General features: G+C 69.3%; 58 protein-coding genes and 1 pseudogene (1 of these 59 only partly in view). 22 read left to right on the top strand and 37 right to left on the bottom strand.

Features of this window, described 5'->3' with window-relative positions:
* Positions 1–250, top strand: partial view of an ABC transporter ATP-binding protein gene (locus HWX31_RS04180; RefSeq protein WP_174964756.1) — the 3' end only. Its footprint begins 800 nt before the window's first position; the window shows 250 of its 1,050 coding nt (coding positions 801–1,050); the start codon falls outside the window, past its left edge; the stop codon is at positions 248–250.
* Positions 251–308: 58 nt separating this feature from the next.
* Here the strand turns inward: HWX31_RS04180 and flhC are convergent, their stop codons facing one another.
* The 12 genes and pseudogenes from flhC to HWX31_RS04125 all read right to left on the bottom strand — a co-directional run bounded on the left by flhC (position 309) and on the right by HWX31_RS04125 (position 7,737).
* On the bottom strand, positions 309–836 hold the full coding sequence (gene flhC, locus HWX31_RS04175) for a flagellar transcriptional regulator FlhC (protein WP_174964757.1): 528 nt from the start codon (positions 834–836) through the stop codon (positions 309–311).
* A gap of 11 nt (positions 837–847) precedes the next feature.
* Positions 848–1,168, bottom strand: coding sequence for a flagellar transcriptional regulator FlhD (gene flhD, locus HWX31_RS04170; RefSeq protein WP_174964758.1), 321 nt, complete (start codon positions 1,166–1,168; stop codon positions 848–850).
* A gap of 114 nt (positions 1,169–1,282) precedes the next feature.
* Entirely contained in the window at positions 1,283–1,423 is a 141-nt protein-coding gene (locus tag HWX31_RS04165) for a hypothetical protein (RefSeq protein ID WP_088500702.1), read from the bottom strand.
* 333 nt (positions 1,424–1,756) lie between these two features.
* Complete coding sequence (locus HWX31_RS04160; protein ID WP_174964759.1) at positions 1,757–2,305, bottom strand: SRPBCC family protein; 549 nt, start codon at positions 2,303–2,305, stop codon at positions 1,757–1,759.
* 15 nt (positions 2,306–2,320) lie between these two features.
* Positions 2,321–2,911: a LolA family protein gene (locus HWX31_RS04155; protein WP_415493313.1), complete on the bottom strand. Its 591-nt coding sequence runs from the start codon at positions 2,909–2,911 to the stop codon at positions 2,321–2,323.
* A 41-nt stretch (positions 2,912–2,952) separates the two neighbouring features.
* Entirely contained in the window at positions 2,953–3,375 is a 423-nt protein-coding gene (locus HWX31_RS04150; RefSeq protein WP_174964761.1) for a cupredoxin domain-containing protein, read from the bottom strand.
* Between the two features lie 31 nt (positions 3,376–3,406).
* The gene (locus tag HWX31_RS04145) at positions 3,407–4,189 is read right to left on the bottom strand and encodes an anti-sigma factor family protein (protein ID WP_174964762.1); all 783 of its coding nucleotides are present in this window, start codon (positions 4,187–4,189) and stop codon (positions 3,407–3,409) included.
* Positions 4,186–4,701, bottom strand: a complete 516-nt coding sequence (locus HWX31_RS04140; RefSeq protein WP_059490513.1) for a sigma-70 family RNA polymerase sigma factor — start codon at positions 4,699–4,701, stop codon at positions 4,186–4,188. Before HWX31_RS04140 ends, HWX31_RS04145 begins: the two co-directional genes overlap by 4 nt.
* Positions 4,702–4,728: 27 nt before the next feature.
* The gene (locus HWX31_RS04135) at positions 4,729–5,088 is read right to left on the bottom strand and encodes a COG4315 family predicted lipoprotein (RefSeq protein ID WP_174964763.1); all 360 of its coding nucleotides are present in this window, start codon (positions 5,086–5,088) and stop codon (positions 4,729–4,731) included.
* A gap of 329 nt (positions 5,089–5,417) precedes the next feature.
* Positions 5,418–5,666, bottom strand: a pseudogene (locus HWX31_RS35315) (hypothetical protein); the annotation flags it as partial.
* Positions 5,641–6,885 (bottom strand): NAD(P)/FAD-dependent oxidoreductase, encoded by a 1,245-nt coding sequence (locus HWX31_RS04130; RefSeq protein WP_174964764.1) that lies wholly within the window; start codon positions 6,883–6,885, stop codon positions 5,641–5,643. The gene HWX31_RS04130 and the pseudogene HWX31_RS35315, both read right to left, overlap by 26 nt.
* A gap of 66 nt (positions 6,886–6,951) precedes the next feature.
* Positions 6,952–7,737 (bottom strand): ABC transporter substrate-binding protein, encoded by a 786-nt coding sequence (locus tag HWX31_RS04125; protein WP_174964765.1) that lies wholly within the window; start codon positions 7,735–7,737, stop codon positions 6,952–6,954.
* Between the two features lie 313 nt (positions 7,738–8,050).
* Between HWX31_RS04125 and HWX31_RS04120 the strand changes: the two genes are divergently transcribed.
* The 5 genes from HWX31_RS04120 to HWX31_RS04100 all read left to right on the top strand — a co-directional run bounded on the left by HWX31_RS04120 (position 8,051) and on the right by HWX31_RS04100 (position 13,041).
* Positions 8,051–9,025, top strand: a complete 975-nt coding sequence (locus tag HWX31_RS04120; RefSeq protein ID WP_174964766.1) for an ornithine cyclodeaminase family protein — start codon at positions 8,051–8,053, stop codon at positions 9,023–9,025.
* The gene (locus HWX31_RS04115) at positions 9,022–9,777 is read left to right on the top strand and encodes a helix-turn-helix transcriptional regulator (protein WP_174964767.1); all 756 of its coding nucleotides are present in this window, start codon (positions 9,022–9,024) and stop codon (positions 9,775–9,777) included. Before HWX31_RS04120 ends, HWX31_RS04115 begins: the two co-directional genes overlap by 4 nt.
* Before the next feature lie 57 nt (positions 9,778–9,834).
* A complete protein-coding gene (locus tag HWX31_RS04110) occupies positions 9,835–10,566 on the top strand; it encodes a DsbA family oxidoreductase (protein ID WP_174964768.1) in 732 nt (243 codons plus the stop codon).
* 101 nt (positions 10,567–10,667) lie between these two features.
* Positions 10,668–12,110, top strand: a complete 1,443-nt coding sequence (locus HWX31_RS04105) for a DHA2 family efflux MFS transporter permease subunit (protein ID WP_174964769.1) — start codon at positions 10,668–10,670, stop codon at positions 12,108–12,110.
* A 142-nt stretch (positions 12,111–12,252) separates the two neighbouring features.
* The gene (locus HWX31_RS04100; RefSeq protein WP_174964770.1) at positions 12,253–13,041 is read left to right on the top strand and encodes a sulfite exporter TauE/SafE family protein; all 789 of its coding nucleotides are present in this window, start codon (positions 12,253–12,255) and stop codon (positions 13,039–13,041) included.
* A gap of 120 nt (positions 13,042–13,161) precedes the next feature.
* Here the strand turns inward: HWX31_RS04100 and HWX31_RS04095 are convergent, their stop codons facing one another.
* The 3 genes from HWX31_RS04095 to HWX31_RS04085 all read right to left on the bottom strand — a co-directional run bounded on the left by HWX31_RS04095 (position 13,162) and on the right by HWX31_RS04085 (position 18,184).
* Positions 13,162–14,997 carry a S10 family peptidase gene (locus HWX31_RS04095; protein ID WP_174964771.1) on the bottom strand — a complete coding sequence of 612 codons (1,836 nt, stop codon included), beginning with the start codon at positions 14,995–14,997 and terminating at the stop codon, positions 13,162–13,164.
* Between the two features lie 603 nt (positions 14,998–15,600).
* Complete coding sequence (locus HWX31_RS04090; RefSeq protein WP_174964772.1) at positions 15,601–17,700, bottom strand: D-(-)-3-hydroxybutyrate oligomer hydrolase; 2,100 nt, start codon at positions 17,698–17,700, stop codon at positions 15,601–15,603.
* Between the two features lie 109 nt (positions 17,701–17,809).
* A complete protein-coding gene (locus tag HWX31_RS04085) occupies positions 17,810–18,184 on the bottom strand; it encodes a BON domain-containing protein (RefSeq protein WP_174964773.1) in 375 nt (124 codons plus the stop codon).
* Positions 18,185–18,612: 428 nt separating this feature from the next.
* Between HWX31_RS04085 and HWX31_RS04080 the strand changes: the two genes are divergently transcribed.
* The 3 genes from HWX31_RS04080 to HWX31_RS04070 all read left to right on the top strand — a co-directional run bounded on the left by HWX31_RS04080 (position 18,613) and on the right by HWX31_RS04070 (position 21,872).
* Positions 18,613–20,037: a TAXI family TRAP transporter solute-binding subunit gene (locus HWX31_RS04080; RefSeq protein ID WP_174964774.1), complete on the top strand. Its 1,425-nt coding sequence runs from the start codon at positions 18,613–18,615 to the stop codon at positions 20,035–20,037.
* A gap of 147 nt (positions 20,038–20,184) precedes the next feature.
* Entirely contained in the window at positions 20,185–20,823 is a 639-nt protein-coding gene (locus HWX31_RS04075; protein ID WP_174964775.1) for a DsbA family protein, read from the top strand.
* Between the two features lie 98 nt (positions 20,824–20,921).
* Positions 20,922–21,872, top strand: coding sequence for a LysR family transcriptional regulator (locus tag HWX31_RS04070; RefSeq protein ID WP_059729414.1), 951 nt, complete (start codon positions 20,922–20,924; stop codon positions 21,870–21,872).
* 22 nt (positions 21,873–21,894) lie between these two features.
* On the opposite strand, the gene HWX31_RS04065 is transcribed toward HWX31_RS04070, so the two are convergent.
* The 4 genes from HWX31_RS04065 to xdhA form a co-directional block, all read right to left on the bottom strand.
* Complete coding sequence (locus HWX31_RS04065) at positions 21,895–22,296, bottom strand: nuclear transport factor 2 family protein (RefSeq protein ID WP_174964776.1); 402 nt, start codon at positions 22,294–22,296, stop codon at positions 21,895–21,897.
* A gap of 84 nt (positions 22,297–22,380) precedes the next feature.
* Entirely contained in the window at positions 22,381–22,959 is a 579-nt protein-coding gene (xdhC, locus tag HWX31_RS04060; RefSeq protein WP_174964777.1) for a xanthine dehydrogenase accessory protein XdhC, read from the bottom strand.
* 1 nt (position 22,960) lies between these two features.
* Positions 22,961–25,312 carry a xanthine dehydrogenase molybdopterin binding subunit gene (gene xdhB / locus HWX31_RS04055; protein ID WP_174964778.1) on the bottom strand — a complete coding sequence of 784 codons (2,352 nt, stop codon included), beginning with the start codon at positions 25,310–25,312 and terminating at the stop codon, positions 22,961–22,963.
* 16 nt (positions 25,313–25,328) lie between these two features.
* A complete protein-coding gene (gene xdhA, locus HWX31_RS04050; protein WP_174964779.1) occupies positions 25,329–26,900 on the bottom strand; it encodes a xanthine dehydrogenase small subunit in 1,572 nt (523 codons plus the stop codon).
* A gap of 262 nt (positions 26,901–27,162) precedes the next feature.
* Here xdhA and HWX31_RS04045 point away from each other — a divergent pair, with 262 nt between their 5' ends.
* Complete coding sequence (locus HWX31_RS04045) at positions 27,163–28,377, top strand: MFS transporter (RefSeq protein WP_174964780.1); 1,215 nt, start codon at positions 27,163–27,165, stop codon at positions 28,375–28,377.
* 15 nt (positions 28,378–28,392) lie between these two features.
* Here the strand turns inward: HWX31_RS04045 and HWX31_RS04040 are convergent, their stop codons facing one another.
* From HWX31_RS04040 to HWX31_RS04030, 3 genes are all read right to left on the bottom strand, one after another.
* Positions 28,393–28,908, bottom strand: coding sequence for an RES family NAD+ phosphorylase (locus tag HWX31_RS04040; protein ID WP_244143653.1), 516 nt, complete (start codon positions 28,906–28,908; stop codon positions 28,393–28,395).
* Between the two features lie 97 nt (positions 28,909–29,005).
* Positions 29,006–29,758 (bottom strand): hypothetical protein, encoded by a 753-nt coding sequence (locus HWX31_RS04035; RefSeq protein ID WP_244143652.1) that lies wholly within the window; start codon positions 29,756–29,758, stop codon positions 29,006–29,008.
* Positions 29,759–29,825: 67 nt separating this feature from the next.
* The gene (locus HWX31_RS04030) at positions 29,826–30,716 is read right to left on the bottom strand and encodes a DMT family transporter (RefSeq protein ID WP_174964782.1); all 891 of its coding nucleotides are present in this window, start codon (positions 30,714–30,716) and stop codon (positions 29,826–29,828) included.
* Positions 30,717–30,856: 140 nt separating this feature from the next.
* Here HWX31_RS04030 and HWX31_RS04025 point away from each other — a divergent pair, with 140 nt between their 5' ends.
* Entirely contained in the window at positions 30,857–31,810 is a 954-nt protein-coding gene (locus tag HWX31_RS04025) for a helix-turn-helix domain-containing protein (protein WP_415493323.1), read from the top strand.
* A 32-nt stretch (positions 31,811–31,842) separates the two neighbouring features.
* On the opposite strand, the gene HWX31_RS04020 is transcribed toward HWX31_RS04025, so the two are convergent.
* Positions 31,843–33,054, bottom strand: coding sequence for a pyridoxal-phosphate-dependent aminotransferase family protein (locus HWX31_RS04020; protein ID WP_059611414.1), 1,212 nt, complete (start codon positions 33,052–33,054; stop codon positions 31,843–31,845).
* A 323-nt stretch (positions 33,055–33,377) separates the two neighbouring features.
* On the opposite strand from HWX31_RS04020, the gene HWX31_RS04015 reads away from it, so the two are divergent.
* From HWX31_RS04015 to HWX31_RS03990, 6 genes are all read left to right on the top strand, one after another.
* On the top strand, positions 33,378–33,689 hold the full coding sequence (locus tag HWX31_RS04015) for a hypothetical protein (protein WP_174964755.1): 312 nt from the start codon (positions 33,378–33,380) through the stop codon (positions 33,687–33,689).
* 12 nt (positions 33,690–33,701) lie between these two features.
* The gene (locus HWX31_RS04010) at positions 33,702–34,685 is read left to right on the top strand and encodes a LysR family transcriptional regulator (RefSeq protein ID WP_174964783.1); all 984 of its coding nucleotides are present in this window, start codon (positions 33,702–33,704) and stop codon (positions 34,683–34,685) included.
* A gap of 35 nt (positions 34,686–34,720) precedes the next feature.
* Positions 34,721–35,719: a 2-hydroxyacid dehydrogenase gene (locus tag HWX31_RS04005; RefSeq protein WP_174964784.1), complete on the top strand. Its 999-nt coding sequence runs from the start codon at positions 34,721–34,723 to the stop codon at positions 35,717–35,719.
* A gap of 166 nt (positions 35,720–35,885) precedes the next feature.
* Entirely contained in the window at positions 35,886–36,614 is a 729-nt protein-coding gene (gene bluB / locus HWX31_RS04000) for a 5,6-dimethylbenzimidazole synthase (RefSeq protein WP_174964785.1), read from the top strand.
* 194 nt (positions 36,615–36,808) lie between these two features.
* Positions 36,809–37,978 (top strand): MFS transporter, encoded by a 1,170-nt coding sequence (locus HWX31_RS03995; protein ID WP_059611278.1) that lies wholly within the window; start codon positions 36,809–36,811, stop codon positions 37,976–37,978.
* A gap of 92 nt (positions 37,979–38,070) precedes the next feature.
* Positions 38,071–39,231 carry an MFS transporter gene (locus HWX31_RS03990; protein ID WP_059611277.1) on the top strand — a complete coding sequence of 387 codons (1,161 nt, stop codon included), beginning with the start codon at positions 38,071–38,073 and terminating at the stop codon, positions 39,229–39,231.
* Positions 39,232–39,291: 60 nt separating this feature from the next.
* On the opposite strand, the gene fahA is transcribed toward HWX31_RS03990, so the two are convergent.
* The 5 genes from fahA to HWX31_RS03965 are packed head-to-tail and all read right to left on the bottom strand — an operon-like array spanning position 39,292 to position 45,241.
* Entirely contained in the window at positions 39,292–40,599 is a 1,308-nt protein-coding gene (gene fahA, locus HWX31_RS03985; RefSeq protein ID WP_174964786.1) for a fumarylacetoacetase, read from the bottom strand.
* Entirely contained in the window at positions 40,596–41,930 is a 1,335-nt protein-coding gene (gene hmgA, locus HWX31_RS03980; RefSeq protein WP_059616933.1) for a homogentisate 1,2-dioxygenase, read from the bottom strand. The genes fahA and hmgA overlap by 4 nt, the downstream gene beginning before the upstream one ends.
* 20 nt (positions 41,931–41,950) lie before the next feature.
* Positions 41,951–43,306 (bottom strand): MFS transporter, encoded by a 1,356-nt coding sequence (locus tag HWX31_RS03975; protein ID WP_174964787.1) that lies wholly within the window; start codon positions 43,304–43,306, stop codon positions 41,951–41,953.
* Positions 43,303–43,536 (bottom strand): DUF2783 domain-containing protein, encoded by a 234-nt coding sequence (locus HWX31_RS03970; RefSeq protein WP_174964788.1) that lies wholly within the window; start codon positions 43,534–43,536, stop codon positions 43,303–43,305. The genes HWX31_RS03975 and HWX31_RS03970 overlap by 4 nt, the downstream gene beginning before the upstream one ends.
* A 28-nt stretch (positions 43,537–43,564) precedes the next feature.
* Entirely contained in the window at positions 43,565–45,241 is a 1,677-nt protein-coding gene (locus tag HWX31_RS03965; RefSeq protein WP_174964789.1) for an FAD-dependent oxidoreductase, read from the bottom strand.
* A gap of 333 nt (positions 45,242–45,574) precedes the next feature.
* Between HWX31_RS03965 and HWX31_RS03960 the strand changes: the two genes are divergently transcribed.
* Positions 45,575–46,378, top strand: a complete 804-nt coding sequence (locus HWX31_RS03960) for an EAL domain-containing protein (protein ID WP_059611268.1) — start codon at positions 45,575–45,577, stop codon at positions 46,376–46,378.
* A 46-nt stretch (positions 46,379–46,424) separates the two neighbouring features.
* On the opposite strand, the gene HWX31_RS03955 is transcribed toward HWX31_RS03960, so the two are convergent.
* Positions 46,425–46,835, bottom strand: a complete 411-nt coding sequence (locus tag HWX31_RS03955) for a GFA family protein (RefSeq protein WP_174964790.1) — start codon at positions 46,833–46,835, stop codon at positions 46,425–46,427.
* An 85-nt stretch (positions 46,836–46,920) separates the two neighbouring features.
* On the bottom strand, positions 46,921–47,712 hold the full coding sequence (locus HWX31_RS03950) for an IclR family transcriptional regulator (protein WP_174964791.1): 792 nt from the start codon (positions 47,710–47,712) through the stop codon (positions 46,921–46,923).
* A 94-nt stretch (positions 47,713–47,806) separates the two neighbouring features.
* On the opposite strand from HWX31_RS03950, the gene HWX31_RS03945 reads away from it, so the two are divergent.
* Positions 47,807–48,994 (top strand): acyl-CoA dehydrogenase, encoded by a 1,188-nt coding sequence (locus HWX31_RS03945; protein WP_059611263.1) that lies wholly within the window; start codon positions 47,807–47,809, stop codon positions 48,992–48,994.
* A 180-nt stretch (positions 48,995–49,174) separates the two neighbouring features.
* On the opposite strand, the gene HWX31_RS03940 is transcribed toward HWX31_RS03945, so the two are convergent.
* Complete coding sequence (locus HWX31_RS03940; protein WP_059611261.1) at positions 49,175–49,813, bottom strand: peroxiredoxin; 639 nt, start codon at positions 49,811–49,813, stop codon at positions 49,175–49,177.
* A gap of 304 nt (positions 49,814–50,117) precedes the next feature.
* On the opposite strand from HWX31_RS03940, the gene HWX31_RS03935 reads away from it, so the two are divergent.
* The 3 genes from HWX31_RS03935 (at position 50,118) to HWX31_RS03925 (ending at position 51,425) form a co-directional block, all read left to right on the top strand.
* Positions 50,118–50,420, top strand: a complete 303-nt coding sequence (locus HWX31_RS03935) for an ElaB/YgaM/YqjD family protein (protein ID WP_010091502.1) — start codon at positions 50,118–50,120, stop codon at positions 50,418–50,420.
* A 125-nt stretch (positions 50,421–50,545) separates the two neighbouring features.
* Positions 50,546–50,935, top strand: coding sequence for a phage holin family protein (locus HWX31_RS03930; protein WP_174964792.1), 390 nt, complete (start codon positions 50,546–50,548; stop codon positions 50,933–50,935).
* Between the two features lie 43 nt (positions 50,936–50,978).
* On the top strand, positions 50,979–51,425 hold the full coding sequence (locus HWX31_RS03925; RefSeq protein WP_059616944.1) for a DUF3318 domain-containing protein: 447 nt from the start codon (positions 50,979–50,981) through the stop codon (positions 51,423–51,425).
* Between the two features lie 66 nt (positions 51,426–51,491).
* Here HWX31_RS03925 and HWX31_RS03920 read toward each other — a convergent pair whose 3' ends face one another.
* The 6 genes from HWX31_RS03920 to nrdR all read right to left on the bottom strand — a co-directional run bounded on the left by HWX31_RS03920 (position 51,492) and on the right by nrdR (position 54,876).
* The gene (locus tag HWX31_RS03920) at positions 51,492–51,917 is read right to left on the bottom strand and encodes a type IV pilin protein (RefSeq protein ID WP_174964798.1); all 426 of its coding nucleotides are present in this window, start codon (positions 51,915–51,917) and stop codon (positions 51,492–51,494) included.
* 14 nt (positions 51,918–51,931) lie between these two features.
* Positions 51,932–52,411, bottom strand: coding sequence for a hypothetical protein (locus HWX31_RS03915; protein WP_174964793.1), 480 nt, complete (start codon positions 52,409–52,411; stop codon positions 51,932–51,934).
* 62 nt (positions 52,412–52,473) lie between these two features.
* A complete protein-coding gene (locus tag HWX31_RS03910) occupies positions 52,474–53,304 on the bottom strand; it encodes a PilW family protein (RefSeq protein WP_174964794.1) in 831 nt (276 codons plus the stop codon).
* Positions 53,294–53,692: a hypothetical protein gene (locus HWX31_RS03905; protein WP_174964795.1), complete on the bottom strand. Its 399-nt coding sequence runs from the start codon at positions 53,690–53,692 to the stop codon at positions 53,294–53,296. Before HWX31_RS03905 ends, HWX31_RS03910 begins: the two co-directional genes overlap by 11 nt.
* Positions 53,692–54,240: a GspH/FimT family pseudopilin gene (locus tag HWX31_RS03900; RefSeq protein WP_244143651.1), complete on the bottom strand. Its 549-nt coding sequence runs from the start codon at positions 54,238–54,240 to the stop codon at positions 53,692–53,694. The genes HWX31_RS03905 and HWX31_RS03900 overlap by 1 nt, the downstream gene beginning before the upstream one ends.
* Positions 54,241–54,393: 153 nt before the next feature.
* Positions 54,394–54,876 carry a transcriptional regulator NrdR gene (nrdR, locus tag HWX31_RS03895; RefSeq protein ID WP_010091494.1) on the bottom strand — a complete coding sequence of 161 codons (483 nt, stop codon included), beginning with the start codon at positions 54,874–54,876 and terminating at the stop codon, positions 54,394–54,396.
* Positions 54,877–54,996 lie beyond the last annotated feature (120 nt).

Below are 54,996 nucleotides of genomic sequence, written 5' to 3'. Positions count from 1 at the left end.
CCCGGCCGATGCGATGCTGCGCCCCGAGCAGATTCACGTCGCGCGCGCGGCGCTTGCCGACGCCGCATGCGGCCATCCGGCGCAGGTGGAATCCGCGCAATTCGCGGGGCAGGACGCCGACGTGGTCGCGCGCCTCGCGGCCGCGCCCGACACGCTCGTGCGTGCGCGGGTGCCCGGCCATCGCTGTCCAGCCGTCGGCGAGCGTGTCGCGCTCGCGGTCGACGGCGCGGTGATGGCGTACCTGCGCTGAGGTTCGCGGCGCGGGGCGCCGCACCTCACGCCCGCCCGCACGCCGGCATGCGGATCATTCAATGCGTCGCGTGCTTCGCCGTCTTGCCCGCGCGCGGCGGCGGCCGGCAGATCGCGCACGCCTTGCGCCCGTGCAATTCGTACTTGTGCCCGATGAACCTGCCGCCGCAGCGAGGGCACGGCGTCATCTGCAGGATCCCGCCGCTGAAGAAGCGCACGAGCGTCCACGCGCGCGTCAGGTCGAGCTGCACGTCCATGCCCGCATGCGTGCAGTGCTCGCGATACAGCCGATAACCCTTCGTCAGCGCGTCGAGGTGCGAGCAGCGCGCCTCGTCCTTGAGAAACAGGTAGGTGTTGTAGAACAGCGATGCGTGGATGTTCGCCTGCCACGTCATGTACCAGTCGGCCGACGAAGGCAGCATGCCCTTCGGCGGCGACGCGCCTTTCACCTCGCGGTAGAGCCGGATCAGGCGCTCGCGCGACAGCGTGAGCTCGGATTCGAGCAGCTGCATGCGCGCGCCGAGCTCGATCAGATCGACGGCGCGCGACACTTCGCGCGCGTATTCGATGAGGCTTGCCTTCGACACGGCCGCCCCCGTCACGCGAACTGCGCGGCCGGCTGGCCCGCCAGCAGGATCGCCGCATGCGTGTGCGCGACGTCGGCATGCATCGGCGACTTCGCGAGCGCGGACAGCATCGCGTGATCGCCGAACCGGAAGCCGCACAGCAGCTGGTCGCAGGTCGCAAGCCGCGTCGTCTGCGCGAGCGTCAGCGTCGACAGCAGCTCGGCGAGCGGCGCCGACAGGCCGAGCCGGAACATGCCCGCCTCGCGATCGTCGTGCAGCAGGCGTTGCGCGAGCATCAGATAAGACAGGTTGATGTCCCGAATCGAATCCAGCGTCTCGTTGTTATGGTTCACGTCTCTCTCCGTTGAGGCGGGGTCGCCGCGTGTGACCGGCGTGCATCGCCGGCCTGCCGTTCGTCATCGCTCCATGGGGGCGCCGTCGCGCGCGCCGCCGGACATACCCGGCGTTCAGCATCCGCCGCGCACGTCCGACACGCCCTCGGCAATGAGGCTCTTCGCCAGTTCGCGTAAAAGGTGCTCGGTCAACGCGCCGGCGCCGTTCTGGGCGAGGCGTTGCAATTCGATCAGGTCCTGGGCTGCGCGGCTCATGATGGTCTCCGTGTGGTTTTGAATACGGGTTGTCAAGCTGCTGGTTCGACAAAAAGGAAGCCAGCCACTCAAGCCTCATGCAGCGTTCGATCGCTGAACCGGGCACGGAGGCGTCCGTCGTGGGGATATCGGCACCTGCGTCGGGGGCAGGTTCGATCACGTCGGACGAAAAACGGAATACGTTTGTTGTGAGGAAAGTATCGGCAACGGCGGGCGTGATTTAAATCATCGAATGCCGATCTTCACGTCATATTTTTGCGCGCCGTGGTGTAGGGATTCGCCGACAGGGCCGGCGCGCCGCTGACAGCCCCGCGCGGCGCCTTCGCCCCCGTGTCAGCCGCGGCCCGCCGGCCCGCCCTGCGGGTCCGCACAGCACGCGCGGCACGCGCCGGCGACGGGCGCGAACGAGCGACCGTCCGTCTCGACGCAGGCGCCGAGCAGTTGCGCGAGCCCGCGCGCGCCTTCGCGCATCACGACGTCGTGATTCCATTTGAACAGCGGACGGGCCAGCGGCGCGAGCCAGTTCATCCAGCGCAAGTGCGTGCGGATGTGCCAGTCGTAGCGAACGACCGTGCGCTCGGCATCGCCGGCGAACGACCAGCGGCCGTCGCCCTCGACCGCGCCGCTCGCGCGGCCCTCGAGCACGCGCATCGGCTCGACGCGCAGCACGCGTATGTCGAAGCTCAGCCGGTACGGCAGCGCGCCCTTCCATGTGTACCGATGCAGCGCGCCGATGCCGTGCGGGTCGCCGCACTCGACCTCGACGGTCCGCTCCGCCCCCTTCCACCAGTCCGGCCACATGTCGACCTGGTAGATCGCGGTCCAGACCGCCGCCAACGGCGCGTCCACCCGCCACGTCGTCGAGAACCGGTACTCAGCCATGCCGCCTCCGGCATATCAGGGATCGAAGAAATGATCGGGGAACGCGACGTCGATCTCGACGTCGTCGAGCGTGACGGTCTCGAGCGGCCGGTCGTCGCCGTCCGCGAAGCTGACCACCTTCAGCGGAAAGCCGTCCCCGGCGTCGAGCCATAGCTGGTAGCGATGCACGCCCGCCACCGCATGCGCGGGCGCGCCGGTGACGGTGACGCGCAGCGCGGTCCGGCCGCCGACCGGCTCCTCGCCCTGCAGCACGGTCACGCCGCCTTCCTGAAGCGCGCGCACGTTGCGCAGCAGCTCGCCGACATCGGACTGGTCGACCCGGCGGCCGCTCGGGTCGCGCACGAGCGGATTGGCGGGCGCCAGCGACAGCGCCGGCGGCAGGTGCGCACCGAACGGCCGCACCCGCACCTTGCGGCTGACCGGATCGTAGACCAGCACCGCGCCATGATGCGGCGCAACGAAATCCATCCGGATATAGCCGGGCTTGCGGTACGCGTAGCGGATCTCGGTATGCTCGCCCTGCCGCGGCCACGCACGGATCGTCGCCCGGTACGAGCTCGCCTGCTCGAAATGCGTCTGCGCGACGGTCACGGGGTCTGCGGTCATGCTCGCTCCAAGCAACGCGGCGGCGGCCAGCCATCCGGCAATCACGGCGCCCCCTCGACCTCCAGCACGCCCTCCATGCCGCGGTCGCGGTGGCTCTTGAGGAACAGCAGCCGATGCGTGCAATAGTAGGCGAAGCGGCCCGCCTGCGTCGGCGTGAAGCGGAAGGTCCTCGGCGTGGTCGACAACTCGGTGCGCACCGCGATGCCGGCCTGCGGCGCGTCGATCGCGAAGCTGTGCGGCGTCAGCCCGGCCTCCTTCGACACCGTCAGCTCGACCGGGACGCGGGCCTTCACGATCACGTGGCTCGGGTGAAAGAAGTAGCTGCCGCCGACGATCGCGATCCGCTGCACGCCGTCGGCGTCGACCGGCACGCGCACCGGCGCATCGTCGGCGGCGCGCGCGGCGCCCATGCCGGCCGCGCCGGCCGCCAGTGCAAGCAACAGGATTCGGGCCGTCCGCCACATCGCATCCTCCGTTTCCGCGCTACGCGGCTCGTCATCCCTTCCACGCGTCGGTCGAGCCGCCGAGCGCGCCGCACGCTTCCATCGCGATCTCGCGCAGGCGCGGCTCGCTGCCGCGGCCGGACAGCGCATAGCCCATCCCGCGATCCGACCAGAAGTAGGTGCGGCGGCCGTCGGCAACGAGCGCGCGCGGCGCCACGCTGCGCCCGCCGAACACGGTCGCGTACAGCGTCACGCGCTCGCCGTCCGCGCGCTGGTACATGAACTGCGCGGCCGGCCCCGATACGCCGGGCAGCAGCCGCCCGCCGATCAGCGTGTAGCCGTATTCGGCGAGCGACGGCGCGCGCACCGGCTGGCCGACGCGCTCCGACAGCCACGCCGCGAGCCGCTCCGGCTCGCTCGCGCCGATTTCGACCGGGTGCTGGAGATCGATCGCGTACACCGCGTACGCAACGTCCGCGCGCGCGGCAAACGCCGGCGTCCCGCCGAACGTCGTCCATCCGGCATGCAGCGCGAGGCCGAGCAGCAGCCCGGCCGCGAGCCCGCCGAGGCCGGCCGCGACGGCGCGACGCCACGATGCGCGGCGCTGCACGAACAGCACCGGCGCCGCGCCGGGCAGCGGGAACAGCGCCTGCAGCGCGGCGCGCTGCGCACGGTAATGCGCGAATCGTTCGGCATCCTCGTGATTCGCCTGCAGGCGTTCGAGCACCTCGCTGCGCTCCGGCCCGGACAGCTCGCCGTCCAGCAGCGCGGACAGCAGCCGGGCCGACGCGTCCGCGTCGTGTTCGTTCGAGGGCTTGCGCGAATCGTCCATCATGTCTTCCTGATCACCCGTAGCGCGGCGTGCTGGCTCGCCGACGCATCGTCCGACAACAGCGCGCGCATGTGCTCGCGCGCCCGCGCCAACCGCGACATCACGGTGCCCACCGGCACCGCCAGCACCTGCGCGGCCTCCTGGTAGCTCAGCTCCTCGAGCGCCACCAGCAGCAGCACCTCGCGCTGCTCGACGGGCAGCCGGTACAGCGCGCGCTGCACGTCGCGCAGCAACAGCCCGCTGATCTCGCCCGCGGGCGCGGCCATCGTCTGCCAGGGCGCGGTCGCGTCATCCACCGCGATCTCGCGCCGCGCGCGCAGCTGGTCGATGAAGCGGTGACGCAGCAGCGTCAGCAGCCACGCGCACAGGTTGCCGTCGACGCGCGGCGGCTTGTTCAGCGCGCGTTCGAGCGTGTCCTGCACGAGATCGTCGGCCCAGGCCGGGTCGCCCGTCAGCGCGCGTGCATACCGCGTCAGGCGCGGCAGCCATACCAGCAGGTCCGATTCGTAGCTCATCCGGACACCTCGCGCAGGGTCGCGCCGTCACGGCCGCGCAACGTGCCACATGCCGCCCATCCCGTCTCCTCCCGCGTCACCCGGCTTGCCGTCCGTCTTCCACCGGTACAGCGGGTGTCCCTTGTACGCCCATTGCATCTTGCCGTCGTCGCGCTTGACGAGACTCCATGCACCCGACGCCTTGTCATAGGCATCGGCGAGCGCCGGCGGCCAGCTGGCCGTGCAGGCGCTGTCGCACTGGCTCTTGCCGGGCGCGTCGCGATCGAACGTGTACAGCGTCATCCGGTCTTCGTCGACGAGCTTCCCGCCGCTGACCTGCGGCAGCTCCGCGGCGGCGGGCAGCGCCGCCCCGATCGTCAGCGCGGCGACGAGCAGCATCCGTTTCATTCCCGCTCTCCTTCGCATGGCATGGCGACGCACACGGCGCCGCCGGGCGCGGACGCGGCCGTCGCGAAACGGGAGAATCGACGCCATCGTGAAAATTATCCCGCCGCGCGGCCGCGCCGTGACTCAGTAAATAAACGGACGAGCGCAGCCGATTATTCCCTCGCGACCCGACAAATGCGTGGAAGCGGCAAGTGACGGCCGGGTTCGCGGGGTGCGCAAGCGGGGTCGAATGGAAAAGGCGGCATGACATCGCTTTCATGCCGCCTTGCTTGACCGCCGGCGGACAACGGCGATGCGCGCCGCTGCCCGGGGTCTCCCGCTGCGTTACTCGGCAGTGCGCCCGTCAGCGTCGTCAGCGTCGTCAGCAGCGACGACACCGGCGCCAGCGGGTTGTTCGCCGAGCCGCCGCCCGAGTGCGGCGTGACCGACACGCTCGGCGTCGAGCCGAGCGCCGTGCCCACTGCGGCGCCGGCCGAGTTGACGACCGTGGCCGTCGCGGTCGCGCCGGTCGTCAGCGCCGTGCCGATCGCACCGGCCGTGCTGCCGGCCCGCTCAGCCGAAGCGCGCCGGCCGATAAGGATGGGGATCGATGTAGGTCGGTGCCCCCGTCATCATCTCGGCGAGCAGGCGGCCGGTCGCGGGGCCGAGCGTCAGCCCGTGATGGCAGTGGCCGAACGCGAACCACAGCCGCGGGTGCCGCGGCGCCGGCCCGATCACCGGGCGCATGTCGGGCGTGCACGGCCGCATCCCGAGCCACGGCGCGGGATCGAGCCGCTCGCCGATGCCGAACGCGTCGCGCGCGAGCGGCTCCGCGCGCGCGAGCTGGATGCCGGTCGGCGGTGCGCCGCGCAGCGCGATCTCGACGCCGGTCGTGAGCCGCAGGCGGCCGCCGTCCATCGGCGCGACCACGAAACCTTCCTCGGTGTCGCAGACGGGCACGGTGAGCGGCGTGCGCGTCGGCCGGTAATGCATGTGATAGCCGCGCTTCGCGCGCAGCGGAATCCGGTAGCCGAGCGGCGCAAACACCTGGTCGGACCACGGGCCGAGCGCGAGCACCGCCGAGCCGGCCGCGATCCGTCCATGCGCGGTGTCGACGCTCCAGCCGTCGCGTTCCTGCGCAAGCGTGGTCGCGTCGCCGAGCGCGAACGTGCCGCCGTCGCGCTCGAACAGCCGCGCGTACGCCTTCGTCAATCCACCCGGATTCGACACGGTCTTCGGGTCCTGCCAGTGGAACGCGCCGCAAAACGCGTCGCCGAGGCCCGGCTCCCGGTCGCGCAACGCACGGGCGTCGAGCACGGCCATCCGCAGCCCATGTTCGTCCGCGATGCGCCGTTGTGCGCGCGCTTCAGCGTCGAACAGCGCGGGCGAACGGAACGCCTCGAGCCAGCCGCCGTCGTGCACGAGCGGCTGCGCGTCGGTGCGCGCGAGCAATGCGTCATGCTCGGCAACGCTCGCCGCGACGAGCGGCAGCATGTCGCGCGCGGCGGCCGCGAGCCGCTCGGGCGACGATTCCCGCCAGAAGCGCGCGAGCCAGCCGGCATAGGCGGGCAGCGCCTTGTAGTCCCAGTAGAGATCGACCGAGCGGTTGCGCAGGTAGCGCAGCAGCGTGCCGAAGTTGCGCGGAAACGCATACGGCACGACCGACGAACGCTCGATCAGCCCCGCGTTGCCGTGGCTCGTTTCCTCGCCCGGCGCGCGCCGGTCGACGAGCGCGACGCGCAGGCCGCGATCCTGCAGGTGCAGCGCCGACGACACGCCGGCAATGCCGGCCCCCAGGACGATGACGTCGAAATCCATGCTTCCTCGCACTGCGTCGAGATTCGGTGCGACGCGCGCCGGGTCGTGCGCCCGGCGCGGCCGTGCTTACTTCGCGATGATGTCGCGCTTGAAGTACTTCTGCGACAGCGCGCTCAGCGTGCCGTCCTTCTTCAGCGCATCGAGCGCGCCGACGAGCTTCGCCTGCAGCGCCTTGTCGCCCTTGCGCATCCCGAAGCCCGTGCCTTCGCCGAGCGTCGCCGGGTCCTTCAGCGGCTCGCCGACGATCTGGTAATCGCGGCCGGCCGGCTTGTCGAGGAAGCCGTCCTGCGCGGTCTGCGCTTCCTGCACCGCGGCGTCGAGGCGGCCCGCGACGAGATCCGCGTAGATCTGGTCCTGATCCTGGTACGACACGATCGACACGCCCGCGCCGGCCCAGTGCGCCTTCAGGAAATCCTCCTGCGACGAGCCCTGCAGCACGCCGACGCGCTTGCCGCGCAGGCTTGCCGCGTCCGGCAGCAGCGGCGAGCCGTGCTTCGCGACCATCACGATCGGCACGACGTAGATCGCCGGCGTGAAATCGATGCTTTGCCGGCGCTTCGCGGTGATGTTCATCGCCGAATTGATCGCGTCGAACTTGCGCGCCTGCAACGCGGGAATCAGCCCGTCGAACGCGTTCTCGACCCACACGCACTTCATCTTCAGCTTCGCGCACACGGCGTTGCCGACGTCGACGTCGAAGCCCTGCAGTTGCCCGGCCGGCGTCTTGCTCTCGAACGGGGGATAGGCGGCTTCGATCCCGAAGCGCAACGTATTGGCGGATTGTTCCGCGTGGGCCGTGACGGCCGCGCCCGCGAAGGCCGCGGCAGCGCAAAAGGCAAGCTTCCAGTTCATGACGTGTCCTGTCCGGGTTGAGGCAATGAAGATCGGCAGCGCGACTCCATGCACGCGAAATATAGACTGAAAGTCTACTATGGACTATAGGGGATACGATAATCGTACCCCGGTTTTGCTTCGCCGGGATCGACACCCGTCCATCTAATGCCTTGATTTCAGGCACTTTTTCAAAGCCTGTCGGAACGACGGACAGCCTGAAAAGAAAAACTCGCCCGACATCATGAGTCTATATTAGACTTTTCGTCCATCACGAACACCGCCGGACGCCACGTCGCGAGACCGCTCGTCCGGCCCCACTGGAGACGCATCCATGACGCAAGCCGCCCCGACCCTGCCGCTGACCGTCGACGACGCGATGGTGCGCGCCGCCCTGCCGTCGCTCGACGTGCTCGGCACGCTGCGCCGCATGTTCGCCGCGCTCGGGCAAGCACGCGCGGTGCAGCCGCCGCAGACGCTCACGCTGTTCCCCGACCAGGCCGGCGACTTCATCACCTATCTCGGCGCGCTCGCCGACGAGCAGGTGTTCGGCGCGAAGCTGTCGCCGTACATCGTGACGGGCGAAAAACCCGACGGGAGACCGATCGTCACCGCATGGACCGCGCTGATGTCGATGCAGACCGGCCAGCCGCTGATGTGGTGCGACGCGCAGCGCCTGACGATCGAGCGCACCGCCGGCACGACCGCGCTCGCGGTCGACTGCCTCGCGCCCGGCGATGCGAAGCATCTCGCGGTGATCGGCACGGGCGCGGTCGGCCTCGCGCACCTGCGGCACACGGCGGCGCTGCGCGACTGGGAGACGATCCGCGTCCATTCGCCGGCGCTGGCCGGCAACGCGGCGTTGCATGCCGAACTCGCGCGGCTGGACCCGCGTGCGCGGCCGGCCGACAGTGTCGACGCGTGCGTGCGCGACGCGGACGTCGTGATGCTGTGCACGTCGTCGGGCGTGCCGGTGCTCGGCGACGGAATGCTCACGCGCCCCGCGCTCGTCACGTCGATCAGCACGAACGTCGCGCAGGCGCACGAGATCCCGCCCGCGTGGCTGCCCGACATGGACGTGTACTGCGACTACCGGCACACGACGCCCGCGAGCGCGGGCGAGATGCAGCGCGCCGTCGCCGAGCACGGCTGGCGCGTCGAACGCATCGCGGGCGACCTGCCGGCGCTCGTGCACGGCGCGTGCCCGGCGCCGTCGCGCACGCGCCATGCGTTCTTCCGCTCGATCGGCCTCGGTCTCGAGGACGTCGCGATCGCGCATGCGCTCTACACGCACCTGACGCACGCATGAGCCGCGCGCGCACGCGAGCCCGATACAATGGCGCAACCGCCGCGGCGGCCGCGCCTCGGCGTGCCGGTGCGCCCGACCGCGGCTCACCCGAGAGTGCGATCCCGATGCGCAAGAAGAAATCTCCCGTCAAAGACCTGCTGCTGTCCCGCTACGCGCCGCTTGCCGACGGCATCGCGACGCTGTTCTTCCCCTACGCGGAAGTCGTGATTCACGACCTGCACGACCAGACCGTGCTGTACCTCGCGAACAACCTGTCGAAGCGCGAGGTCGGCGACGACTCCGCGCTCGAGGAAATCGACCACTCGGCGCGCGAGCGCGTGATCGGCCCTTACGAGAAGCTCAACTGGGACGGCCGGCGGATGCGCTGCGTCAGCAACATCCTGTTCGACGACGAAGGGCATCCGGCCGGGATGATGTGCATCAACTTCAACATCGCGGTGTTCGACGAAGTGCGCGCGACGCTCGACCTGTTCATCAAGGGCGCGGGCGTCGTCGCGCAGCCGGACGAGCTGTTCCGCGACGACTGGCAGGAACGCATCAACACGTTCCTGCACAGCTGGCTGCGCGAGCGGCAGATCGGCCTGAACGGGCTCACGCGCGAACATCGGCGCGAGCTCGTCGAGGCGCTTTACGCGGAAGGCGCGTTCCGCGGCAAGAGCGCGGCGAACTACGTCGCGAACGTGCTCGGGATGGGACGCGCGACGGTCTACAAGCATCTCAAGCATCTGAAGGACACGCAGGGCGACGCATAGGCGTCGAAGCAAAAAGTGATATAGTCGCGGTTACACTTTTTCCCGAACCGCCCTCCCATGCCGACCGCCTCCTCCCCCGCGCTTCGCCCGACGCTGACCGTCGAAATCTGGTCCGACCTGATCTGCCCGTGGTGCTGGATCGGCAAGCGCCGTTTCGACGAGGCGCTCGCCGCGTTCGCGCACGCGGACCGCGTCGACGTCGCGCTGCGCGCGTACCGGCTGTTCCCCGGCCAGCCGGTCGAGCCGGTCGAGGCGATGCTCGCCGGCAAGTATCGGCTGGCGCCGGCGCAGGTCGACCAGATGCTGCGGCAGGTAACCGACGCGGCCGCAAGCGTCGGGCTGCGCTACGACCTGCCCGGCACGCTCGTCGGCGACACGCTCGACGGCCACCGGCTCGTGAAGCTCGCGGAAACCACCGGCCGTGCGCATGCGCTGACCGAGCGGCTGTATCGCGCGTATTTCAGCGAGCACGGCTCGCTGTTCGATCACGGCACGCTCGCCGATCTCGCGGTCGACGCGGGGCTCGAGCGCGCGGCGGTCGAAGCGGTGCTGCGCAGCGACGCGTACCGGAGCGAAGTCGACGCCGACGTCGCGCGGGCCGAGGAGATCGGCGGCCGCGGCGTGCCGCTGTTCGTGTTCGGCGGGCGCTACGCGGTGTCCGGCGCACAGCCGGCCGACGTGTTCGCGCAGGCGCTCGAGCAGGCGTGGCAGGACGGCATCGTCGCGATCGGCGGCGACGACGCGGCCGCATGCGGCCCCGACGGCTGCGCGCTGCCGCCGCACGCGTAACAGTCCGCTTCACTGCTGCCAGAAACCGGCAGGAAGCCGCGCCGGGCGGCGTCTACAATGTGGCCTTTCATTCAAATAACTAACAGAGAGGCCACCTCCCCATGACCCACGGCATCCACGGCGAGAAGCGCTGGTACACGCTGATCGTCCTCTGCCTCGGCGTGCTGATGATCGTGCTGGACAATACGATCGTGAACGTCGCCCTTCCGTCGATCAGCGCCGACCTGCACTTCAGCGAGACGGCGCTCGTCTGGGTCGTCAACGCATACATGCTGACCTTCGGCGGCTGCCTGCTGCTCGGCGGCCGGCTCGGCGACCTGTACGGACACCGGCGCATGTTCCTCGCGGGCCTCACGGTGTTCACGCTCGCGTCGCTCGCCTGCGGCGTCGCACAGTCGCAGACGATGCTGATCGCCGCGCGCGCGGTGCAGGGGTTCGGCGGCGCGATCGTGTCGGCGGTGTCGCTGTCGCTGATCATGAACCTGTTCACCGAGACCGGCGAGCGGGCGCGAGCGATGGGCGTCTACGGCTTCGTCTGCGCGGGCGGCGGCAGCATCGGCGTGCTGCTCGGCGGGCTGCTGACGAGCGCGCTGTCGTGGCACTGGATCTTCCTCGTCAACCTGCCGATCGGCATCGCCGTCTACGCGCTGTGCACCGCGCTGCTGCCGCGCACGCGCGCGCCGGCCGCCGACGCGCGGCTCGACGTCGCGGGGGCCGTCACCGTGACCGCGTCGCTGATGCTCGCCGTCTACGGGATCGTCAACGGCAACGAGGCCGGCTGGCTGTCGACGCAGACCGTCGCGCTCGTCGGCGCGGCCGCCGCGCTGCTCGCGCTGTTCATCGCGATCGAGGCGCGCGTCGCGCACCCGCTGATGCCGCTCACGCTGTTCGCCAAGCGCAACGTCGCGCTCGCGAACGCGATCGGCGTGCTGTGGGCGGCCGCGATGTTCGCATGGTTCTTCCTGTCCGCGCTGTACATGCAGCGCGTGCTCGGCTACCAACCGCTCCAGGTCGGCCTCGCGTTCCTGCCGGCCAACCTGATCATGGCCGCGTTCTCGCTCGGGCTGTCGGCGCGGATCGTGATGCGCTTCGGCATCCGCGGCCCGATCGCCGCCGGCCTGCTGCTCGCCGCGTGCGGCCTCGCGCTGTTCGCGCGCGCGCCGGTCGACGGCGGCTTCGTGTGGCACGTGCTGCCCGGCATGACGCTGCTCGGCGTCGGCGCGGGCGTCGCGTTCAATCCGGTGCTGCTCGCCGCGATGGGCGACGTCGACCCCGCGGATTCGGGCCTCGCGTCCGGCATCGTCAACACCGCGTTCATGATGGGCGGCGCGCTCGGGCTCGCCGTGCTCGCGAGCCTCGCGGCCGCGCGCACCGATGCGCTCGCCGCAAGCCAGGCCGCGCCGCTCGACGCGCTGAACGGCGGTTATCACGTCGCGTTCGCGTTCGGCGCGGTGTTCGCGGCCGCGGCCGCGCTGATCGGCCTTGCGCTGCGCATCCGGCGGCAGGCCGTGGCAGGAAGCGGCGTCGGCAGCGCGATGCACTGATTTGGGGCATCGGCCGCAGGCGGCCGGGCCGCCGATTTTTAACGCAGTCGTACACCGCCCCGCCAGTTTTGCGACAATGTCGGACTTTGACGCGCGCGCCGCCGCCGCGCGCCGCCGAACGCCACCCAATCGCCTGCTGCCGATGTCGCTCCCTCATATCGATCTGCTGTACTCCCTGTCCGGCCTGTTCGTCGGCATCCTCGTCGGCTTGACGGGCGTCGGCGGCGGTTCGCTGATGACGCCGATCCTCGTGCTGCTGTTCGGCGTCCACCCGGCGACCGCGGTCGGCACCGACCTGCTGTACGCGGCCGCGACCAAGGCGACCGGCACGCTGGTCCACGGCCTGAAGGGCTCGGTCGACTGGCGCATCACGGGCCGGCTCGCCGCGGGCAGCGTCCCGGCGTCGGCCGTCACGCTGTGGATCCTTCACACGTACGGGATGCACACGCCCGGCGCCGCGCGGCTGATCCAGCTCGTGCTCGGCGGCGCGCTGCTGCTCACGTCGCTCGCGCTGATCTTCCGCCCGCAGCTCGCGGCGCTCGCCGCGCGCAACCCGCTCGCGCCGAGCCCGGCGCGCACGCTGTGGTCGACCGTGCTGACGGGCGTGGTGCTCGGCGTGCTGGTGTCGATGACGTCGGTGGGCGCCGGCGCGATCGGCGTCACCGTGCTCCTGCTGCTGTACCCGGCGCTCGCGACGACCCGCATCGTCGGCTCCGACATCGCGCACGCGGTCCCGCTCACGCTCGTCGCCGGCATGGGCCACTGGCTGCTCGGCTCGGTCGACTGGTCGATGCTGCTGTCGCTCCTGATCGGCTCGCTGCCCGGCATCGTGATCGGCAGCGTGCTGTCGACGCGCGCGCCCGAGCGCCTGCTGCGCAACCTGCTCGCGTCGACGCTCGTCGCGGTCGGCCTGCGGCTCGTGCTCGCGTGACGGCAGGCGCGCCATGCGCGCGCCGCTCCAGTCAAAAACGCCGCCCGGCTCGTGACCGGGCGGCGTTTTTTTACGTCGCGTCTTTTACCTCGCGTCAGGCGGCGCGTGCGCCGCCCGCGCTCAGTGGAGCTGCTGCTGTTGCTCCAGCTTCTGCTGGCGCAGCTGCTGCGCGCGCATCTGCAGCTTCTGCACGCGCTGCAACGCCGCGCGGTTCGCGAGGATGCCGTCGTAGAAGCTGCCGAGATCGCCCTTCAGCGCGGTCCGCGACGCGTCGTTCAGGTAGATCATGTGGCCCGACGGGTAGTTCTTGATCGTCAGGTTCTGCGCCTTGATCGTCGGATCGAGCGGCATCTGCGCGAGCGTCAGCTCGGTCTGGTGGAACGGCGTCACCGAGTCGAAGTAGCCGTTCGCGGACAGCACCTTCAGGTCCGGGTTCAGGCTCATCGACGAAGCAAGGTCGCCCGCCGTGTACAGCGTGTTGCCGCCGCCGCGGTTCGCACCGGTCGGGTCCGTATGGCTGAAGTCCCAGTTGTTGAACACCTGGTCGTTCAGGTCGACGAACGACGACGTCGACGTGTACTTCAGGTCGGTGTTCAGGTAGCTGTTCCACAGCACGGTGTACGCGCCGCCGATGTTGTTGATCGACGGATCGTTGCCGCCCGAGTTCGGCAGGATGAACGGCGCGATGCCCTGGCCCGTGTAGTTCGCGCGGCCGTCATACTGGCCGATCTGGATGCCCGGCACGAGCGTCAGGAAGAACGTGTACGGCGGGTTGTTGTTCGACGACGGCACGTTGCCGAGCGCCGCCGGGTTGCCGAAGGTCTGGATCAGCGAGACCGGATCGGTGCCGATGTACGAACCCATCTGCTGCGCGGTCTGCAGGTTCAGGTTCAGCCGCACGTTGACGAAGCCGCCGTCCTGCGGATTCGGCGCCTGCGCGAGCGGCGTCAGCACGTTGTCCGCGTAGTTGCGCGCCTGCACCATGTACGCGTCGAGGTCGGTCGGCGTCGGGGTGAGCGTCGTCTTCTTCCAGTAGAACGCGTCGGCGGCGAGCGTCGGGAAGATGCCGGTCGCGGACAGCGCGTTCGCGTAGTCGAGGATCGACGACTGCAGCGTGATCCCGTTCAGCTCGATGCCGTCCTCATGCAGCGCCCACGACACGACCGCGCTGCGCGCGGTGCCGTACGACTCGCCGAACAGGAACTTCGGCGAGTTCCAGCGCGAATACTTGGTCAGGTAGCGCTGGATGAAGCGGTCGATCGAGCGCGCGTCCTGGTCGACGCCCCAGAAGTCCTTGTTCTTCGCCGGGGCGATCGCCGCCGAGTAGCCGGTGCCGACCGGGTTGATGAACACGAGGTCAGAGCGGTCGAGCAGGCTGTCCGGGTTGTCGAGCAGCTTGTACGGCGCGGGCGGCGTGAAGTTCGGGAACGACGACTGCAGCCGCTTCGGGCCGAACGAGCCGAGCAGCAGGTAGACCGACGACGAGCCGGGGCCGCCGTTGTAGAAGAACGTGACCGGGCGCGGCTTCGACGGGTCGGGATTGTCCTGCGTGTACGCGACGTAGAACATCTTCGCGTTCGGCTGCGACGTGACCGGATCGATCGTCGTCAGGTGGCCGGCGGTGGCCGTGTACTTGATGACCTTGCCGCCGATCGACACCTGCCGGTGCACGACCGCCGCGCCTTCGGCGGCGTCGGTCACCGCGTCGTTGGGACCGGTGCCGTAGACGTCGGTGTCGACGAACGGCTGGTCGGCCTGCGCGGCGTTCGTCGCCGCGCCGGACGCCGGCGTATTCGCGGCCGTGGCCGCGGCGGCCGCGGCGGCGGACGGGCTCGCGCCGTCGTCGCCGCCGCACCCCGTGACGAGCAGCGCGGCGGCCGTCGCGGCGACGAGCGGGCCGCTCAGCGTCGTTCCAAATAGCGCGAAACCGTCTTTCAAGGACTTCAGTGTCGTCATTATTGCCTCTCGAACAGAACGATAAATATCGCCGGACGCAAAGGATGATTTGATCCGGCGTTCCGCACCAGGAGCGCATTCGTTATGCGACGCACTCCGAGTTTTTTACCGGATCGACGCAAATCGACCGGCATGATTTACCCCACCCGATATTCAGCAAGCAACCAATGGAATCAATTCCATTGAAAACGGCAATTCAAAATCAAGCGCGATTCCCGGCCATCGCGAGCCGCATGCAACCCGAAGACAAAGCCGCACCCCGCAAAGCCCGGCCGGACAAGGCCGCTTCGCTGCGAAAGGGCGAGCAATCCCGTTCGGCGGAGCGTCGATTAATCGCAAAATTGCGTTCAATCGCGGCTCGAGCCGAATTAATAAAATCGAAAGGATTATCTAATCGAAAGGAAAGGAATATGTGTCCCGGATAATTTATTAAATTAAGTGAAAACACCGGCGCATAATAGATTCCGGGTTTTCAGCCGTAAAGTAACAATTTGTTACGGCGCCGGTGTTTCGCCGGGAATCGAATCCGGGAAGCGATTCCCGCGTATGGCCGAAAAAAAGCCGGACGCGAGCGTCCGGCTTCGGGCGGGCGGCGGCGCCGGTTCAGAACGGCACGTCGAGCGCCCCCGCGCCGACCGTGATCGCATTGCCGCCCGGCGCGGCCGAGATCGGCGGCAGGTTCGCGGTCGTGAGCGCCGGCGCAGCGCCCGGCGTGCCGCCGCGCGGCACGGTGCGGATCACCTGCGACGGCGGCAGCGGCGCGCCGCTCTTCAGGTGCCGCCACATCAGGTTCAGCGCCTGCAGGTCGTAGTAATGCACGGGCACGAAGCGCGTATCGAAGCCGGCGACCGGCAGGAATGCGTCGAAGTGCTGACCGTTCGTCACCTCGTAGAACGCCAGCTGGCTGCGGCCGCCTTCGCTGATGCTGTTCTGCGCGACATACGCGCGCGACGCGTGGTTGACCGGCACGAGCGCATCGCTGCGGCCGTGCACGATGATCGCGGGCTTGCCCTGCAGGTTCGCGTTCACGCGCACCGCGTCGACGTTCGCGGGCATGTTCAGCTGCCCGTTGGTCCACAGCTGGCGCAGGCACAGCGCGCCCGCGAAGCTCGCGTCGGGCGTCGCGAGGCGGTGGTCGACGCCGCTCGCCGGGCCCGTATTGAACACGAGGTTGATGCCGTTGGTCGGCGGCACGCCGTTGCCCGCGCCGAACACGCTCGGCATCGGCGACGCGGCGGGCGGCGCCACCGCGCCGGTGGCCGCATTGGTCGTCGCGAAGCTGAAATTGCACAGGTTGTCGACGACGCGCGAGCGCGTGTACGCGTTCGCGTAGGTCACTGCGATCGCCGGTATCGCCTGCGAATCCCACATCGGCGCCTGCAGCATGTCGGAATCGGCGAGATAGCCGGCCGCGTGCAGCTGCGCGAGCGCGTCGGCAGCCTGGCTCTGCAGGTCGGCGCCCGCGACGAGCCCGGCCGCGGCCAGCGTCGCGCAGCGCTGTGCGCGAATCGACTGCGTGACGGCCGACGGCAGCGCGGTGAGATACGGCGCGCCGGCCAGCGCGGACGCCGCCGCCGCGCACGGCTGCATCAGGTTCGCGAAGGTCGCGTAGTCGGCCAGCGGCCGCCCGAACGACGGCACCGGGGCGCCGCCCTGCCGCACCACCGCATTCGGCGCCAGCCGCACGTTGATCTGCGGCTCGCCGACCACGACCGCGGTGATCCAGTTGCGCGTGTCCTGCTCGGCCGCCGCGAGCGCCGAACCGCCGCCGTTGCTGACCGACGCGGCGATCGTCGTGATGTCGCCGGGGCGATAGCGCACGCCGTGGCGCGTGCCGTCGATCAGCGGTCCGAACTGCTCGTTGAGCGCCCAGTACGCGAACTCGACCGCCTGCAGCGTCACGCGCCCCCAGTCCTGCTCCGGATTCTGCTGCGAATGCGCGTGCTTGAACGCGTAGCGGTTCGGGAACTGCGCATTGAACGTCGCCAGCTCGCCGCTCGACACGTTCGCGGTGAAGAGGCTCGCGTTGCCGGCGAGCACCGCGTTCGCGAGCGTGCCGTCGATCAGCGTGACGGTGTCCGAGCCGAGCTCGTGCGCGCCGTTGCCGCCGCCCTTGTCGTTGTACGCGACCGCGCAGCCGCGCTTCAGGCCCCACTCGCCGGCGGCCGAAATCGCGCCGTACACGCCGCGCGAGCCGGACGACGTCGCGGTGACGATGCACGGCTGCGTCGGGTCGAAGCGGGTCGGCACCTGCACGAGCAGCGTGACGTTCCTGCGGCCGGTGCCGTCGTCGGAGTAAGCGAGGTATTCGGTGCCGGCGATCCGGCCTTCGCCGAGCGTGTCGTTGCCGTCGAGGTCGACGTTCGGCCCCCAGAAGCGGCCGTAGCCGCCGTTCGCGCTCATGTCGACGATCGCGCGATAGTTCGACCAGATCGCGAGGCGGCGCAGCTCGGCCGCCGTCGGCCGGGCCGGGTTCGCGAACGCGGGCGGCGCGGCGCTCGCGAGGCCGCTCTTGCCGAGGCCGGCCGTCAGCAGATCGTCGCTCGCGCCGTCGTAGGCCGTCGTGCGCACGCTGCCCGCGATGAAATCGGGCAACGGGTTGCCGTCGCGCGTCTCGCTGCCGTTGCAGGCCCCGAACAGCGTCACGACGGCGGCCAGCGCCGCTCCGAACCCGACCCGCCTGCCCCACCGTAGCTTCGTCATTGTCGCCCTCTCTCTCGTTATGTCGGATGGACTCCAAGCGAAAACGGGCCCCGGATTTCCGAGGCCCGCCTGGATGCGAGCGCGAGCGGCGCGAACGCGCCGCCCCGCGTCATTGCGGCTGGACGTTCAGCTTGTTGCTGACGGACGTGACGCCCGGCACGCCCTTGGCCGCGGCCTCGGCCTTCTCGATCTGTGCGGCGTCGGGCACCGAGCCCTCGAGCGTGATCGCCCCGCCCTTCGAACGCACGACGATGTTCGCGACGTCGACGCCGTTCTCCTTCGAAATCGCCTTGCGCACCGCATAGCCGAGCTTGCGGTTCGCCTGCTTCGCCGATTTCGCGGCGGCCTTCGATGCGCTCTTCGCGGCGGCGGGCGCTTCGGGCGCCGCCGGCTCGCTCGACTGCGCGTAGACGCTGCCGGACAGACACGCGGCCACCGCGGCCACCCCCAACGCTCCCAACGCTCTCGACACGATCGACTTCATGCTATCTCCTAGTGAATCAAAACGGCCGCGCACAGTGCGGCCGACTACCCCCAAAGGCGGCCGGCCTGCACGCGCGAGCGCGGCGGGACAGCCGATGATTTCCACGGCGATGCGAGAGAGGCGGGACGGACCGGCGGCCGGCGCACGCGAAGGCGGGCCGGCCGGGCCGGGCAGCCGCCGGCCGGGCGCGCCCGGTCTGATCGGGTGCCGGGTGGCGCAAGTCGGGCGTGGCTGCGTCGCACAATGTAATCCAGCGCCCGCGGAAGCGCAAAGCTTTTGACGCGGCGCCGGCGGCGGCCGGGCCCGCCTGATTCGCCGAATTCGCGCATGCGCGGCGAATCCGGTTACCATCGCCGCGAATGCATGCGATCCGTGACGCGCCCGCGTCATCGATCCGTCATGCATGCGTCACTCGCCCATCGCCGTTCATGAAGCCAATCCTGCGCCCTCGCCGGCCGCCCCGCATCCTCGCCCGCTTCGTCGCGGTGTCGTGGCGCGACCTCGCGCTGTCGGTCGGGCCGACCGTGCTGCTCGCGGTCGCCGCCGTCTGGCTCGCGATCAGGATGATCCAGCCCGCGCCGCCGTCCACGCTGGTGATCTCGTCCGGACCGCCCGGCAGCACCTACTGGAACGCCGCGCAGAAGTACAAGGCGATCCTCGCGAAGAACGGCGTGACGCTCGACGTGGAGTCGTCCGAAGGCTCCGCGCAGAACCTCGAGCGGCTGTCCAACCCGAAGGCGCCGGTGGACGTCGGCTTCGTGCAGAGCGGCATCGGCCCGAAGACGCGCGACGAGCACCTCGTCTCGCTCGGCAGCATCGGCTACGTGCCGCTCGCGATCATGTACCGCGGCCCGATCGTCGCGCGGCTGTCGGACTTCAACGGCAAGCGGCTCGCGCTCGGCCCGGAAGGCAGCGGCGCGCGCGAGCTGAGCCTCGCGCTGCTGAAGATGAACGGCATCGCGCCGGGCGGGACGACCGCGCTGCTGCCGATCTCCGGCGAGGACGCCGCCGAGGCGCTGCTCGCCGGCAAGATCGACGCGGCGTTCCTGTCCGGCGATTCGACGCAGATCCCGGTGATGGCGAAGCTGTTCCGCGCGCCGGGCGTGCACGTGTACTCGTTCACGCAGGCGGAAGCCTATGCGCGCCGCTTCCCGTACCTGACCGCGATCACGCTGCCCGAAGGGGTCTACGATCTCGGCCGGAACCTGCCGCCCGCCGACATCCGCACGGTTGCGCCGACGATCGAGCTGGTCGCGCGCGACTCGCTGCACCCGGCGCTGTCCGACCTGCTGATCGAGGCCGCGCGCGAGGTGCACGGCCACGCGACGATCCTGCAGCACGCGGGCGAATTCCCGTCGGCGCTCACGCGCAGCTTCCCGCTGTCGGACGACGCGGCGCGCTACTACAAGTCGGGCAAGACCTTCCTGTACCGGCGGCTGCCGTTCTGGGTCGCGAGCCTCGTCGACCGGCTGCTCGTGATCGTCGTGCCGCTCATCGTCGTGCTGATTCCCGGGTTGCGGGTCGTGCCGGCGCTGTACGGCTGGCGCGTGCGCTCGCGGATCTACCGCTGGTACGGCGCGCTGATCGCGCTCGAGCGCAACGCGCTCGGCGAGCACACGGCCGCCGAGCGCGTCGAGCTGCTCGACCGGCTCGACGACATCGAGGAATCGGTGAACCGGATGAAGATGCCGCTCGCGTATGCCGGGCAGTTCTACGTGCTGCGAGAGCACATCGGCTTCGTGCGCGAGCGGCTGACCGCGCACGAAGCCGACCCGCACGGCCGCCCGCACGACGCCTCGCACGCGTCCGGCGGCGACGGCGCGCCCCCCCGGGCGACACCGGGTTCCGCCTGAGCGCGCGATCCGCGATCATTGCCGCATCGGCCGGCCGCCGCGTAACATGGAGGCCGCCGCCAGGCGCCGCGCGCCGGCCGCCGGATAGCCGGATAGCCGGACAGCCGGCCGCCGGAGCGCCGGCCGCCCCATCCTCTGGAGATCGTCATGACAACCGGCCTCGACACCGCCCAGCCCGCCTGGTTCTTCGATTTCGTCTCGCCGTTCTCCTACCTGCTGCTCGAACAGGTCGAAGGTTGGCCGGACGTGCCGTTCGCGCCGGTCGCGGTGTCGCTGCACGACCTGCAGCGCCACTGGGGCCAGCGCCCGAGCGCGGACGTGCCGGCCAAGCGCATCTTCACGTATCGGCATGCGCTGTTTCGCGCGGAGCAGCTCGGCATCCGCTTCAAGATGCCGCCCGCGCACCCGTTCGACTCCGACAAGGCGCTGCGCCTCGCGATCGCGCTGCGCGCCGACCTCGCGACGGTGCGCGAGATGTTCCGCTTCATCTGGCGCGACGGCAACGACCCGTCGACGCCGGACGGCTTCGCGGCGCTGTGCGAGCGGGTCGGCGTCGGGCATGGCGACCATCTGATCGAATTCGAGGAAACCGCCGCGCAGCTGCGCCGCCACATCGACGACGCGATCGCGCTCGGCGTGTTCGGCGTGCCGACGTTCTGGATGAACAAGCAGCTGTTCTGGGGCGAGGACGCGCTGCCGATGGTGCTGTACTGCGCGCGCACGCCGACCTGGCTCGAGACGCGCGAAGTGAAGCGCATCAGCGCGCTGCCGAAGGGGCGCGCGTAAGCGCGTGTCAGTGCGTAATAGCGGTCATCAACCGGTCGCGATGCACGGGCGCGCGCGCCTGCGGTAAGGTTACGCCTCGCCCGCCCCATCCCCCACCCATGGAAGACGACGACCGTACCGCCTCGCTCGACATCTGGCTCGTGCGCGTGCTGCGCACGCTGCTGCTCGAGCGCAGCGTCACGCAGGCCGCGCTGCGGCTCAACCAGACCCAGCCCGCGATCAGCACCGCGCTGCGCAAGCTGCGCGAGACGCTGAACGACCCGATCCTCGTGCGCGGCAAGTCCGGGATGGTGCCGACCGAATACGGCGCGTCGCTGCTCGACGCCGCGCAGCGCGCGCTGCGCGAGGTCGACTTCATCGCGACGCCGCACGGCGAGTTCGCGCCGGAAAGTGCGCGCCGCACGTTCCGCATCGCCGCGCCCGACTACCTGAACGACTTCTTCATGCCGACGCTGATCGCGCGCTTTCGCGACGCGGCACCGCACGCGCATCTGGAAATCGATTCGCTGAATCCGACGCTCGATCACGCGGGCGCGCTCGAATCCGGCGCGCTCGATCTCGTGATCGGCAACTGGCCGAAGCCGGACCCGCGCTTCGCGCGCGACGACCTGTTCTCCGACACCGTCGTCTGCCTGATGCGCGACTCCCATCCGCTCGCGCAGGCGCCGCTCACGCGCGACGCCTATGCAGCGGCCGCGCATCTCGCGCCGACGCCCTACACCGGCGACAAGCGCAACGCGATCGAAATCGGCCTCGCGCGCGCGGGCCTCGCGCGGCGGATCGTGACGACGCTGCCGTACTTCGGGCTCGTGCCGCAGGTGCTGCTGCAATCGGACCTGATCTTCACGACGACGCGGCGCTTCGCGACGCACTACGCGCAGCTGCTGCCGCTCGTCGTCGTCGCGCCGCCGGTGCCGTTTCCGCGCATCCGCAGCTATCTGCTCACGCATCCGCAGCCCGATCGCCCGACCGACCTCGCGTGGCTGCGCGCACTGATGCAAAGCGTGTCGGACGAGCTGACCGCCGCGCGCGGCGCGCGCAAGCGCTGACGCCGCGCAGCCGCGCCCCGGCTCACGCGGTGCAGAACGTTTCCTGGAGATGGGTCCAGCGCACCGCGCCCGCCGCGTCGCGTTCGAACACCGCGGTCGCGCGCCGCGCGGGCAGCTCGCCCGCCGCCGCGTGCTGCGCTTCGAGATAGCTGATGACCGCGTGGCGATCGTCCGACACGAGCACGTGCGTTTCCGACAACCCGATGCGCAACCCGGGCTTCGCGCCGGCCAGCTTCGCGAACAGCGCGCGCGTGCCGTCGTGGTCGACCTTGCGGCCGTCGGTCAGAATCATCGTGAAGCCGGGCGCGAACGACGCCATCAGCGCGTCGAGTGCGGCAGGCGCGGTGTCGGCGCCGGACAGCCAGCGCTCGATGGCCGCGATGCTCGCGTCGAGCGCGTCGAGAAATACCTGGGAATCGGACATGGTCACCTGAACGGAAAGGCGCGGCCCCGTGCCGCGCGATTCGTCAGTGTAGGCAAAAGCGTGCGGCCGTGCGTCGCCGGGCCGTCACCGCACGCAGGACAGGTCGTCCGCCGAGCGTCCCGACGCCGCGGCCTTCACGTCCGCCACCGGCACGCCCGCGCGCGCCTGCAGCAGCTCCGCGCAGACGGCCACCGCGATCGAGCCGGGCGCCTTGTCGACGATCCCGGCGATGCCGATCGGACACACCATCTCGCGCATCCGCGCCGGCTCGACGCCGCGCGCGACGAGCCGCCGCTCGAACTTCACCCGCTTCGTGCGCGAACCGATCATCCCGAAGTACGCGAAGTCGCGCCGCCGCATGATCCGCTCCGCCAGCGCGAAATCGAGCGCATGGTTGTGCGTCATCACGAGGAAGTACGCGCCCGGCGGCGCTTCGTCGACGATCGCCTCGGGCGTGTCGGTCGGCTCGGGCTGCACGTTCGGCGGGCATTCGTCCGGGAACAGCTCGTCGCGCGTGTCGACCCATTGCACGACGCACGGCAGCGCGCCGAGCAGCGTCGCGAGCGCGTGGCCGACGTGTCCCGCGCCGAACAGCACGACGTGCATCGGCGGGGGCGCGCCCGTGGCGCGGTTGCGCCGGCCGGTACCCTTGGCGAACGTCATCTCAGCCTCGCGCCGCGCGCACGGCCTGCACCGCGCGCAGGATCGACTCGCCGGTCGCCGGCGCGTCGAGCGGCGGGTTCACGCGATAGTCGCCGACCGCCGCGACCGCGTCGCGCACCGCGAAGAACACCGAGAACGGCAGCAGCAGCGGCGGTTCGCCGACCGCCTTCGAGCGGTGGATGCTGTCCTCGACGTTGCGGTTCTCGAACAGGCGCACGTTGAATTCGGGCGGCGTGTCGTTGACGGTCGGGATCTTGTACGTCGACGGCGCGTGCGTCATCAGCTTGCCGCCCGCGTTCCACCACAGCTCCTCGGTCGTGAGCCAGCCCATCCCCTGGATGAACGCGCCCTCGACCTGGCCGATGTCGAGCGCCGGGTTCAGCGACGCGCCGACGTCGTGCAGCGCGTCGACGCGCAGCGTGCGCATCTCGCCCGTCAGCGTGTCGATCACGACTTCCGACACGGCCGCGCCGTACGCGTAGTAGAAGAACGGCCGGCCCTGCAGCTTCGCCTGGTCCCAGTGCAGCTTCGGCGTCGCGTAGAACCCGTCGGACCACAGCTGCACGCGCGCGAGATACGCCTTCGCGATCACCTCGCCGAACGGCACGCCGGTCTCGCCGATCCACACGCGATCGTTGCCGAACTTGACGGCCGCCGCATCGACCGCGCCGCCGCCGTAATGCTTCGCGGCGAACGCCGCGAGCCGCTCGCGCAGCTGCCGCGCGGCATCCTGAGCGGCCTTGCCGTTCAGGTCCGAGCCGGTGGAGGCCGCGGTCGCCGACGTGTTCGCCACCTTGCTCGTGTCGGTCGCCGTCACGCGAATCCGCTCGAAGCGGATGCCGAGCTCGTGCGCGACGACCTGCGCGACCTTCGTGTTGAGCCCCTGTCCCATCTCCGTGCCGCCGTGGTTCACGAGCACCGAGCCGTCGGTATAGATGTGGACGAGCGAACCCGCCTGGTTGAAGTGCGTGACGTTGAACGCGATGCCGAACTTCACCGGCGTGAGCGCGATGCCTTTCTTCAGCACCGCGTTGCGCGCGTTGAATTCGCGCACGCCGGCGCGCCGCGCGCGATAGCCGCTCGTCGCCTCGAGCTCGGCGAGCAGCTCGGGCAGCACGTTGTCCTCGATCGTCTGCCCGTAAGGCGTCACGTTGCGCTCGGTCTTGCCGTACAGGTTCGCGTAGCGCACGTCGAGCGGATCGCGGCCGAGCGTGCGCGCGACGTCGTCGAGGATGTACTCGATCGCGAACGCGCCCTGCGGGCCGCCGAAGCCGCGGAACGCGGTGTTCGACTGCGTGTTGGTCTTGCCGCAGTAGCCGGCGATCGATACGTCGGGCAGCCAGTACGCGTTGTCGAAGTGGCACACGGCGCGCGTCATCACGGGCCCGGACAGGTCGGCCGAGAAGCCGCAGCGCGACGTCATGTCGACCGCCACGCCGTCGAGGCGGCCGTCGTCGTCGTAGCCGACGTCGAAGTGGTAGTGGAAGTCGTGCCGCTTGCCGGTGATCAGCATGTCGTCGTCGCGGTCCGGACGCAGCTTCACCGGGCACAGCAGCTTCCACGCGGCGAGCGCCGCGCAGCATGCGAACAGGCCCGACTGCGATTCCTTGCCGCCGAACCCGCCGCCCATCCGGCGGCATTCGACCAGCACGTTGTGCGACGCGACGCCGAGCACGTGCGCGACGAGGTGCTGCATCTCGCTCGGGTGCTGGGTCGAGCAGTAGACGTGCATGCCGTCGTCGTCCTTCGGCACCGCGTAGGCGATCTGCCCTTCGAGATAGAACTGCTCCTGGCCGCCGAGATTCATCCCGCCCGCATGGCGATGCGGCGCGGCGGCGAGATGCGCGGCCGCGTCGCCGCGCGCGAGCTTCAGCGGCGCAATCACGTAGGACTCCGCATGGCGCGCGTCCTGCGCGGTGAGGATCGCGGGCAGCTCTTCGTAGTCGACCTTCGCGCGGCGCGCGGCGAGCCGCGCGGTTTCGTGCGATGTCGCGACGACGATGAACATCGGCTGGCCGACGAACTGCACGACGCCCTTCGCGAGCACCGGGTCGTCGTGGATGATCGGGCCGCAGTCGTTGACGCCGGGAATGTCGTCGGCGGTGAACACGGCGACGACGCCGGGCGTCGCGCGCACCGCGTCGAAGTTCATCGACAGGATCTTTGCGTGCGCTTTCGCGGAGAGGCCGAGCGCCGCGTGCAGCGTGCCGGCGACGAGCGGGATGTCGTCGGTGTAGGTCGCGCGCCCGCTCACGTGCAGATGCGCGGATTCGTGCGGACGCGACACGTGCACCTGGGCCGCGTCGGTCTGCGGATCGAGGGTATTCAGGAATGCTTCGGCTTGCTGGTTCATCGTGTGCCCTCCCTCGTCAGACGCGCACCGCAACCGCGGCGACCTCGCGCACGTTCAACGCCTGCGGCGGCAGCGGGTCGTGCGAACGCGTCTCCAGCCAGAAGCGATACATCAGGTTCTTCGCGGTCTCGAGACGATACGTGCTCGTCGCGCGCATGTCGGTGAGCGGCTGGAAGTCGCGTTCGAGCGCCTGCATCGCGGCCTGCGCGGTGGCCTCGTGCCACGGCGCGCCGTCGAGCAGCCCTTCCGCGTGCGCCGCGCGCTTCGGCGTCGCGGCCATCCCGCCGAACGCGATGCGCGGCTCGCGGATCGTGTCGCCGTCCGCGATGAACGCGAACGCCGCGCACACGGCCGAGATGTCCGAATCGAAGCGCTTCGACAGCTTGTAGGTGCGGAACCGCAGGTTCGCGCGCGCGCCGCGGCGGGTCGGCACCTTCACGCCGACGACGAATTCGTGCGGCGCCATGTCCTTCTGCTGGTAGCCCGTATAGAGCGCCTCGAGCGGCAGCTCGCGGACGACGTCGCCGCCGCGCAGCACGACGCGCGCGCCGAGCGCGATCAGCCCCGGCATCGCGTCGCCGATCGGCGAGCCGTTCGCGATGTTGCCGCCGAGCGTGCCCGCGTTGCGGATCGGCAGCGACGCGAAGCGCTTCCACATCTCGGTCAGTTCCGGATAGGTGCCGGCGAGCGCCGCGTAGCCGTCCTCGACGGTCACGCCCGCGCCGATCTCGATCCAGTCTTCGCCGTGCACGATGCGCCGCAGTTCGGCGACCTGGCCGACGTAGATCAGGTCGTCGAGCCGGCGCATCTGCTTCGTGACCCACAGGCCGACGTCGGTGCTGCCCGCGAGAATCCGCGCGTCCGGGCGCTCGACCTTCAGCGCGGCGAGCGCGTCGAGCGTGCGCGGCGCGGCGAAGCGCGCGCCGCCGATCTCGTAGTCGAACGTGCCGTCACGCTTCAGCGACGCGAGCGTGCGCGCGAGCGCGGCGGTATCGACCGGCGCGGACGGCGGCGCGCCTTCGCCGGCTGCGCCTTCGCCGGCTGCACCTTCGCCGGTCGCACCGAACATCTGCACCGCCGCGTCGACGATCGGCCGGTAGCCGGTGCAGCGGCACAGGTTGCCGGTCAGCGCGTCGGCGATCTCGGTGCGCGTCGGCACGTCCTTCGCCTTCGCGCACGCGTTGCCGCAGCCCTCGAAGCCGTGCTTCTCGTACAGTGCCCACATCGACATCACGAAGCCGGGCGTGCAGAAGCCGCACTGCGAGCCATGGCAATCGACCATCGCCTGCTGCACCGGATGCAGCGAGCCGTCCGGCCGGCGCAGGTCTTCGACCGTCAAGAGCGCCTTGCCGTCGAGCGTCGGCAGGAACTGGATGCACGCGTTGACGGCCTTGAACGCGACCGTGCCCGCGTCGGTCAGCTCGCCGACGACGACCGTGCACGCGCCGCAGTCGCCTTCCGCGCAGCCTTCCTTGGTGCCGGTGCAATGCGCGTCCTCGCGCAGGTACTGCAGCACCGTGCGGGTGACGTCCGCGCCGCCGACTTCGCGGATCGCGTGACGATGATAGAAACGGATCGGCTCACTCATGTCTCGTAACGTTCTTCAAGTTGGGCAAGGCGGCCCGCGCCGATGCGATGGACCGTCGTCTTCTCTGACAGTTTGAACGCTATCACCGTCAAATTACGCAACCCATAGCCCATCACGCATGCGGCCCATATAACTGAGGCGATATGCCGCGTGGGGACGGATGAACTAATCGGTACCTGCGGGAAAACCGGTTCCATGGGAAAATCCCGATTCCGTTTTCGGCCATCTTCCGCGCCGTTTCGCTCATCAGTTCCGACCCCACATGTCCACCGATTCCGCCTCAACGCCGCGCAGCGGGTTCGCCGTCACGCTGCAAATCGTCTCCGTCGTCTGCTTCACGTTCATCTGCTACCTGACCATCGGCCTGCCGCTCGCGGTGCTGCCGGGCTTCGTCCACGACGAACTCGGCTTCTCGGCGATCGTCGCGGGCGCGGCGATCAGCGTCCAGTATTTCGCGACGCTCGCGTCGCGGCCGCTCGCCGGGCGCTTCGCCGATACGCTCGGCCCGAAGCAGACGGTCATGCGCGGGCTGATCGGCTGCGGCGTGTCCGGCGTGCTGCTGCTCGTCGCGCTGCTGCTCGCGCACTGGCCCGCCGCGAGCCTCGTGCTGCTGGTCGCGAGCCGGCTCGTGCTGGGCGTCGGCGAGAGCCTGTGCGGCACCGGCGCGATCCTGTGGGGGATCGGCCGCGTCGGCATCGCGCACAACGCGAAGGTGATCTCGTGGAACGGCATCGCGACCTACGGCGCGCTCGCGCTCGGCGCGCCGGTCGGCGTCGCGATCGCGCATACGCTGAACCCGGCGCTGATCGGCGTGATCGTGATCGCGCTCGCCGCGCTCGGCTACACCCTCGCGCGCCTGATCGCCGCGGTGCCGGTCGTGCACGGCGAACGGATGTCGTATGCGAGCGTGTTCACCCGCGTGCTGCCGCACGGCCTCGGCCTCGCGCTCGGCTCGGCCGGCTTCGGCTCGATCGCGACGTTCGTCACGCTGTACTACGCGGCGCGCCACTGGCCGAACGCCGCGCTGTCGCTGACCGTGTTCGGCACGCTGTTCATCGGCGCGCGCCTGCTGTTCGCGAACACGATCAAGACCTATGGCGGCTTCCGCGTCGCGATCGTGTCGTTCGCGTTCGAGGCCGCCGGGCTGCTGCTGCTGTGGCTCGCGCCGGTGCCGCACGTCGCGCTGGTCGGCGCCGCGCTGACCGGCTTCGGCTTCGCGCTGATCTTCCCCGCGCTCGGCGTCGAGGCGGTCGCGCTCGTGCCGCCCGCGAGCCGCGGCGCGGCGCTGTCCGCGTATTCGGTGTTCCTCGACCTGTCGCTCGGCATCACCGGGCCGCTCGCGGGCTACGTCGCCGGCGCGTTCGGCTATCCGCAGGTGTTCCTGTTCGCCGCGCTCGCGTCGGCGGCCGGCGTCGCGCTGTCGGCGCTGCTGTACCAGCGGCAGGCGCGCGTCGCGGGGAGCGGCGCGGCGGCTTGAGGCGGCGGCTGCGGACTATCGCGGCAACACGTTGAAATCCCGCAGCACGCCGGCCGCTTCGGCGTGGTCCCAGAAGCGAATCGCATTCTCGAGCCTGAGTTTGGGCGCGGCCCGATCGAAGAGGACCAGCGCTTCCGCCGTATTCAGATGCCGCGACATGTACAGGAACCCGTCGACCTGCTGCTCGTGCTTGTGCACGGCAAGCGACCACCGCTGCGGAATGTCGTAGGGCACGATGCTGGAGAGTGCTCCGTCGCCGCCCAGATTCTTCAAAGGCACGCCGTGCAGGATTGCCGCGCGCAGCGGCGAGCCCGAAAAGGACAGCACGTAGCGTTCAAGTTCGGTTGTCGCGAGCGGGAAGCCGCCGAGTCGAAGGTCGGCCACTTCGTCGTGCAATACCGTTTCGGCAAACGCGCAATGCAAGCCGAAGCCGAAATAGCTGGTGCCGTACCTGCCCCGCTTGCGCGGATCGTCGAACCGGTTGCCCCCCGATTTGCCGAAATAGGGTTCGCCCGTGTCGTAGCGGGACACGCGCACCAGCGTCGCCGGGTCGATTTCCCTTGTTGCGAGCCGCGCGCACGCGAAATGCTTGCTCGGGACCAACAGTGTCAAGCGCCGCTCCCGACGCCTAGCGTTCGGCGAAGGCCGCCGCCGCTCGCTCCACCTGCTCGACCTTTCCGCGCGACAGCGCGTCCAGCGGCGTGAGGTTGCCGAGCGAAGCCTTGGGAGTCGTGAAGAACTGCCATTTGCTCCATCCCGGCAAGCTGCCCAGACGCTGCGTCACCTTTCCAAGCGTCTTTCGGTCGATATCACCTGCGAGATAGAAGGCCGGATAGTACTGTCCCGCCCCCACGTCGACCGTGAAGATTCGCCCTGACGCGACCGCTTTGTTAAGCGCCTGCCGGGTGATGCCCAGCAGCACCCGTATCTCGATGGCAGACAGCAGTTTGCCGTCGACGACCAGCGCTTGCCGTTCGGGCAACGCGCGGCGCTCGTAAGCGACGGAAGCGCCTTCCGTTCGCGCAACCGGCTTTGAATCCCGTCTTGCCGCGCCGGATTTTTTTGTATCGCGAGTCGCGGCGGCAGCGACACCGAAAGTGATCGTGGCAGCAAGATCGATGACCTGGGCGATGCCGACCTTGAACAGGTGTCCCAGTTGCTCGTCGGACAGCCTGAGCAGCGCCCGCGCCTTGTCGGACCCGAGCATGGTCGCGGCACCGACGGCGCTACGCAGCGCCTCTTCGGTCTCGACATCGAGAATCGCCGCAGCGCCTTCGATTGCATGGGCATGCCGAGTCATCGTCACCTCCTTTCGCAGCTTCATGGAAGCGTAGCGCGACGCCGCAACCAAGTCAACCATGTCAACCAAATCGGCACGCAACGGCGTCTCCGCCACGCCATCCGGAGAGATCGGTAAAGACTGCCCGCGCGCCTCCCCGCCCTTGCCGTTACGCCATGCGCGGGAACAGCCGCCGTGCCAGATCGAACGCGACCAGGTTGCCGGCCAGCACCAGCAGCAGGCCCACCACCGCCAGCGGCGACCACTGGTAACCCTCGAACACCGTCGACACGGCCAGCGCGACGATCGGGAACAGCACCGTGCAATAGGCGGCCCGCTCCGGCCCGATGCGGCCGACGAGGGTCAGGTAGGCGGTGAAGCCGATTACCGAGCCCGGCACGGCCAGATAGACGAGCGCGCCGAGATAGCGCGGGCTCGGGTCGAGCGCGAACGGCAGCCCGGCCGCGGCGCTGCCGACGGTCAGGATCGCCGCGCCGATCAGCATCGCCCAGCCGTTGGTCGCGAACGGATGGAGCCCCATCGACTGCATCCGGCTCGACAGCAGGTTGCCCGCCGAGAAGCACAGCGTGCCGGCGAATGCGATCGCGAGCCCGATCCAGGTCGCGTGGTCGTCCAGGTGGCCCGCCATCTGCTGCCAGAACAGGCACGCGATGCCGGTCAGGCCGAGCAGCGCGCCGGCCACCGCGGACGGCCGCAGCGGGCGGCCCATGAACAGCCGGCCGTTGATCGAGTTCAGGAGCGGTGCGGTCGAGAAGATCACCGCGACGAGCCCGCTCGGCACGACCCGTTCCGCGTAGTAGAAACACAGGAAGTTCAGGCAGAACAGCGCGAAGCCCTGCGCGGCGAGGTAGCGCCACGCGTCGCGCGGCGGCAGGATCGGCCGGCGCATCGCGCGCAGCAGCATGAACATGACCGCCGTCGCGAGCCAGAAGCGCCACGCGATCGACACGGGCGGCGGCACGCTGCCGAGCTGCCACTTGATTGCGATCCAGGTCGTGCCCCAGATCAGCACGGTGAGGATGTAGAGCGAAAGATTCATGACGGAAACCGGGACAAAAAGCGGAACGAATGCGGGATCTCCGACTATGCCGCCGCGCGGCGCGCGCCGATTGTCCGGAATTGCGGTCTTTTGCCGGCCGGTCGAACGGGCCGGCGCGGGCGCGCTTATACTCCGTCATCATGCGTGTCCCGCCTCCCGCCCCGCCCGCCGTGCCGTCACCGGCGGCCGCAGCCGCTGCCGCCACCGGCGGCGGCGAGATGCCGTTCGGCCTGCAGTCGGTGTGCCGCACGCTCGCCGAGGCGAACGCGACGCTCCAGCGCTTCGCGTGGCTCGGCGACCATCTGGCGATCGCCGAATGGACGCGGATCACCGAAGAGGCCGAGACGATCTACGACCAGCCCGGGCATCACACGCTGTCGTGCTATCTCGACGGCGGCTACCGGACCGAGCGGCAGAAGGTGCCGCGCTACGGTGCGCCGAGCCTGCTGTGCGCGCTGCCGGGCGATCATGAATCGCGCTGGTGGGTGCGCGGCGAGATGCACTTCGTCCACCTGTATTTCCTGCCCGAGCACTTCGCGCAGCGCGCGATCCGCGAGCTCGACCGCGAGCCGCGCGAGCTGAAGCTCGCCGACCGCACCTACTTCGAGGATGCGCGCGTCGCGGCGCTGTGCCGCTCGCTCGCGCTGGAAAGCTGGGACGACACCGACGGCCGGCTGCGCGCGAACGAAACCGCGCACGACGTGCTGAGCCTGCTGCTGCGCGGGCAAAGCGCGATGCGCACCGACGCGCCGTTCAAGGGCGGCCTCGCGCCCGCCGTGCGCCGCCGCGTGCGCGACTACATCGACGCCTGCCTGACGCAGCCGCTGACGCTCGGCGAGCTGGCCGAGGTCGCCGCGCTGTCCGAATACCACTTCTCGCGGATGTTCCGGCTGTCGTTCGGCCGCGCGCCGCACGCGTGGATCGCCGAGCAGCGGCTCGCGCGGGCGCGCCTGCTGCTGCGCACGACGTCGCTGCCGCTCGCGCAGGTCGCCGCGGCATGCGGCTATGCGAACGCGGGCCACTTCAGCCACCGCTTCCGCGACGCGCACGGCACGACGCCGAATACGTACCGGCGGGCGATGCGGGGCGGCTGAGGCCGCCCCGGCGGCCCCGATGCCCCGATGCGTTACTCGCCGCGCCGCGACAATTCCTGCTCGAGCGCCGCGACGCCGGCAGGCAGCTCGACCGGCACCTTCAGATCGAACATCGTGCGGCCGAACGCGTGCAGCGTGCGGAACAGGTTGTGCTCGCGGCACTGCTCGCCCATCTGGCCGATCCGCACGATCGGCAGGCCGAACGAGCCGGAGATCTCGACCTGGTACTGCTTCGAGATGTGCCCGCAGATCATGCCCGGCGTAAGGCCTTCGGGCGTCTCGATGCCGACCACCGAATTGAGCCGGCACGACTTCGGCGCGTAGAGCTTGAGCCCCATCGCCTCGATGCCCGCCTGCAGCGCGAGCGAGCAGCGCTGGTGACGCGCGAAGCGGCTTTCGAGCGTCTCCGCGCAGACGAGCCTCAGCGCCTCGTGCAGCGCGAGCACGCCCGACACCGGCGCGGTGTAGTGATAGCCGGCGTTGTGCCAGAAATTCTCCGCCAGCGCCATGTCGAGGCACCAGTGCGCGTTCGGCTCGGGCCGGCTCTTCATCCGCTCCCACGCGGCGTCGGAAAACGCGATCAACGACACGCCGGGGATCGACGACAGGCCCTTCTGCCCGCCGGTGATCACCGCGTCGATGCCCCACGCGTCCATCTCGAGCGGCATCGTCGACAGCGTGCAGACCGCGTCGACGACGACGAGCGCGCCCGCCGCCTTCGCGAGCGCCGCGATGTCGCGCAGGTCGCGGTTCCACACGGTATTGGACGTTTCGCCGTGGACGATCGTGACGATCTCCGGGCGCTCGCGCGCAATCGCGTCGGCGATCTCGTCGAGGCTCGCGACGGCCCGGTCGGGCACCTCGAGCACCGCGACGTCGGCGCCGACGCGCGTGGCCATCTCGGCCATCCGCGCGCTGAAGAAACCATTCCGGATCGACAGCACGCGCGTACCGCGCCACGCGAGGTTGGACATCGCCATTTCCATCGCGGCCGAGCCGGGGCCGGCGACGCCGAGCACCCACTTCGTGCGGGTCTGGAACACGTAGCGCGCCATCTCCTTCACTTGCTCGATGATCTTCGCCATCGTCGCGCCGAGGTGGTTGATCACGATCGTGTTCGCCTTCGCGACGGCGGCCGGGATCGGAACCGGGCCGGCCCCCATCATCAGCAGCGGTTCTTCGGGCAGGATCGCGTCGAGCGGCACGACGACGGGGCAGGGAATCGGCGAGTAATCGATGGACATGACTGGAACAGGATAAAGGACGAAAAGGCGCGAATCGTCGCCGCGCACCGCGGCGAATTCATCGATGATTCCGCGTTCCGCTGCAATGCGCAAGAGGAGCGTGCGTTAAATCAGCAGAATACGTGCCGCCGACGCCGGATAAGGTCGTCAACCGCACGGCCGGCGCACAATTCGTTCGCCGAATCGCCCAACGATTCGGCGCGCATCCGAATCCGGCGTGAATCGGTTCCATCCGCCAGTGCCGCGTGCGCGATATTTTTCGCGTGTACCGACGCAATTGCCGAACACTTGCCGCTCACGCATGCTCCGCGCCATTCGAAAAAATGCGCTGCATCAAAAATTGCACCCATCCATTTTTGGGGCATTTAGCCGACCCGGACCAAAAAAGCACTATTGCCGCGCAGTTTGGCCTGACATTCTTGCAATGTCGTATTCCGCGCGCGCATGCGAAAAGCAACGCATTGATTATTAACGATATTTCAATTCTCTACGCTTCCCGCGATCAAGAAAAGGCCAGCGCGTCACGCACCGAACTTTGGCGCATCGGCCGCTTTTTCGATACGCCCGATGCCGATTTTATGCAACCCGCCCCTTTTCTCAGGTTGACGAATATTGCCGAGGTAATGAACCGATAAAATACACAAGCTATGAACCAGATTCAGACCATGCGTGTATTCGTCTGCGTCGCCGAACAGCAAAGCTTCCGGCGCGCAGCACACCAACTGGGCGTATCGAACGCGCTTGTCACGCGCTCGATCGCAATGCTCGAAGGTCATCTGAATACGCGGCTGATCCACCGCACCACGCGCAACCTGTCGCTCACCGAGGCCGGCGTACGCTACCTCGACGGGTGCCGGGCGCTGCTCGAGGAATTCGATCACCTTGAAGCGTCGGTCGTGCACGCGGTGCGCGAGCCGGTCGGAACGCTGCGCATCGTCGCGTCCGGCACGCTGTCGCCGCTCGCGCTCACGCCGCTCGTCAACGGTTTCCAGCGCCGCTACCCGCAGGTGCGCGTGCAGCTCACCGTCGCCGAGGGACCGCTCGACGTGCTCGACGCGGGCTACGACGTCGGCATCGTCACCGGCAACCGGTTCGACGGCAATCCGGCGCTGATCGGCCACGCGCTGTCGCCGAACACGCTCGTCGCGTGCGCGGCGCCGGCCTACTTGCAGCGGCGCGGCGAACCGCTCGTGCCGGACGACCTGCCGCGCCACGACTGGGTCGCGCTCGCCCCGCACCAGCACGCGCCCGCGTGGCGGTTCGTCGGCCCGGACGATGCGGTTCATCCGGTGACGGTGCGCCCCGTCTACACGGTCAACCAGCTGTCGCTCGTGCAGACGGCGACCGTCGCGGGCTCGGGCATCGCCGTGCTGCCGGAAAACGTCGTCGCCGACGCGTTCGACAGCGGCACGCTCGTGCGGCTGCTGCCCGGCTACCGGATCGACGATCCGGACGCGCAACTGTCGCTCGTCTACCCGAACCGCCAGTTCGTGCCCGCGCGCACCCGCAGCTTCGTCGAGCACGCGCTCGACCATTTCAGCACCCAGGCGGCGCGCACGCACGCAAGCTACGTGTTCCTGCGCGACCCGCGCACCCAGGAGCGCTCCGACATCGTCACGGGCCTCCAGTGAAGTAAACTGCGCACCTCAGCCTCCGGAGGTGCAGCGTGCGCGTAATCCTGTTCAGCAGCCGGCAGTACGATGACGATTCGTTTACTGCCGCCAACCGGCAGTTCGGCTACCGGCTGCATTTCCAGTCGTCGCATCTCGACGCGGAAACCGCGATCCTCGCGCACGGCTATGAGGCGGTCTGCCCGTTCGTCAACGACACCGTCGACGCGGCGGTGCTCGAGCGGCTCGCGGACGGCGGCACGCGGCTCATCGCGCTGCGCTCGGCGGGCTTCAACCATGTCGACCTCGCCGCCGCCGAACGCCTCGGCATCACGGTGGTTCGGGTGCCCGCCTATTCGCCGCATGCGGTCGCCGAGCACGCGGTCGCGCTGATCCTCGCGCTCAACCGCCGCCTGCCGCGCGCCGTCGCGCGCACGCGCGAAGGCGACTTCTCGCTGAACGGCCTGCTCGGCTTCGACCTGCACGGCAAGACCGTCGGCGTGATCGGCACCGGCATCATCGGCAGCGTGTTCGCGAAGATCATGATGGGCTTCGGGATGCACGTGCTCGCGCATTCGGTGCCCCCGTACAACGACGAGCTGATCGCGTTCGGCGCCCGCTACGTCGGGCTCGACGAGCTGCTGCGCCAGGCCGACATCGTCAGCCTGCACTGCCCGCTGCTGCCGTCGACGCATCACCTGATCAACGCGCGCACGCTCGCGCAGATGAAGCACGGCGCGATGCTGATCAACACCGGCCGCGGCGGGCTCGTCGACGCGCAGGCGCTGATCGACGCGCTCAAGAGCGGCCAGCTCGGGCACCTGGGGCTCGACGTGTACGAAGAGGAAAGCGGGCTGTTCTTCGAGGATCATTCGGACCAGCCGCTGCAGGACGACGTGCTCGCGCGGCTGCTGACGTTCCCGAACGTGATCGTCACGTCGCACCAGGCGTTCTTCACGCGCGAGGCGCTCGCGGAGATCGCGCATACGACGCTGCTCAACATCGAGGCATGGCACGCGGGGACCCCGCAGAACGTGGTGACGTCGAATCGCTGACGGCAGGCGGCGCGCCAGCCGGGTTCACCTGTTCGTTGCGCTGCGCCGCGCCCGGATCGTTTCACGATCGGCATCAATCCGGCACTTCACTCCCGTTCATGTAACGCCGCCCGCGCGCAGTCTGCTATCGTTGCGCCGACGTCATCCCTGCCACTGCCTGCCGCCCATGCGTTTCGACGATCCCGCCATCGCCGCTGTCTACCGCGCCATCTTCGAGCGGCGCGACATGCGCCATTTCACGTCGGCTCCCGTCGATCCGGCCACGCTCGCCCGGCTGCTGCGCGCGGCCCACCACGCGCCGAGCGTCGGCTTCATGCAGCCGTGGCGCTTCATCCGCATCACCGATCCCGCCCTGCGCACGCGCATCCACGCGCTCGTCGAAGCCGAGCGCCGCGCGACCGCCGATGCGCTCGGCGAGCGCCAGGACGAATTCATGCGGCTCAAGGTCGAAGGCGTGCGCGAATGCGGGGAGCTGCTGGTCGTCGCGCTCGCCGACGGCCGCGAACGTCACGTTTTCGGCCGCCGCACGCTGCCGGAGATGGACCTCGCGTCCGCCGCGTGCGCGATTCAGAACATGTGGCTCGCGGCCCGCGCGGAAGGGCTCGGGATGGGCTGGGTGTCGCTGTTCGACGTCGACGCGCTGCGCGCGCTGCTCGGGATGCCCGACGGCGCGAAGCCGATCGCGGTGCTGTGCCTCGGGCACGTCGATGCGTTCTATGCAAAACCGATGCTCGAGGAAGAGCGCTGGGCCGCGCGGATGCCGATCGAAGCGTGTGTGTCCGAGAATGGCTGGAACGGTGCGGCAGGTGAGACCGGCGGATCGATCGAGTCCGGAGCGTCCGGAGCGCCCGATGAATCAGGCGAAGCCGGCACGCAGGCGCGAAACGCCGTCTGAGCGTCCGCCCCACAGCGTTGACGGTGTAGTTGCGCCCCCGTTATCCACACCCCTGCCGGCCCCCGTCGCAAGCCGGCAACAATCATTCAGGCCCCAAACATAGGGGTTTTCACTGAAGTAGAATCGCGGCTGACGTCCTCCCTCCGCCTGCCCCGCGCATCCCGCGCCCGGCGGCTTTTCCCGGGCCCACCGCGATGCCTTTACCTCTTTTCGCCCTTGCCGTCGCCGCATTTGGAATCGGTACCACCGAATTCGTGATCATGGGCCTCCTGCCCGACGTCGCGCGCGATCTCGGCGTGTCGATCCCGGCCGCCGGGATGCTCGTGTCGGGCTACGCGCTCGGCGTGACGATCGGCGCGCCGATCCTCGCGGTCGTCACCGCGAAGATGCCGCGCAAGCGCGCGCTGATGGGGCTGATCGGCCTGTTCATCGCGGGCAACCTGTTCTGCGCGATCGCGCCCGGCTACACGGTGCTGATGGCCGCGCGCGTCGTCACCGCGTTCTGCCACGGCGCATTCTTCGGCATCGGCTCGGTGGTCGCGAGCAACCTCGTCGCGCCGAACCGGCGCGCGCAGGCGATCGCGCTGATGTTTACCGGCCTCACGCTCGCGAACGTGCTCGGCGTGCCGCTCGGCACCGCGCTCGGCCAGGCGTTCGGCTGGCGCGCGACGTTCTGGGCCGTGACCGGCATCGGCGTCGCCGCGGCCGCCGCGCTCGCGGTCTGCCTGCCGAGGAACCTGGCGATGCCCGACACCAGCATCACCCGCGAATTCAGCGTGCTGAAGCATCCGCAGGTGCTGATGGTGCTCGGCATCAGCGTGCTCGCGTCCGCGAGCCTGTTCAGCGTGTTCACCTACATCACGCCGATCCTCGAGGACGTCACCGGCTTCTCGCCGCGCCAGGTCACCTACGTGCTGCTGCTGTTCGGCCTCGGCCTGACGGTCGGCGGCACGCTCGGCGGCAAGCTCGCCGACTGGCGCCGGATGCCGTCGCTGATCGCGTCGCTCGCGCTGATCGGCGTCGTGCTCGCGCTGTTCGCCGGCACGATGCATCTGCCGTTCGCCGCGCTCGCGACGATCTTCGTGTGGGGGATGCTCGCGTTCGCGATCGTGCCGCCGCTGCAGATCCTGATCGTCGATCGCGCGAGCGACGCGCCGAATCTCGCGTCGACGCTCAACCAGGGCGCGTTCAATCTCGGCAACGCGACGGGCGCATGGCTCGGCGGGACGGCGATCGGCGCCGGCATTCCGCTCGTCAGCCTGCCGTGGGTCGGCGTCGCGATGGCGGTCGCGGCGCTCGCGCTCACGCTGTGGTCGGCATCGCTCGAACGCCGCCCGGTCGCTGCGCCGACCGAATACGTGTAACGCAAAGGCGGTTTCGCCGCGCGGGAATCGAACATTCCGCACATGACGGCCTTCATGGACCGTCACGACCCGCCGGTGTAGCATCTCGGCCGATGAAAGCCATTCTTAATCGAGATTTCCTGGCGCTCATTCTGAGCGTCGCGGTCGTCGGCCTGGGCACCGGCGCCACCCTTCCCCTCACCGCACTCGCGCTGACCGAAGCCGGGCACGGCACCAACGTCGTCGGCATGCTGACGGCCGCGCAGGCCGGCGGCGGCCTGGCGATCGTGCCGTTCGTCACCGCGCTCGCGCGCCGCTTCGGCGCACGCCGCGCGATCGTCGCGTCGGTGCTGCTGCTCGCCGCGGCCACCGCCGTGATGCAGTTCACGTCGAACCTCGTCGTGTGGGGCGTGCTGCGCGTGCTGTGCGGCGCCGCGCTGATGCTGCTGTTCACGATCGGCGAGGCATGGGTCAACCAGCTCGCCGACGATTCGACGCGCGGCCGCGTCGTCGCGATCTACGCGACCAACTTCACGCTGTTCCAGATGGCGGGCCCGGTGCTCGTCAGCCAGATTTCGGGCTTCACCGGCATCCGCTTCGCGCTATGCGGCGCGCTGTTCCTGCTCGCGCTGCCGTCGCTCGCGTCGATCCGCCGCGCGCCGCTCGCCGGCGACGACGCGCATCACGCGGGCCACGATCACTGGCGCAGCGTGCTGCCGCGCATGCCCGCGCTCATCATCGGCACCGGCTTCTTCGCGCTGTTCGACACGCTCGCGCTGTCGCTGCTGCCGCTCTATGCGATGGATCGCGGCGTCGCGAGCGGGACCGCGGTGCTGCTCGCGTCGATCATGCTGTTCGGCGACACCGCGATGCAGTTCCCGATCGGCTGGCTCGCGGACAAGCTCGGCCGCGAACGCGTACATCTCGGCGCCGGCTGGATCGTGCTCGCCGGCCTGCCGCTGCTGCCGTTCGTCATCACGAATCCGTGGCTGTGCTGGCCGCTCCTGTTGGTGCTCGGCGCAGCAGCGGGCAGCATCTACACGCTGTCGCTCGTCGCCTGCGGCGAGCGCTTCCGGGGCGCCGCGCTCGTCACCGCGAGCTCGCTCGTGTCCGCGTCGTGGAGTGCCGCGAGCTTCGGCGGCCCGCTCGTCGCGGGCGCGCTGATGGAGCAGCTCGGCAGCAACGCGCTGGTCGGCGTGCTGGTTGCCAGCGTCGCCGCGTTCGTCTGCGCGGCGCTGTGGGAACGCCGGGCCGCGCTGCAGCGCGCGGTCTAGGGCCGGCGCGCGGCGCGCCCGCTGGCGATCCGTGCCTGACGGACCGCCAGCGCGCGTGCATTACCCCTTCGCCGCCGGCAGGATCTTGCCGGCGCACGTGCCGAAGCCGACGCGATAGCCGTCGCCCTGGCACCAGCCCGCGAGCGTGAGCTCGTCGCCGTCCTCGATGAACGCGCGGCTGCCGCCGCCCGTCAGCGCGACCGGCTCCTTGCCGTTCCACGTCAGCTCGAGCAGGCTGCCGAACGAATCCTTCGCCGGCCCGCTGATCGTGCCCGAGCCCATCAGGTCGCCGACCCGCGTGTTGCAGCCCGACACCGTGTGATGCGCGAGCTGCTGCGCCATCGTCCAGTACATGTGCTTGAAGTTGGTGCGGCAGATCGTCGTCGCTTCCGGCGCACCTTCCGCGCGCAGCGTCACTTCGAGCGCGACGTCAAAGCCGTGCGCGCCGGCATGCCGCAGATACGCGAGCGGCTGCGGCGATTGCTCGGGCTGCGCGGTGCGGAACGGCTCGAGCGCGTCGAGCGTGACGATCCACGGCGAGATCGTCGTCGCGAAGCTCTTCGCGTTGAACGGTCCGAGCGGCACGTATTCCCACTGCTGGATGTCGCGCGCGCTCCAGTCGTTCAGCAGCACCATCCCGAAGATGTGCGCTTCCGCGTCCTCGCACGCGATCGGCTCGCCGAGCGCGTTGCCCTTGCCGACGATGAAGCCCGTCTCCAGCTCGATGTCGAGCTTGCGGCACGCGCCGAACACCGGACGCTCCTGGTCGGGCAGCTTCAGTTGCCCGTTCGGGCGCCGCACCGGCGTGCCGCTCACGACCACCGACGACGCGCGGCCGTTGTAGCCGATCGGCATCTCCGACCAGTTCGGCAGCAGCGCGTTCTTCGGATCGCGGAACATCGAGCCGACGTTGGTCGCATGCTCCTTCGACGAATAGAAATCCGTATAGCCGGGGATGTCGACCGGCAGATGCAGCGTCGCATCGCGCTGCGGCACCAGCGCCTGCGCGCGCAGCGACGCATCGTCGCGCAGCCGCGCGGCATCGCGCGCGAACAGCGCGCTCAATTGCACGCGCAGGCCGCGCCATGCGTCGCGGCCGAGCGCGATGAACGCATTCAGCGTCGGCTGCGCGAACACGTCGCGGGCGCCGGCCGGCAATGTCACGAGGCCCGCGCGCGCCAGCGCCGCGAGATCGACGATCTGGTCGCCGAGCGCGACGCCCGCGCGCCGCGCCGTTTGCTTCGCATCGCTGAAGATGCCGAACGGCAGGTTCTGGATCGGGAAGTCGCACGCGGGATCGTTCGCCGCTTCGATCCAGCTCTTGCGCGCCGGGTCGAGCGTCGCGCGCAGTTCGGGGGACATGCTCATCGTTGCTCCGGATTGAAGTGTTTCTGGATGCCTTGCCAGCATTCGAAGTAGTTCGCCTGCAACTGCGCGGTGTCGAGCGCGAAGCGCGTCGGCCGGATCAGCGTGCGGGTCTCGAACATGAACGCCATCGTGTCGTCGACCTTGTGCGGCTTCGTCGTGTCGCTCGCGGACGCCTTCTCGAACGTCTCCGCGTCCGGGCCGTGGCCCGACATGCAGTTGTGCAGGCTCGCGCCGCCCGGCACGAAGCCTTCGGCCTTCGCGTCGTACGCGCCGTGCACGAGGCCCATGAATTCGCTCGCGACGTTGCGGTGGAACCAGGGCGGGCGGAACGTGTCCTCGGCCGCGAGCCAGCGCGGCGGGAAGATCACGAAGTCGATCGTGTCGACGCCCGGCGTGTCGCTCGGCGACTGCAGCACGAGGAAGATCGACGGATCGGGATGGTCGTAGCTGATCGAGCCGATCGTGTTGAACAGGCGCAGGTCGTATTTGTACGGCGCGTAGTTGCCGTGCCACGCGACGACGTCGAGCGGCGAATGGCCGATGTCCGCGCGCCAGAGGCGCCCGTTCAGCTTCGTGACCAGTTCGAACGCGCCTTCGCGATCCTCGTAGGCAGCCTGCGGGGTGACGAAATCGCGCGGGTTCGCGAGGCCGTTCGAGCCGATCGGCCCGAGGTCCGGCAGGCGCAGCTGCGCGCCGAAGTTCTCGCAGATGTAGCCGCGCGCGTCGCCGTCCGGCAGCGCGACCGTGAAGCGCACGCCGCGCGGGATCACCGCGATCTCGAACGGCTCGACGTCAAGCCGGCCGAATTCGGTCGCGATGAACAGGCGCCCCTGCTGCGGGACGATCAGCAGCTCGCCGTCGGTGTTGTAGAAGAAGCGGTCCTGCATCGAGCGGTTCGCCGCGTACAGGTGAATCGCGCAGCCGTTCATCGCCGCGGCCGAGCCGTTGCCCGCCATCGTCACCCAGCCTTCGATAAAATCGACCGGCTCGGCCGGCATCGGCAGCGGGTCCCAGCGCAGCTGGTTCGGCGGCGTCGGCGGCACGTCCGGCGAATCGCCGAATTCCGCGACGAGCCGCTGCGGGCCCGCGAACGGCTCGAACGGCCGGTGCACGGCCGCCGGCCGGATCCGGTACAGCCACGAGCGGCGGTTGTGGCTGCGCGGCGCGGTGAACGCGGTGCCGGACAGCTGCTCCGCGTACAGCCCATACGGCGCGCGCTGCGGCGAATTGCGGCCGTGCGGCAACGCGCCCGGCAGCGCCTCGGTCGCGAATTCGTTCGCGAATCCGCTCAGGTAGCCGGCACTCGCCGGTTTCGACAGGTCAAGCGTCATCGTTTCAGTTCTCCCTCAATTCAGACGGCGCGCGGTGTCTCGGCACCGCGCCGCCGCGTCACGTTTGCAAGCCCGAGCACGAACAGCGCCGAACACAGCACCGGCACCGCCGCCGCATGGAACAGCGCGTCGTTCGACCAGTCGAGCGCAATCAGGTGTCCGCCGACGAGCGGCCCGAGCACCGAGCCGATCCGGCCGATGCCGAGGCTCCAGCCGATGCCCGTCGAGCGCAGCGACGTCGGGTAGTACTGGCCCGCGAGCGCGTTGACGGCCGGCTGGCCGCCGACCACGCAGAAGCCGCCCGCGAACACGACGAGCAGCAGCCACGGCAATGCATGCGCGACCGAGCCGATCAGCCCGACCGACACCGCCGCGCACGCGAAGCACGCGAACAGCACGCGCATGAAGCCGTAGCGCTCGATGAACCAGCCGAGCGACAGCGTGCCGATCACACCGCCCGTCTGCAGCACGGTGCCGACGATCACCGCGGTGCCGGGCGCATAGCCGGCGTCGCGCATCACCGTCGGCAGCCAGTTCGACAGGAAATACAGGTCGATCAGGTTCATGAAGCTGATCGACCACAACAGCAGCGTGACCGGCAGCCGGCCGTCGCGGAACAGTTCCGCGACCGGCGCGCCGCTCGGCGCCTGCTCGCGCACGACGACGCGCGTGCCGGCGTCGATGCCGGCTTCGGGCGCGAAGCGCGCGAGCCAGTCGCGCGCCTGCGCATCGCGGCCCTTCAGCACCAGGAACTGCAGCGACTCCGGCAGCCGCGCGGCCATCGCGACCGCGAGCACGAGCGGCACCGCGCCGCCGACGAAGAACACCGCGCGCCAGCCGAGCGCCGGGATCAGCGCAGCGCTGATGAAGCCGCCGAGCGCCGCGCCGAGCGTGAAGCCGCACGACACGATCATCATCCGCTTCACGCGATGCGCGGCCGGGCTGAACTCGCCGACCAGCGCCATCGCATTGGGCATGATGCAGCCGAGGCCGAGGCCCGTGACGAAGCGCAGCGCCATCAGCACCGGGATCGAGCCCGCGAACGGCGTCGCGAGCATCGTCAGCGCGAAGAACAGCGTCGCGCCGATCAGCACCGGCCGCCGCCCGATCCGGTCGGCCAGCACCGACAGGCCGAGCGCGCCGAGCAGCATCCCGAACAGGCTCGCGCTGAACACCGGGCCGAGCGCCTGCTTCGGCACGCCCCACTCGGCGATCACGCTCGGCGCGACGTAGCCCATCGCCTGCGCATCGAAGCCGTCGATCACGAGGCACAGCCCGCACAGCGCGAGCAGCATCCAGTGAAATGCAGGACGATGGGGGTCGTCGATGACGCACTCGACTTCGAGCGTGCGTGCGGCACTCGGCGCGGCGCTCATTGCACGGCCTCCGCGGCCGGATGCGTGGGCGGCGTCACACCCTGGCGCGCGAGCGCCATCGCTTCGCGCAGCACGCCGAGGTCGCCGATCTGGTTCGCGAGCAGCAGGATCAGCTTCGCGTTGACGAGCTGGCTGTCGCCGTCGGTCAGGTCGCGATGCATGTCGATCAGCGCTTCGTAGAACGCGTCCGGATCGGCCAGGCGCAGGCGGGTGTCGAGATGGTGATGCATGGCGGTGTCTCCGATGTCTGGTTGGCAGTCAGGCCGCGCAGGTCGCGCGCGCGAGCGCGTCGCCCACCGCCTGCCGGTCGAGCGCGCGCATCCGCGCGCACACGTGCTGGTCGGGCCGCAGCAGGTAGAACGTGCCGGGCTGCGCGTCATAGCGCGCTGCGGCCAGCCCGTCGACGTCCTCCACGACGTCGACGCCCGGCACGTCGCGCGCCTGGCCCTTCGGCACGACGAGCACCGGCTTCACCGGCAGCGCATGGCCGGCGAGCGCTTGCGCGAGCGCGGCGGCGTCGCCGGGCAGGCCGAACAGCACGCCCGTGAAGCCGTCGCACAGATGCCGCAGCAGCCAGCCGGCCGCGCCGTGCGCCTGCACCGGCGCGTCGGCGGCCGCCGCGCCCGGACGCATCGCGCACGCGAACGCGTCGCCCTTGCGGTCGGGCGTGTTCAGCGGCGAATCGGCGAGTACCGCGGGCACCGACAGGCGCCCGCTGTTGACGAGCTTGCGCGCGAATTCGCAGTCGCGCGCAAGCTTCAGCGTCGCGTCGCGGAACACGCGGGACACGGGGCTCTTCGGCGTGATGAAATCGGTCGAGCGCGTCGAGTTGCGGATGTTCTCGTCGGCCGCGAACTCGCGTTCGCTCGCATACGTGTCGAGCAGGCGCTCGGCCGCGCGGCCGTCGAGCACGAGCTTCAGCTTCCACGCGAGGTTGTCGGCGTCCTGCACGCCGCTGTTCGCGCCGCGCGCGCCGAACGGCGACACGCCATGCGCCGAGTCGCCGGCGAACAGCACGCGGCCGTGGCGAAACGCATCCATCCGCTGGCAGCGGAACGTGTAGACGCTCACCCACTCCAGTTCGAACTCGACGTCCGCGCCGAGCAGCGCGCGCACGCGCGGGATCACGCGCTCCGGCTGCTTCTCCGCGACCGGATCGGCGTCCCAGCCGAGCTGGAAGTCGATGCGCCACACGTTGTCCGGCTGGCGGTGCAGCAGCACCGACTGGTTGCGGTGGAACGGCGGATCGAACCAGAACCAGCGCTCGGTCGGAAACTCCGCCTTCATCTTCACGTCGGCGATCAGGAAGCGATCCTTGAACGTGCGGCCGTGGCTCTCGAGCCCCATCATCGTGCGCACCGGGCTGCGCGAGCCGTCCGCCGCGATCACGTACCGCGCGCGCAGCGTCTCGACGCCTTCCGGCGTCTCGACCGTCAGTTCCGCGCCCGCGTCCGACTGCACGAGGCCCGTCACCTTGTGCTTCCAGCGGATGTCGAGATTCGGCAGCGCGAACGCGCGCTCGGCCAGATAGCCTTCCACGTAGTACTGCTGCAGGTTGATGAACGCCGGACGCGCATGCCCCGCCTCGGGCAGCAGGTCGAACGCATAGAGCTGCTCGTCCTGCAGGAACACCTTGCCGACGTGCCAGCTCACGCCCTTGTCGACGAAGCGCTCGCCGCAGCCGAGCCGGTCGAAGATCTCGAGCGTGCGCTTCGCGAAGCAGATTGCGCGCGAGCCGGTGGACAGCGTGTCGTCGTCGTCGAGCAGCACGACGGGCACGCCCTGCTGCGCGAGGTCGATCGCGGCGGACAGGCCGACCGGGCCCGCGCCGACGACGATCACCGGATGGATCGCCGCGTCGCTGTCGGCGCCGCGCTCCGCGCGCGGCCGGTACGCAAACTTCAGGGTCTGGTAATCGATGCTCATGGTCGCCATCCGTCCGCTCCACCCTGTCGCGCGGGCAACACCGTGCCCGCCTGCGACGTCCATTTCGTCTCACCCGCCACGTCTCGCTCCTTGCTTCCTGTTGAATCGGGGACAGGGCATCGTCCGACGACGCCCGAATGCTGTCTTTCTTGATCGACGACAAACTCAGGATTTACGAATAGTAAAACCAATTACGGATAGTGAAAACAACGTAAACCCTAAGCAACGACTGCCGGCGGGATAACCATATGAGCGAATCGCCAAGCCGAGCGCGGCGCGCGCTGCTACTATCGAGTGATGAGGCGGCCCGTTCGGCCGCCGTTTTTCCATGCTGACTTCCCCATGATTCCGCCTACCATTCCCGAGCTGGTCACCCGCGCCGGGCAGTTGCCGTTCCTGCGGGATCACGTTGCGCTCGCCGAGGGCGGCACCGCGTGCGCGCACCTGCCCGAGCTGACGCTGAACAGCGCGTACGAGCCGATCTACGACGTGACGATGCCGGGCGCACCGCAGTCGACGTCGTTCGCCGACGCGATCGAGCGCTACGGCGACGAACTCGGCTTCCAGGCGGTGACGCTGGCGACGGGCACCGCGCCCGATCCGTTCGATTCGGCCGCGGACGACCAGGCGCTGGTCGCGGTCGACCGCCTGTCGCGCGCGCTGCACGCGATCAACTTCTTCGGCGCGCAGCGCCACGGGCTGCTGTTCCTGCGCGTGCACGAGCGGCTGCTGAAGAGCGTGAAGTACGACCACGGCAAGCACTTCTCGTCGGTGCTGCAGCGCTTCGGGCTGCCGCCCGAGCGGGTCGTGATCGAGCTGCCGGCCGCCGCGGTCGCGCACAAGACCTTCCTCGGCTACCTGACGCGCAGCTACCAGCATCACGGCTTCAGGGTCGCGGACAAGCTGCCCGACCCGGGCCGCATCCTCGCGGTCGAATCGGACATGGCGCGGCCGGACTACATCAAGATGGACGCGGGCATCGCGTTGCGCGACGGGATGGTCAAGGCGCTCGTCGGGTATGCGCAGCGCGTGCGGATTCCGCTGATCTTCGACGGCGTCGTCGACGAGACGCAGTGCGAGCTGCTGCGCCAGCACGACGTGCGGTTCATGCAGGGGCCGGTGTTCGCGAAGGTGGTGTCAGCCTGAGGCGGCGGGTGACGGGTGGCGGGTTGTGGCCGCGCGGCGGCGTGCGTCAGTCCTCGCCGCCGTCGTCATGCTTCGGCAAGTCGTCGCCGATCTCGATGCCGGGAAACCGGCTGGCGTACCAGATATGCCACGCAGCGCGAATTCTCGACGGGTCGTCGAGCGTCGCGTAGTTGAGCTCGACCGTCCGCGGCGCATGGCGCAGCCGGTATTCGAGCTGCGCGCCGCAACGCCCGCAAAAGCGCCGCTCGCCCCACGCGCTCGACGCGTAGACGACCGGCTCGCCGCTCAGGTATTCGAACGCATCGAGCGGCAGCGACGCGGACGCGACCACCGCCGCCCCGGTCGTCTTCCGACATAGCCGGCAATGGCAGAAGCCGGCGTCGGTCGGGATGTGCTTGATCCGGTAACGGATCGCGCCGCAGGCACAGCCGCCTTCGAGCATTTCCGTGTGCGACATGGCGAACCTCGTCGTATTCGCGCGTCAGGCGACCGATGATGAGCGCCGTTCGGCGGATGCACAACCGGGAAGTGCCCAGGCAGCGTCAAGCAACCTGCCCGAGCCGCTGCGCCAGCGCCTTCAGGCGCGGCCCCACCTGCGACCGGAACACGCCCTCCCCCATCGACGACGCGGGCCCGCTGCAGCTCAGGATCAGCCAGCGCCCCTCGCGCGGCTCCCGAAACGGCACGGCCGCCGCGTTGACGTCCGCGTGCCACGCGCGGAACGAATAGCAGCAGCCGCCCGACGCGAACTCGGCCACCGCCTGCTGCGCGGCGCCGACGAGCGCGTCCGCGTCCGGCCCGGCGCCGGCCGCCCGGTGCAGCTCCGCGTACAGCGCGCGCCGCACGTCCTCCGGCTGCACCGCCAGATACGCGCGCCCCATCGAGCTCGTCAGCATCGACAGCCGCGAACCGGGCGCGAGCCCGAGCGTCAGCGCGGTCTCGCTGCGGATCGTCTCCAGATAGATCATGTCGAGCCCGTCGCGGCAGCCGAGCGACACCGCCGCGCCGATCTCGCGCGCGAGCGCCTGCATGTGCGGCCGCGCGAGGTCCAGCGTGCCCGCGCCGGACAGCAGCGCGAAGCCGAGCGACAGCACGCCCGCGTCGAGCGCATATTTGCCGAGCGTGTCGTCGTAGCGCAGGTAGCCGAGCACCGTCAGCGTATACGCGAGCCGGTTCACCGTCGCCTTCGGCAGGCCGGTGCGCTCGGCGAAATCACGGTTGCCGAGCATCGTCTCGCCGGGCCGGAACGCGCGCAGCAGGTCCAGGCCGCGCGCGAGCGCGACGACGAACTTGCGCTCGTCGATCGGTTGGTCGTCGATGGTTGAAAGCGTCATCCGGTGCTACACTGAGGTCGATTTGCAAAACATTGTTCCGCGCAGCGGAACGCAAGTCAAGTGAACCATAGGCATGGGATCAGGAGATGACACGATGAGCGCTGCAACTTTTCATTGGGACGATCCGCTGCTGCTCGACCAGCAGCTCACCGAGGACGAGCGGATGGTGCGCGACGCCGCGCGCGCATACGCGCAGGACAAGCTCGCGCCGCGCGTGACCGAGGCGTTCCGCCACGAACGCACGGACGTCGGGATCTTCCGTGAAATGGGCGAGCTCGGCCTGCTCGGGCCGACGATCCCCGAGCAGTACGGCGGCCCCGGCCTCAATTACGTGAGCTACGGCCTCATCGCGCGCGAGGTCGAGCGCGTCGATTCCGGCTACCGGTCGATGATGTCGGTGCAGTCGTCGCTCGTGATGGTGCCGATCTACGAGTTCGGCTCCGATGCGCAGAAGGAGCAATACCTGCCGAAGCTCGCGACCGGCGAATGGATCGGCTGCTTCGGCCTCACCGAGCCGAACCACGGCTCCGATCCGGGCAGCATGATCACGCGCGCGAAAAAGGTGCCCGGCGGCTATTCGCTGTCCGGCGCGAAGATGTGGATCACGAACTCGCCGATCGCCGACGTGTTCGTCGTCTGGGCGAAGCTCGAGGAAGACGGCCACGACACGATCCGCGGCTTCATCCTCGAGAAGGGCTGGAAGGGCCTGTCCGCGCCGGTGATCCACGGCAAGGTCGGGTTGCGCGCGTCGATCACCGGCGAAATCGTCCTCGACGACGTGTTCGTTCCCGAGGAAAACCGGCTGCCGCACGTCGGCGGCCTGCGCGGCCCGTTCACGTGCCTGAATTCCGCGCGCTACGGGATCGCCTGGGGCGCGCTCGGCGCCGCCGAGGCCTGCTGGCATACCGCGCGCCAGTACGTGCTCGACCGCAAGCAGTTCGGCCGGCCGCTCGCCGCGAACCAGCTGATCCAGAAGAAGCTCGCCGACATGCAGACCGAAATCACCCTCGGCCTGCAAGGCGTGCTGCGGCTCGGCCGCATGAAGGACGAAGGCACCGCGGCCGTCGAGATCACGTCGATCATGAAACGCAACTCGTGCGGCAAGGCGCTCGACATCGCGCGGCTCGCGCGCGACATGCTCGGCGGCAACGGCATCTCGGACGAGTTCTGCGTCGCGCGCCATCTCGTAAACCTCGAAGTGGTCAACACGTACGAAGGCACGCACGACATCCACGCGCTGATCCTCGGCCGCGCGCAGACGGGCATCCAGGCGTTCTTCTGAACGCGCCCGCCACCGCGTGGCCGGCGCGCGCATCACGGCGCGCCGCAAACGAAACGGCCTGCCCGGCGTCGATGCCGGGCAGGCCGTTTGTCCATGAGCGGAGCGGTTCCGTTCGCCGTGAGCCGGCGGGCGGACTGCCTGCAGCCGCGAGCGCGCGCCGCGCGATGCGGCGCGCCGTGCTCACTTGTTCGGCTGCGGCGTGAGACGCAGATACGGGCGCACCGCTTTGAAGCCCTTCGGGAAGCGCTGCTTCAGCTCTTCCGGATCCTGCAGCGACGGGACGATCACCACGTCGTCGCCGTCCTTCCAGTTGCCGGGCGTCGCGACCTTGTAGTTGTCGGTCAGCTGCAGCGAGTCGATCACGCGCAGCACTTCGTCGAAGTTGCGCCCGGTGCTCGCCGGATAAGTGATGATGAGCCGCACCTTCTTGTTCGGATCGATCACGAACAGCGAGCGCACGGTGAGCGTCTCGTTCGCGTTCGGATGAATCATGTCGTACAGCTCCGAAACCTTGCGATCCGCGTCCGCGATGATCGGGAAGCCGACGACCGTCGCCTGCGTGTCGTTGATGTCGTTGATCCAGCCCTGGTGCGATTCGACGCTGTCGACCGACAGCGCGATCACCTTCACGTTGCGCTTCTCGAATTCGCCCTTCAGCTTCGAGGTCAGCCCGAGTTCCGTCGTGCACACCGGCGTGTAGTCCGCCGGATGGGAAAACAGCACGCCCCAGCCGTTGCCCAGCCACTCGTGGAACTTGATGCGGCCGAGGCTCGAATCCTGTTCGAAATCCGGCGCGATGTCGCCAAGACGCAGACCCATGTTGTTCTCTCCTTGAACGATGCGTGGTGAACCCCGCGCCACTCGCGCGGGACAGTCGGGTAGCTTACGGGAAGCGGACAGCCATGCGAACGATTATTCCGTTCGATATTCATACATTTTTGTCATTTTTGTCCGGCGCGCGCCCTTGTCGGGAAACGTTTCCGCCCGTTTGCCGCTCCCCTTGAACATTACAAGTCGTTTACCATGTTGTCTTGCGCCACCGCGCCGCATCATCCCGGCTCGCCAGCAAGCAGGCGTTTCGCTACGATATGAACTGCAGCATGACAGCATGAAGGGAGTTGCAATGTCGGAAATCAACAAGGAGAAACTGATGTCGGATATCAAAACCGTTCTTGCGGACGCCGAAGACCTGCTCAAGCAAGCCGCGAGCAGCACGGGCGACCGTGCGGCCGAGCTGCGCGAGAAAGCGATGTCGCGCTTGAAGCAGGCCAAGGAAAAGGCAACCGACGTTCAGGTCGTCGTGGTCGAGAAAGGCAAGAAAGCCGCGCGCGCGACCGACGACTATGTGCATGAGCACCCGTGGACGTCGATCGGCATCGCGGCCGGTGTCGGCGTGCTGATCGGCCTGCTGGTCAACCGCAAGTAAACGCGCGGCCTGCACCAAACCGCCGGCGGGCCGCCCGACGCGGCTCGCGGGCGCCAAAGCCGAGACTGGCGACATGCCGGTCGGCTTTGCCTTAGCCGTTTTCTGCACGCGCAAGCACATCATTCATGACGACAGACACCACCTCGCAGTCATCCGGCCAGAGTCCGTTGCGTCGCCTCATCGGCTCCGTGATCGGATTGCTGCAAACGCGCCTCGAACTCGCGGGCATCGAGCTCGCCGAAGAGAAAGAGCGCCTGATGGGCGTGCTGTTCCTCGGGCTCATCGCAATGATGCTGGCGACGATGGCGCTCATCAGCCTGACCGTGCTCGTCGCAATCGCGTTCTGGGATACCTATCGCTGGCAATCGCTCGCGGTGGTCACCGCGCTGTACGCGATCGCCGGCGCCGCCTGCGCGCTGAAGGTGCGCGCGAGCCTGCGCAACGCGCCGGTCGTGTTCGAAGCCACGCTGGCCGAATTCGAGAAAGACCGCGAACTGTTCCGCGGCAAGTCGTGAGCGCGCACGCGTTCGTTTCCTTCACCCACTTCGCCGACGCGCCATGAGCCATAACGCCACAGGCAACCGATATCGCACGGCCTCGCCGCATTCGCGCTTGAATGCGGCACAGAACCGCGCGATCCGCAAGGAGTTGTTGATCCTGCGCTCCGAAGTCGAGCGCCTGGAACTCGCGGAGGCCGGCGCGGAAATACGGCAGGCCGTCACCCGCTTCCGCTGGCTCAAGCTGCTGGTGCCCGGGCTCGCGGGCGGCTCGCTCGGGCAATCCGCGAAGAACCTCAACGCGAGCATCGGCAACCTCGTCAACCAGTATCCGATGCTGAGCTCGCTTGTGTCGCTGGTGCTCGCGAAACCCGTGCGCTCGCTGCTGCGCGCGAGCGCGAGCCCGGTGCTGAAGTGGGGTTCGCTCGGCTTTGCCGCGTGGGAAATCTACCGGTTCTTCCAACAATCGCGCGAAGGAAGCGACGGCGAGACGACCGGCAACGATTGACGCACGGCTCGCGGCATCGCCAGCCGCCGCGCGTCGCCAGCGCGGCGACATGCGTGTCGCGTCACGTCATCGCACGCCCCAGCACATCGGCTCCCATTCACGCGCACCGTCCGGCAGCACGTTGCCTTTCGTCCCGTCCGAGCGCAACGTGAACGCCCCGCAGCGGTCATCGCGCATCGGCCCGTCGTCGAGCGGACGCGCGTCGAGTTCATAGGACACGAATGCGCCGTCGTCCGGGCGCCGGATCGCCAGCCGATAGACGGCCCGCCCGTCCGGCGGCGCATGCGCGAGTACGTCCGGCAACGTGGATGGCGGTGCGCCGTCGAGCGTCTCGAGATACTGCGCCGCCCGGTAAAGCGCGGTCACGGCTGAAGTACGATGCGCCTGCGCGGCCTGTTGACGGTATGACGGAACCGCCACGCCGGCCAGCACCGCGATGATCGCCAGCACGATCATCAATTCGAGCAACGTGAACCCGGCCCACCGGCGCATGCGTGCCCCCACGCTCATCGGGGCTGCGCGGCGACGCGACGCCATCGCTGCGCGACGATCCGGCCGTCGTGCATCACGACCTGCATCTGCAGCCAGACAGCGCTGGACGCATGCGCGCCGACGCCGCGAGCGGTGACGAGGTACGCACGACCGGCGGCGGGCCGTGCGATGTGCCACGCCTCGATCAGGCAACGCGCCGGCTGCGCGGCCACCGGCCATGCGGCAAACGGTGTGAATGCTTCGGGCATGTCCAGCGCGGGCATTCGCCGCCAAGCGTCAGGCTCGGCATGCGGCAGGCCCGCGCCCAGGTACGGCGCCGAGCCCTGACGCAAGCGCTCGACACACGCGGCAAGCGCAGCATCGGCCGCATGAAACGCGATCAGGCGGTCCGACAGCGCGCGCGTGCGGCGCGCCTCCGTCAATGCGGATTCGAACCACGTGCCCGTCAGCGCCGCAATCGCCGCACCGACCGCGACCACGGCCGGCAGCGCCATCCCTGCCTCGCGGCAAACGCGCTTAGGGTGCGTGTGCCCCGTCGCCCGTTGTTCGGCCCGGCTCAACGCGATGCTCCGGATGCGCGCCGCGTCTCGGCCCGGCGATCGTCGCGCTCGGCCGACGCATTCCTCAACGCCACGACACGATGCAGCGTCAACCGCGCGCGGCGATCCGGCGCGACGGCGGCACGGCCGTCGCAATCGACATGACTGACGCGCTCCCGCATCGGTTCGCCACGCGCCCGCACGCAGACATGCACGGCAATCACGTCGCGCCAGTCGTCCGCGCGCATCGCGCGGGCATCGACGAACCGCGTCTCGCCACGTCGCAGAAAGCGCAGTCGCAGCTGGTCGATTTCCGATACGACCGGCTGCGCGGTCCCCAGGCGCCCATTCCCTTCGCAATACAGTTCAGGCTCGCCCGTCGTCGGGCTGACGTGGGCGTCGAAGCGGTTCGACACGAGCGGGCGGTCCGCCGGCGCGCCGACGCCCTGCCCCAGGCAATCCGATACCTGGCCATTTGCCGTCGGCCACGTCGACACTGCGTCGCCGACATAGCGAACCAGCAGCGTGTCGGACGACGCAGGCGCCGGTTCGCAGCGCACTTGGGCATCTTCGCCGCGCGCGCGAGCCGATGCGCACCCGAACAGCGGCGGCAGCGGCGACGTCGACAGGTCGAGCGGTTGAAAGCCCGCCATCTGAATCTGCTGGCCGATCAGCGTCAATGCGGTGCTTGCGGCGTCGCGCATCCGAAACGCATCGTCGGCCCGGCGTTGCCCGACACGCTGCGCATGATGCAGTGCGCCGACTGCCGCGAGCACGAGCAGGCCGACCGACATCGCAATCAGCAATTCGAGGAGCGTATGCGCACGAGCTCGGCGATCAATATGCATTAGCCGGCACCTCGCGGAACGGGATCCGCACGCATGACGGCGAACGCGCCGATCGGCCGACCGTTTCGCATCCCGCGGCATCGCCGTCACGCCAGCCGACGGTCGCGAGCCGGGCGTCACCCGGCCCGCCATCGATCGTCATCACGCCATCCGGCAACGACGCGACGGCCAGCGCCGCGAGGCCCGCATCCGCGCCGGGCGCCGCGCGCGCGCTTTCGATGCGTGCATCGGCCAGCCACAACGCACGTTCGCGCCAGATCGTCGAGCGCTGCGCACGCGCCATCGCGAATTGGCCGCCGGCCACTGCGAGCATCATGACGGCGAGCAGCGCGACCGCCACCGCCGCCTCGATCAGCGACGCGCCGCGCATCGTGCGCCGCGCGCTCATCAGGCCGCCTTGCAACGACCGGCGACGACGCGCGCCCGGCCGCCCGCCGCGATCCGCACGCAACGCGACGCGCGTGGCGCATCGGCCTCGTGCGCGCTCAGGCGCGGGCGCAGTTCGAACCGCAGGATGCCGCCGATTGCCTGACCGGCCGGCGGCGCAAAGGCCAGCTCGTGCGCGACGCCCTCGACGATCACGTACGGATCGCGCGGATACCGCCGCAGCACCTGCGCCCGCTCGTCGAAATGTCCGCTCACGAGCCAGCCGCACGACCATTCGCCGTCATCGCAGCGCTGGCCGGGACGCACACAGGCGCCGTCGTTCCCGGCCCGGCAAAGCGTGACGCGCACGCCGAGGCGCACCGCTTCGACCCGCGCGAACGACAGCGCGCCGAGCAGCGCGCGCGAACGGGCGTCGACCCGCTCGCGCATCCGCCACTGCTCGAACGAAGGCGCCGCGTACAGGCCGAGCCCGGCCAGCATCGCGACCACGACCATCAGTTCGACGAGCGTGAATCCCCCCGCCCTCCATACTGCTCCGCTGCGCCACATCGCCATCCTCCGTCAACGTCATGCGACGACTGTAGCGGCGTGCGCGCTGGCGCACCATCTGCCGAACGGCCAGCTGGCGGCGCGCAGCCACACCCGCCACAATCGGCGCAGCGTGAACGACCAGGAGGGAATGCGATGAAACGATGCAGCGCGTCAGCGCTTACGCGGGGGCTTGGCAGCCGGAGAGGCGCGACGGAACTCTTCGATCACGTCGGCAAATTCGGACACGTCTTCGAACCGGCGATACACCGATGCAAAGCGCACATAGGCAATCGTATCGAGGCCGCGCAACTCGTTCATCACGAGTTCGCCGAGCTTCTCGCTACGCACTTCGCGCTCGCCTGTCGCGAGCAGCTGATATTCGATGCGGGCGACCGCCGCATCGATCGCGTCAGCCGCAACCGGCCGCTTGCGCAGCGCGAGTTGCATGCTGGCGACGATCTTGCGACGGTCGAATTCCGTGCGGCTGCCGTCCTTCTTCACGACGACCGGCAGGGCCAGCTCGACCCGCTCGTACGTCGTGAAACGCTTGTCGCAGGCCGAGCAGCGGCGGCGCCGGCGAATCGCGGCGCCGTCTTCGGACACGCGCGAATCCACCACCTGCGTGTCGTCGCTGCGGCAGAACGGGCAGCGCATGAGCGATCAGCGATAGACCGGGAAACGCTTGGTCAGCTCGGCCACCTGCGCGCGCACGCGCTCGATCGTCGCTGCATCTTCCGGGTTGTCGAGCACGTCGGCGATCAGGTTGCCGACCAG

Source organism: Burkholderia ubonensis (assembly GCF_902833085.1).
GTDB lineage: Bacteria > Pseudomonadota > Gammaproteobacteria > Burkholderiales > Burkholderiaceae > Burkholderia > Burkholderia ubonensis.
The sequence above is the reverse complement of the archived record's forward strand: the minus strand, read 5'-3'. Positions and strand labels throughout refer to the sequence as shown.

Coding starts and splice junctions, on each gene's coding strand:
- HWX31_RS04165 (WP_088500702.1), bottom strand. CDS start 1,423: ATGAGCCGCGCAGCCCAGGACCTGATCGAATTGCAACGCCTCGCCCAG.
- HWX31_RS04160 (WP_174964759.1), bottom strand. CDS start 2,305: ATGGCTGAGTACCGGTTCTCGACGACGTGGCGGGTGGACGCGCCGTTG.
- HWX31_RS04155 (WP_415493313.1), bottom strand. CDS start 2,911: ATGACCGCAGACCCCGTGACCGTCGCGCAGACGCATTTCGAGCAGGCG.
- HWX31_RS04150 (WP_174964761.1), bottom strand. CDS start 3,375: ATGTGGCGGACGGCCCGAATCCTGTTGCTTGCACTGGCGGCCGGCGCG.
- HWX31_RS04145 (WP_174964762.1), bottom strand. CDS start 4,189: ATGATGGACGATTCGCGCAAGCCCTCGAACGAACACGACGCGGACGCG.
- HWX31_RS04140 (WP_059490513.1), bottom strand. CDS start 4,701: ATGAGCTACGAATCGGACCTGCTGGTATGGCTGCCGCGCCTGACGCGG.
- HWX31_RS04135 (WP_174964763.1), bottom strand. CDS start 5,088: ATGAAACGGATGCTGCTCGTCGCCGCGCTGACGATCGGGGCGGCGCTG.
- HWX31_RS04130 (WP_174964764.1), bottom strand. CDS start 6,885: ATGGATTTCGACGTCATCGTCCTGGGGGCCGGCATTGCCGGCGTGTCG.
- HWX31_RS04125 (WP_174964765.1), bottom strand. CDS start 7,737: ATGAACTGGAAGCTTGCCTTTTGCGCTGCCGCGGCCTTCGCGGGCGCG.
- HWX31_RS04120 (WP_174964766.1), top strand. CDS start 8,051: ATGACGCAAGCCGCCCCGACCCTGCCGCTGACCGTCGACGACGCGATG.
- HWX31_RS04115 (WP_174964767.1), top strand. CDS start 9,022: ATGAGCCGCGCGCGCACGCGAGCCCGATACAATGGCGCAACCGCCGCG.
- HWX31_RS04110 (WP_174964768.1), top strand. CDS start 9,835: ATGCCGACCGCCTCCTCCCCCGCGCTTCGCCCGACGCTGACCGTCGAA.
- HWX31_RS04105 (WP_174964769.1), top strand. CDS start 10,668: ATGACCCACGGCATCCACGGCGAGAAGCGCTGGTACACGCTGATCGTC.
- HWX31_RS04100 (WP_174964770.1), top strand. CDS start 12,253: ATGTCGCTCCCTCATATCGATCTGCTGTACTCCCTGTCCGGCCTGTTC.
- HWX31_RS04095 (WP_174964771.1), bottom strand. CDS start 14,997: ATGACGACACTGAAGTCCTTGAAAGACGGTTTCGCGCTATTTGGAACG.
- HWX31_RS04090 (WP_174964772.1), bottom strand. CDS start 17,700: ATGACGAAGCTACGGTGGGGCAGGCGGGTCGGGTTCGGAGCGGCGCTG.
- HWX31_RS04085 (WP_174964773.1), bottom strand. CDS start 18,184: ATGAAGTCGATCGTGTCGAGAGCGTTGGGAGCGTTGGGGGTGGCCGCG.
- HWX31_RS04080 (WP_174964774.1), top strand. CDS start 18,613: ATGAAGCCAATCCTGCGCCCTCGCCGGCCGCCCCGCATCCTCGCCCGC.
- HWX31_RS04075 (WP_174964775.1), top strand. CDS start 20,185: ATGACAACCGGCCTCGACACCGCCCAGCCCGCCTGGTTCTTCGATTTC.
- HWX31_RS04070 (WP_059729414.1), top strand. CDS start 20,922: ATGGAAGACGACGACCGTACCGCCTCGCTCGACATCTGGCTCGTGCGC.
- HWX31_RS04065 (WP_174964776.1), bottom strand. CDS start 22,296: ATGTCCGATTCCCAGGTATTTCTCGACGCGCTCGACGCGAGCATCGCG.
- xdhC (WP_174964777.1), bottom strand. CDS start 22,959: ATGACGTTCGCCAAGGGTACCGGCCGGCGCAACCGCGCCACGGGCGCG.
- xdhB (WP_174964778.1), bottom strand. CDS start 25,312: ATGAACCAGCAAGCCGAAGCATTCCTGAATACCCTCGATCCGCAGACC.
- xdhA (WP_174964779.1), bottom strand. CDS start 26,900: ATGAGTGAGCCGATCCGTTTCTATCATCGTCACGCGATCCGCGAAGTC.
- HWX31_RS04045 (WP_174964780.1), top strand. CDS start 27,163: ATGTCCACCGATTCCGCCTCAACGCCGCGCAGCGGGTTCGCCGTCACG.
- HWX31_RS04030 (WP_174964782.1), bottom strand. CDS start 30,716: ATGAATCTTTCGCTCTACATCCTCACCGTGCTGATCTGGGGCACGACC.
- HWX31_RS04025 (WP_415493323.1), top strand. CDS start 30,857: ATGCGTGTCCCGCCTCCCGCCCCGCCCGCCGTGCCGTCACCGGCGGCC.
- HWX31_RS04020 (WP_059611414.1), bottom strand. CDS start 33,054: ATGTCCATCGATTACTCGCCGATTCCCTGCCCCGTCGTCGTGCCGCTC.
- HWX31_RS04015 (WP_174964755.1), top strand. CDS start 33,378: ATGCGCTGCATCAAAAATTGCACCCATCCATTTTTGGGGCATTTAGCC.
- HWX31_RS04010 (WP_174964783.1), top strand. CDS start 33,702: ATGAACCAGATTCAGACCATGCGTGTATTCGTCTGCGTCGCCGAACAG.
- bluB (WP_174964785.1), top strand. CDS start 35,886: ATGCGTTTCGACGATCCCGCCATCGCCGCTGTCTACCGCGCCATCTTC.
- HWX31_RS03995 (WP_059611278.1), top strand. CDS start 36,809: ATGCCTTTACCTCTTTTCGCCCTTGCCGTCGCCGCATTTGGAATCGGT.
- HWX31_RS03990 (WP_059611277.1), top strand. CDS start 38,071: ATGAAAGCCATTCTTAATCGAGATTTCCTGGCGCTCATTCTGAGCGTC.
- fahA (WP_174964786.1), bottom strand. CDS start 40,599: ATGAGCATGTCCCCCGAACTGCGCGCGACGCTCGACCCGGCGCGCAAG.
- hmgA (WP_059616933.1), bottom strand. CDS start 41,930: ATGACGCTTGACCTGTCGAAACCGGCGAGTGCCGGCTACCTGAGCGGA.
- HWX31_RS03975 (WP_174964787.1), bottom strand. CDS start 43,306: ATGAGCGCCGCGCCGAGTGCCGCACGCACGCTCGAAGTCGAGTGCGTC.
- HWX31_RS03970 (WP_174964788.1), bottom strand. CDS start 43,536: ATGCATCACCATCTCGACACCCGCCTGCGCCTGGCCGATCCGGACGCG.
- HWX31_RS03965 (WP_174964789.1), bottom strand. CDS start 45,241: ATGGCGACCATGAGCATCGATTACCAGACCCTGAAGTTTGCGTACCGG.
- HWX31_RS03960 (WP_059611268.1), top strand. CDS start 45,575: ATGATTCCGCCTACCATTCCCGAGCTGGTCACCCGCGCCGGGCAGTTG.
- HWX31_RS03955 (WP_174964790.1), bottom strand. CDS start 46,835: ATGTCGCACACGGAAATGCTCGAAGGCGGCTGTGCCTGCGGCGCGATC.
- HWX31_RS03950 (WP_174964791.1), bottom strand. CDS start 47,712: ATGACGCTTTCAACCATCGACGACCAACCGATCGACGAGCGCAAGTTC.
- HWX31_RS03945 (WP_059611263.1), top strand. CDS start 47,807: ATGAGCGCTGCAACTTTTCATTGGGACGATCCGCTGCTGCTCGACCAG.
- HWX31_RS03940 (WP_059611261.1), bottom strand. CDS start 49,813: ATGGGTCTGCGTCTTGGCGACATCGCGCCGGATTTCGAACAGGATTCG.
- HWX31_RS03935 (WP_010091502.1), top strand. CDS start 50,118: ATGTCGGAAATCAACAAGGAGAAACTGATGTCGGATATCAAAACCGTT.
- HWX31_RS03930 (WP_174964792.1), top strand. CDS start 50,546: ATGACGACAGACACCACCTCGCAGTCATCCGGCCAGAGTCCGTTGCGT.
- HWX31_RS03925 (WP_059616944.1), top strand. CDS start 50,979: ATGAGCCATAACGCCACAGGCAACCGATATCGCACGGCCTCGCCGCAT.
- HWX31_RS03920 (WP_174964798.1), bottom strand. CDS start 51,917: ATGCGCCGGTGGGCCGGGTTCACGTTGCTCGAATTGATGATCGTGCTG.
- HWX31_RS03915 (WP_174964793.1), bottom strand. CDS start 52,411: ATGGCGCTGCCGGCCGTGGTCGCGGTCGGTGCGGCGATTGCGGCGCTG.
- HWX31_RS03910 (WP_174964794.1), bottom strand. CDS start 53,304: ATGCATATTGATCGCCGAGCTCGTGCGCATACGCTCCTCGAATTGCTG.
- HWX31_RS03905 (WP_174964795.1), bottom strand. CDS start 53,692: ATGAGCGCGCGGCGCACGATGCGCGGCGCGTCGCTGATCGAGGCGGCG.
- HWX31_RS03900 (WP_244143651.1), bottom strand. CDS start 54,240: ATGTGGCGCAGCGGAGCAGTATGGAGGGCGGGGGGATTCACGCTCGTC.
- nrdR (WP_010091494.1), bottom strand. CDS start 54,876: ATGCGCTGCCCGTTCTGCCGCAGCGACGACACGCAGGTGGTGGATTCG.